This is a genomic window from Bradyrhizobium sp. GCM10028915 (assembly GCF_042666195.1).
In the GTDB taxonomy this organism is placed as follows: Bacteria; Pseudomonadota; Alphaproteobacteria; order Rhizobiales; family Xanthobacteraceae; genus Bradyrhizobium; species Bradyrhizobium canariense_D.
On the sequence record NZ_JBHTFN010000070.1, the window covers coordinates 32,272 to 86,788 of the forward strand.

Below are 54,517 nucleotides of genomic sequence, written 5' to 3' on the forward strand. Positions count from 1 at the left end.
CAGGAACTCGGCTCCCGGGAGAGCACGGCATAAGCCGTCCAACCATCGCGCAGGGAAGGCCGAGTGATTGGCTACACCTGTATGCTGCTGTGCGGTTTCCTTGCGCTACATTTTCGCGCAGCGGACCGCGGGTGCCAGCCGGCACCCGGCCTTCCCTGCGCCCTCTTGGACAAGAGGGTGAAGCGACGAAGCAAAGCTCGGGCGGAATCAGCCGCGAGAATGCGAAGCTGCGCGGTTCGCCATCACGCATGCCGAACTACAGTCGCAACCAGGAGGACGAGGACCGCGAAAACGACAATCTCCATGGCATGCGAACGATTGGCCGACGACGGAGGTTCCCCGATTTCACGAGCAATGCCGAGCAGGAGTCCGCAAGGTCGCGCACAGCAGGCCCAAGACATCGCCAAGCTGGCAGTGGCCAGGCAGCGAAATTATAAGATCATTAACAATGTTGAATCCCTGGCCGGAGCGATTGCCCTACCGTGAACCTTTCCGCCGGGGCTTTCCATGATCGATACCGCGACCAAGGCGTTGTTGCGCACCGTTCTGGACGAGGTGTGTGAAGCTGTTCCACGCTGTGAGATCGGCGCCAGGACTCGCGTAGCCTCGAAGCTTCTGGAGACTGCAAGCAGGGGCGACATCTCTGCGGATCGTCTCAAACTAGCGGCCCGCAATGCCCTTTCAGAAGTCCCGACGATGTGATGATGGTCATGTGGGGGCAGGGGTGAATTTCCACGTGACGGTCCTCAAGATCCTGGTGAGCTACCCGGATGGGTTCGCCGCCATGGAGGATCTCAAGCGGGATATGGCCATTCTGGCGACCAGCGGTCGCGACTGGACCGAGCGCACCCGGCGGCTCGCCGGGCGGGTGCCGGGGCTGGACATCTTTTCGCAAGGGCTGATCGACCGGACAAATGGCGGGTGGCGCATCACGGCCAAGGGCCGCGCCGTGCTCGGTCTGATGGAAGCTCGTCCAGACCAAGCGCCGATTGCCACCCAACAACCTCCCTCAGAACCAGAGCTTGGCCCGGCGGTCTCGCGGCACATTCCGGCGGAGAGGATCCGAGGACGACTCGCCGCGCGCCGTCGCCGACGCAATGCCCGCATGCAGGCTCGGGCGTCCTAGCGAGGAACGAGCGTCGCTCCCGAAGCTTGAGCAAACGCCTTGTGATGGAAGACGCTCATGCAAAGTTCCGACGCCACCTTGTCGACGGCCCGTTTGTCGCGAGCGACGGACGATATCTGGGTCGTGGACGATGCCCCGATCAGCGCTGCCGGTCTGAAACTTCCGGTGCGCATGACCGTCATTCGGCTCTCGAACGGCGATCTCGTGCTGCATTCGCCGGTGAGATATTCGCCGGCTCTCCGTGGTGAGCTGGAGCGGCTAGGGACCATAAGGTACTTGCTCGCGCCGAATATCGCGCACTGGATGTTCCTGTCCGACTGGCAGAGAGAGCTGCCACAGGCGACGACTTTCGCGGCGCGCGGCCTTTCGGCGCGTCGGCAAGTTCGAGCAGCACGGATCCACATCGACCGCGAGCTTGGAGAGGCGACGCCTGCGGAATGGAGGGCCGACCTCGAAGCCGTCTCGGTGAACGCTCCGATGTTCTCCGAGATCGAGCTGTTCGACAAGCGCAGCCGGACACTGATCCTGACGGATCTGGTGCAAAATCTCGATCCCAATGATCTCAGCGCGTCAAACGAGGCCGCGGCAAACCTCCTCGGCATTTCCAAGCCAAACGGAACGGCGCCGGTCTATCTCCGACTGCTGCTGCGCCTCGGCGGCCGTTCCGTGCGGTCGGCAGCCGAGCGGCTCATACGGCTGTCGCCGGAGCGGGTGATCTTCGCGCATGGCGACTGGTTCGAAGCGGACGGAACCGAGCGTCTCCGGCGATCCCTGCACTGGCTGCTTCCGGCGGGCGGCTCCGGATCCGAGCCGCGGCAAATGACTGGCACGCGCGTCGTCATAACCGGTGCCTCGAGCGGAATCGGGCGTGCTGCGGCGCTGGCCTTCGCCGGAAAGGGCGCAAGCGTGGTCCTGGCGGCACGCCGTGCCGAAGTCCTGACGAGCCTCGCTGCAGAATGCGAGGCGCTCGGAGGCCGCGCATTGGCAATCCCGACCGATGTCACCGATGCCGAGGCGGTGCAGCGGCTGGCCCGAGAGGCGGAAGACGCGCTCGGTGGCATCGACGTCTGGATCAACAACGCCGGCACCGGCGTTTTCGGGGCTTATCAAGACGCGGATATCGCACTTCATCGCCGAACGATCGAGGTCAATCTCCTCGGCACGATGCATGGCGCTTTCGCGGTGCTTCCGATCTTCCTGCGCCAGAACCGCGGTATCTTGATCAACAACATCTCGCTCGGCGGCTGGGCTCCGACGCCTTTTGCTGCGGCCTACACAGCGAGCAAATTCGGCCTTCGGGGCTTCACCGCGAGCCTGCGTCAGGAGCTCAGGGCTCATCGCAACATCCATGTCTGCGGCGTCTTCCCGGCCATGGTCGACACGCCGGGCTTCGTCCACGGCGCCAACATGTCCGGCCGGACGCTCGATCCCGGTCCGCTGCTGTATCAGGCGGAGGACGTTGCCGAGACGTTCGTGAGCCTCGTCCGCGCACCCCAAGATGAGGTCGCCGTGGGCTGGCCGGCGCGTGCCGGCCAAATTGCCTACGCGATGGCTCCGCAGATTACCGAGAACATCCTGGGGGTAGCCTTCCGCTACCTGCTGTCGCGCGCGCGCCCGGCGAAGAGCAGCGAGGGCACCATGATCGAAGCTGGTCCGCAGGGCACGTCAATCGATGGCGGTTGGCTGTCACGCAAGCAGCTCCCACCTGCCGGGGTCATCAGTCAGGGGCTCGCGGCGCTGGGACTAGCTGCGGGCGTGGCTCTCCTGGCTTCAGCAGTTGCGCGTCGCGCTGGCAGATCGGGACAAGGCGTCGCCAAGCACAAGCATGTCCTGCCGAGGCAGATCACGGCAGCGCGTAGGCCCGCACGTAATCGCCGAGTTTAGTTCCGAACGAGCCGTGGCCGCCATCGACCGTGACGATATATTGCTTGCCGTTGGCCTCATAGGTCATCGGCGTCGACTGGCCGCCGGCAGGAAGGCGGTCCTGCCAAAGCCGTCTGCCATCGCGAACGTCGAACGCGCGGATGTAGTCATCCATCGTTCCCGTGATGAAGACGACGCCGCCCGCGGTGACGATCGGACCGCCCAGCATGGGAACGCCGAGCTTGAATGGCAGCGGCAGCGGGGCCTGATCGCGGATCGTGCCGATGCGATGCTGCCAGACCACCTTGTGCGACTTGAGATCGATCGCGGCGATGTTGCCCCATGGCGGGGCAAGGCAGGGGATGCCGAGCGGTGAGAGGAAAATGCCGAGGTCGACGCCATAGGGGGCGCCGTACATCGGCTGCACGCCGAGCTCGGTTCCCGGCGGATGCGCCGCGTTCGGCGCTGCCGGATTGTCTTTCCCGCGCGGCACGAGACGCGAGACGAAGGGAATCGATTGAGGGTTCGCGATCGCGATCTGGCGTTGCGGATCGACGGCAATGCCGCCCCATTCGAACATGCCGAAGTCTCCTGGAAACACCAGCGTGCCTTGTTCAGACGGCGGCGTGAACGGCCCCTCATAGCGCAGGCGCTTGAACTTGATCCGGCAGGCGAGTTGGTCGAACATCGTGCTGCCCCACATCTGCGCGTCGGTCAGCATGCCGGGCGGGCGAAAGCTCAACTCCGAGAAGGGCTGGGTCGGCGACAGCCGGTCTCCCTTCGCGGCGCCCTGCGGCACCGGCTTCTCCGGTGCGGGCACCAGCTGACGCCCGTCGCGGCGGTCGAGCACGAAGATGTCGCCGGTCTTTGCCGGGATGTAGATCGCAGGCGTCACGCCGCCGTTAAGGCGCAAATCGACCAGGCTGGGCTGCGACGGCATATCCATGTCCCAGAGATCGTGGTGCACGTTCTGGAACGACCAACGCAGTTTCCCGGTCATGAGATCGAGGGCAATCAATGCCGAATCGTAGCGCTCGTTCTCGGGCGAACGGCCGCCGCCCCAAATATCCGGAGAACTCGAGCCGAGCGGCACATAGACCAGTCCGAGCTTCTCGTCGACCGCGGAAATGCTCCACGAATTGGGTGAGCCGGCCGTGAAATGATGCGAGGCCGAGGGCATCTCGTTCGGATCGGAATTGCCGGCATCGAATGCCCAGATCAGCCGTCCTGAATAGATGTCGAAGCCGCGGATCACGCCCGACGGCACGCGATCGGAATAGTTGTCGATCACCGCTCCGCCGACGATCAGCAACTTGTCCGTGACGACGGGCGGCGAGGTGCCCTCGTAGAAGCCGAGTGTCTGGATCTCGCTGCCCTGCTTGAGATCGATCTGTCCCTGATTGCCAAAATCCTGGCAAGGCACGCCGCTCTGCGCATCGAGCGCGAACATCCGTCCGTCGTTGGTCGGTATGAAAATGCGCCCCGCACAATCGCTCGGGGCCGGCGTGCCGTCGGCAGTTATCGCGCCGGGTTTGGTCGCGTGATAGGACACGCCGCGGCAGGTCATGTGCTGGAAGGCCTTGTTGTGCTGCACCTGCGGATCGAACTTCCAGCGCAGTTTTCCGGTCGCGGCTTCGAGCGCGAACACGATCTGGTGCGGCGAGCAGGTGTAGAGCAGATCGCCCACCTTGAGCGGCGTCGCCTGGTTGGTGATCTCGTCGGGATCGTCCGGGCCCTTGTGATCGCCGGTGCGGAATTCCCAGGCGAGCTTGAGGTCCTTGACGTTGTCCTTGGTGATCTGGCTCAGCGACGAGAAGCGCGTACCGAAGCCGCTGCCGCCGTAGGCCGTCCAGTTCTGGCCGGCAGCGGGCTGCTCCGGTTCGGGAGACGCAATGGCCCCCGTTGTTTCGCCCTCAGGTATCGTGCCGGCAAGATCGCGGCGATCGCTCGTCAGGGACATGCCGACGACGATGGCTGCGGCGACCAACACAAGGCCAAGCGCCCATCGCGCTGCGCGCAAGCGAGGCGCCAGGCGGGAGGCAATGAAGGGCAGCATCAGCCACAGGCCAAGCGGCACGAGTACGTCGCCGCGCGGCGCCAGCGACCAGAAATCGAGGCCGGCCTCCCAGATCGCCCAAGCCATCGTTCCGGCCAGCAGCGCGGCATAAACCCAGAGCGCCTCGGCGCGGCGGCGCCCGAGCAGCCAGCTCGTGAGCAGAAGCATGATGCCCGCGATCAGATAGTAGGCGGAGCCACCGAGGGCCTCGAGCCAGGCACCGCCAGCCAGGAGGCCCAGTCCCATGATAGCGACGAGCACAATGGTGATGGCCAGCAATGGCGCGTCACGGAGCCAATTCATTGAACGATGCATGGGAGGCATGATGGTCACTTCAGCGTATAGAGAAACGCCGCGATGTCCCGCGCGTCCTTCTGCGGGATGCCCATTCTCGGCATGGCATTGCCCGGCAACGCCCGCTGTGGATCCTCGATCCAATCAGCCATGTTGTCCGGCGAGTTCTGGATGTAGCCGGCGATGTAGGTCCGCGTGCCGATCCGATGCAAGGGTGGGCCGACATTGCCTTCGGCGCCGGCAATGCCGGGAATATCGTGACAGCCGCCGCAGTGATACTGCTTGACGAGGTCGGCGCCACGACGCGCGTCGCCGGTGAAGTTGTCCGGGCCCGCAGCCTTGCAGGCGGCGCCTGTGGTAGCCAGCAGCGCGGTGACTAGCAATCTCGTGATCGGATTTGCCATCGCTGCTTCCCGGCGATCAGGGCTTCTGGCCGAAATTGAAAGACTTGGTGGCAGACCAGGGATCGGTCGTCGAGACCTGCTCGCTCGGGACTTGCTCGACTTCGGGCGAAGGCAGATTCGCGGAAAAGGTTCGGCCCCATTGGTGGCTCGGCTCGTTGCTGATCTTGCCGATATAGGTGACGAGATCCCAGATCACGCTGTCGGGCAGCACGCCGCCCCAGGCCGGCATTCCGTTGGGCCGCCCTTGGTAGATCGAGAGAAAGATGTTCTCGGGCTGCGAGCCGTAAGTAAAGTTGTTGTTGCTCAGCGCCGGTCCCATGCCGCCGCCGCCATTGGGTGCGTGGCAGCCGACGCAGTTGAAGTTGACGTAGTAGGTCATCCCGCGCTGCTCCGCATTGGGATCGCCCTGCACGGGGTTCTTGATCTGCGGCGGGTCCGGCTGCGCGCCGGGATGGAGGTGACTGACCGGGACCTGCATGAAGACGCCGGGCCTGCCATTGCCGACGCTGCCACCGAAGTTCGGGTGCGGAGACAGCGTCGGCATCTGCGCCTCCTGCGACTGCGGCAAAGTCTGCTGGGCCAGCCCCGCGCCATTCGGCAGGACCGCCAGCAGTAGTGATAGGGCGCTTGCGCGCAGCACTGGAGCAGACATCACTCATGTCCTCCCGATACCATAGCCGGTTGGTCCACCAGCGGAACGCCGTAACTGAGCAGCAGCGAAGTGATCTCGGACCGGTGCTCGTCGATGAATGCATTCAGTCGGTCGCGCAAGGCGTCGTCGCCTTTGCGCACGCCCATCGCGATGGCGAACTGGAACTGCTGAGGTGCAAAGCGCTCGTAATCCCGGATCGGCATGACCGTCAGGGGGACGAGAGAGCGCTGGGCGAAATATCCGCCGAGCGGACCCCAGGCTGCGGCGACATCGAGGCTGCCGCTTTCGACGGCTTCGATCAGGCGCGCCGGGGGATTGGCCTCGCGATAATCTCCGTAGATCGAGTAGCCGCGGACGTTGTCGACGATGCCCTGTTCGCCGAGCGCCTGCGCCGGCGGGGGATTGTTGCCGTCATCGCCGATCAGATGCACGCCGATTGCGAGGTGATGCAAGCGTGGGTCGAGCAGGGACGAAAGCTCGAGGTGCTGGTCCTGCCGCGTGACGAACACGTAGCTCGAGCGATAATACGGCTTCGTCGTCTCGACGAGATCATAGCCGGACGGCACGCCCATGACGACGTCGCATTTGCCGGCTTTCAGCGTGTTACGGATGAAGCCGCGGCGCTGCGCCCACCAGGTGTAGGAGACCTGCAGGCCGAAATGCTCGGCCACCATGGCCGCGAGCCTGTTCTCGAATCCTGCTTCGGCGCTGTTCGAGAAAGGCAGATTGTTGGGATCGGCACAGACGCGAAGCTCGCGATCCGACGCTGCCGCCGCCGTGGTTGCAAGCCCGACCAGAAAACCAAGAGCGATGCCGGGATAACTATTTCGAAGGCGCATGGCTGGTGTCCTCACCATTCGCGCCGCCGAGTTTGAAGACCAGCAGCTCACTCCCGCCCGCGGTGTAGAACGGCAAATCCTGGGTCGCACCGACAAAACCGAGCGCGCCGTTGCGCACCCGCGGATCGACCTCGGCGTTGGCCACCACACCCGGCCAGCCGCCGACGCCCGACAGGATCGCGATGTATTGCTGTCCGTCGGAGCCGCGATAGGAGATCGGCTGGCCAATGAATCCGGAGCCGGCGCGGAATTGCCAGAGGACATGCCCGTCCTTGGCATCCACGGCCTTGAACAGCCGATCCATGGTGCCGTAGAACGCGACGTCGCCTGCCGTAACCAGCGCGCCGCTCCAGACCGGCAGCTTCTCGTGGATCTCCCAGACCTTCTTGCGCGCGACGGGATCCCACGCCATGAATTCGCCGCGGTGGCCGCCGGGGCCGGCATACATGTCGACATCGGCGCCCACATAAGGTGTGCCTGCGATATAGCCGACCTGCGATGCCTTGAAGTTCATGCAAAGATGCTGATGCGGCACGTAGAGCAGCTTGGTGCGGGGCGACCAGGCGGTTGGCTGCCAGTCCTTGGCGCCCGGCGCGGCCGGGCAGATGTTCTCGACGGTCTTGCCGGCGAGCGGCGTCTTCTCCTCGTTGGGGATGATCTTGCCGGTCTTGAGATCGACGCCGTTATAGGCATTGACGAATTCAAACGCGTCCGCCGAGATGACTTCGCCGGTCGCCCGATCCATCACGTACATATAGCCGTTGCGGCCCGGGTGGATCAGCACCTTGCGCGGCTGTCCATTCAGTTCGAGATCGACGAGCACATTCTCGTTGATCTCGTCGTGGTCGAACAGGTCGTGCGGGTTGATCTGGTAAGCCCATTTGGCGCGGCCGGTGTCGGGGTCGCGGGCAAAGATTGTGGTGCTCCAGAGATTGTCGCCGCTGCGCTGGTTGGCGTTCCATGGGCTCGGATTGGCTGTGCCGTAGTAGATCAGATTGAGTTCGGCATCGTAGGAGATCCATCCCCACATCGTGCCGCCGCCGACCTGCCAGCGGTCGGCCGGCCACGTCTTCACGCCGAGATCCTTGCCCTTGAGACTGTCGTAGAACGGCTTGAAGTCGTCGCCGATCAGCACGTCCTTGTCCGGGCCCGTGGCGTAGGCGCGCCACGCAATGGCCCCGGTGTTTTCATCGAGCGCGGTGACCCAGCCGCGCACGCCCATCTCGCCGCCGCTGTTGCCGACGAGCACCTTGCCCTTGACCACGACGGGAGCCATCGTGATGGTCTCGCCCTTGTTGATCTCCCCGAGCTTCGTATGCCACAGCTCCTTGCCGGTCTTGGCGTCGATCGCGACCGTGTGGTTATCAAGCGTGTTGAGGAAGACCTTGCCGTTGTCGAAGGCGAGTCCGCGATTGACGACGTCGCAGCAGGCAACGCCCGCGGCAGCGGGCTCCGGCTTCGGTGCGTAGGACCATTTCAATTCACCCGTCGTGGCATCGAGTGCGAACACACGGTTGGGGTAGGGGCCGGCATAGGGGCCGACCACATACATGGTGCCGTCCACCACGAGCGGCGCCGCCTCCTGGCCGCGATCGGCACCGACCGAGAACGTCCATGCAAGCTGCAGCCGCGATGCATTGGAGGCGTTGATCTGATCAAGGTTGCTATAGCGGGTGTTGGCGTAGTCGCGCGCCGCCATCGGCCACTGGCCGGGATCTTTCATGCGGCTGGCCAGATCGCTCTGTGCCGAGGCGGACGACAGCAACGCGCAGGACGCGCAAAGGGCACAAAGGAAGCCTGGAAGTCGGCCCAGCAAACGCGTGAGACCACGCACTAACATATGTAAAGATCCCCACGGCAGTGATGAGGCCGTGCGCCGTTGCAGGCCGGTTTACGAACCTACAAACGTTCCGACTTCGCTTGGTTCCAAAGAGGTGAGACCGACGACGAGCTATCTCACGACGTTGCCGGACACGCCGGCGCCGAGGTCAACTGCGATCTGATCTTCCTTGCCGTTACACTTGGGGTGGCCAAATCCAGACGGACTTTTGCCGTCGGGTCCGATGTCATAGATGATTGCGTCTTTCATGTTGGGGCTGACGCCGGCCGGCACGCGGTCGAGCCCGAGCTGGTGACGCACGCGCCAGGCCACGTTGTGATCGGCGCAGGAGCTGTCGCCGCTGACGCCCAGCGCGCCCGTGATGCCGTTGCCGTCATAGAGCGCCAGCCCTCCCCCGAACACGATCGTGCCGCCGATCGGCTTGCCCACCATTGGATCGCTGGCCGTGCCGAAGCTGTCCGGAGATCCGGCGTACAAGGCTTCCGGGAACGGCGGGTTGCCGAGTGCCGCGCCGAATAGGAACCCGCCGGGCTGCGCCCCGGCATAGAGATTGGCCGTCGCCATCGCCTTGTCCTTTAGGCTGAACGCATTCGCCGTATTGGCCTTCTCGGCCGCGATGGCCCGGCTGCCGAGCCACTGGTCGTCGACCTTGCCGCCGCTATAGGCAACTGCGCAGACGATGCCCTGCCGATTGACGACGGCAGCCCACTCGTTGTTGTCGAGACCTCCGTTGCTTGGGCCGCCGCCCGGCTTGACACTCTTCTTGAGGATATCGGCGAGCTTGTCATGATCGACCGGGCACGACATCCCTGGCTGGGGTTGGTCCTGCGCGTTCAAGACTGCAGGCATCAAGAGTGCTGCGGTGAAGATAGCCGTTAGCACCATGACGGATCGTTTTTCCATGTGGCCTCCGTGGAGTGTCGCAGTCGGCAGGCGAACGTTCGAACAGAAGTTGCGGTTCCTATGTAGCGTCGCTCAGCCCGGATGTTGAAGGGAGCGGCAGGCGGGAATGACCGCCGTTCGCAGTCAGCCAGCGGTGAGCAAAGAACAACGCGGCGCCGGTATAGAGTAGGCCCATGGGCACCCACATCAGGATGCCGGCGAGCTGCTGGTCCTCGAGTGCCGAGAGGCCGAACTCGCCGGCGAGGGTGCCCTGGCTTGGGATCCAGAGCCGCGGCGACACGGTCAGCAGAGCCCCAAGCACGCCGGAATGCAGAATGGTAATGAACAGGCAAGCGACAGCGATGCCATCCCGAATCCGGTTGCTGCGGCCCTGTCCGCGGCCATGCAGCAGCACCCACCAGAACAACAGCGCAGTCGCAAAGAAGCTGATGTGCTGGAGACGATGGATCGCCGTATTCTCAAGCGCCCGTGCATATAACGGCGGTGCGTGCCAGATCCAGAGCGCTGCGCCGTGCAGGATCGTCGCGCTCATGGGGTGGCTCACAAGCTGCCACGGCCACGCCAATATCGGCAGATCGAGCATGCGGCCTGCCGCCGGGCGAAGCCGGGCCGGCAGGCTCCACAGCAGAGGACCATTGATCCGGGCGAACGCCATCAGCGGTGCCGCGACCACCATCAGCAGTTCGTGCTCGACCATGTGCGCGGTGAACAGACGCTCGCCGAGCCAGTGCAGCGGCGAGGTCACGGCAAGTGCGGCCACCAGCCATCCGGTCCAGAACGCGGCCACCTGGCGGAAGCTGACGCCACGGCCACCACCTGCATGATGCCAGAGCCGCTGCGTTCCGACATAGAAGCCGATACCGACGGCATAGAGCGGGGCCATGAGCCAGGGATCGTAGCTCCACAGCGAACCGGGATCGACATCCGATAGTCCGTGCGCATCGGCCGGCGCCGCGAGCAGCGCGAGCAGCGCGAGCAGCAGTGCTGCAAAGCTCAGCGCAGGCATGGGCTGATCATGAGCGAGGCGGCGAACTGGTTCGCAATCACCAGCGCAAATAACACGCCGGAGCCGACGCCGAGCCAGGCCATGAACGTTCGTGGTCCGCCACCCCGCGCATCGGCCCATTCAGCCCCCGCGCCGCGCCGAACGGCGCGGGCCGAAATGACAGTGCCTGCCAGCGCGACGACAGCCAGAACCGCGCTCATGATCGCGCCGCTGAGCCTGGTCTGTTCGCAGGAGAAGTGCGCGAGCACGTAGACGCCCTGCAAATTGATACCCCACGCGATGGGCCCGAGCGCAACGCCGGCCCAATAAAGCAGTCTGGAATGTCGATCGGCTGCGGTCATAGGCGTGGCACCCAATCGAGCAAGACATAGAGCGGCAGCCAGGCGAGCACGACGAAGTTCCAATAGAACACGTTGTCGGTCACGTCGCTGAACCGGCGCGGTTTCGCATGGCGCGTGAACATCAATACCGCCAGCACGACCGTGTCGCCGACATCGGTGGCAAGGTGGGTCGTGTGCAGCCCCAGAATGAGCCAAACAATGGAGCCGTAAGCTGAATTGTCCCAGCGGGTGTTGAGATGCGCGAACTCGAAGCCGCGCAGCACCAGCAGGGCAATGCCGATCAGGGCCATCACGATGAGTCCGGTCCGCACCTTCGCGAGATCCTGCCGGTGTGCGGCGCGGTTGGTGATCTCGTTCGGGATGATGCTCAGCAGATAGACCACGACTTCGGCTGTGCCTGGCCAGAGATCGGGCGGCGAGGCGCCGATCGGCCAAGTTGGGTTGACGGCGTAGAGATAGAGATAGGAACCGATGGCAATGGCAAAGCCCATGCCCTCCAGCGCCATGAAGCCCATGGCGCCCCACCACGGTCCGCTGCGCGGGCCATAGCCGTAAGTCGGCAGTTCAGCGACATTGCGGACGATGGTCTGTCTCACTCCTCGTCCTCCTTGCTGCCGCTCGGCCAGAACCAGCCGACCAACGTCACGGCCATCGGTGGTGTGCCCCAGAGCACGGCCCAGGGCGTGAAGATCGAGCCGATGAAGAACACTGTCGTCGCGATAGCTGTGAGCAGCGGCCAGATGCTGGGTTCGGGCGAAGCCTCCCGGATCTGCGGCTCAGCTTCCGCGAGCGAGGTCAGCAGGACCTCGCGCCGCTCGGCGCTCAGACCCGCGACCACGGGCAGGCTCTCGCTATCGGCCCACAGCGGATCGCGGTGCTTGACCACCGGAATGCGGTCGAAATTCTGCGGCGGGGGCGGCGATGACGTCGCCCATTCCAGCGTTGAGGCATCCCAAGGATTGTCGCCTGCAAGCGCACCTTTGCGAAGGCTGTAGATCACGTTGACCAAAAGCAACGCGAAGCTGAGCGCGAAAATGAGAGCACCACCGCTGGACACGAGATTCAGGTGCGCCCAGTCCATGTCGGCGGTGTAGGTGTAGACCCGGCGCGGCATTCCGATCAGCCCGAGGATGTGCATCGGGAAGAAGGCGACGTTGAAGCCGACGAAGGCGAGCCAGAAATTCCAGCGCCCGAGTCGCTCGCTGAGCATGCGGCCGGCGATCTTGGGAAACCAGTAGTAGACCGCGCCGACCAGCGGGAACACAGCGCCGCCGATCAGGACATAATGGAAGTGGGCGACGACGAAATAGGTGTCGTGCACCTGGGTGTCGATCGGGACCGAGGCGACCATGACGCCGGACAGCCCGCCTAGCACGAAGATCACGATGAAGCCGATCACGAACAACAGCGGGGTCCGGTAGACCGGACGCCCGTCCCAGAGCGTTGCCAGCCAGCAGAAGATCTGCAGCCCGCTCGGCACCGCGATCAGCATACTGGAGGCTGTGAACAGGGCCGCGCCGAGTTGGGGCAGGCCCGTGACGAACATGTGGTGGACCCAGAGACCGAACGACAGGAAGCCGGTCGCGATCAACGAGAGGATCACCACGGGATAGCCGATCACCGGCCGTCGTGCGAACGTCGCGAGGATCGCCGAGACCATTCCCGTGCCCGGGATGAAGATGATGTAGACCTCGGGATGGCCGAAGAACCAGAACAGATGCTGCCAGAGCAGGGGATGTCCGCCCGAGGAGGAATCATAGAAGCGCGTGTTGACGAGGCGATCCAGGATCAGTGACGTCGATGCGACCATGATCGAGGGCATCGCGAACATCACAAGGAAGCTCGTCACCAGCATGGCCCAGACGAACAGGGGAATGCGGTCGAGCGTCATGCCGGGCGCGCGGAGCTTGAACACGGTCACGATGATTTCCACGGAGACGGCGAGCGCCGCGACCTCGGTGAAGGTGATCATTTGCGCCCAGACATCCGGGCGCTTTGTCGGCGTAAATTGCAGCGAGGAGAGCGGGACATAGGCAAACCAGCCAACGTCCGGGCCGACATTCAGCGCAAAGGAAATCCAGAGAAAGCAGCCGCCGAACAGAAACATCCAATAGCTGAAGGCGTTCAGTCGCGGAAAGGCGATGTTCCGCGTGCCGACCATCAACGGCACCAGATAAACGGCGAACGCCTCCATGACCGGCACGGCGAACAGGAACATCATCGTCGAGCCGTGCATCGTGAAGACCTGATTGTACTTGTCGGCGGAGAGAAACGTCTTCTCCGGCCCGGCCAGCTGAATGCGCATCAGGACCGCGAGGAGGCCGCCGAGGAGCAGGAATACGAACGCCGTGATGATGTAGCGGCGGCCGACCACCTTGTGGTCGACCGACGTCAGCGCGCCCATCCAGCCGGACGGCGTGCGCCACACTTTCTCCAGCTGTGTGGAAAGTCGAAGGCCGTTCAGGACGTCGTCCCGCAACTCATTTGGTTCAGCGGCGATGCTCACTTGAGCTGCTCCAGATAATGAATGATGGCGATCATTTCATCCGATTGCAGCGGCATCCTCGGCATGAGATTGCCGGGCTTGATGTGCTGGGGATCGGCGATCCAGGCGCCGAGCGTGGCCGAATTATTCGGCAACGTTCCCGCCGCGATGGTCGTGCGGCTGCCGATATGCGTGAGATCCGGGCCGAGCTGCCCGCCGGCCAGCGTGCCGCTAATGTTGTGGCACAAGGCGCATCCGCGCGCCCGGAACAGAGCCTCGCCCTGCTTGCCGAGCGGATCGGCAGGGCTGTTGGCGCTCTGGTTTTCATGGTCACGCCAGCGGCCGAACTCGTCGGGTGACATCGCGATCACGGCAAATGCCATGTGGGCGTGCTGGATCCCGCAGAACTCGGCGCATTGCCCGCGATAGATGCCCGCGTTCTTCGCCGTGAATTGCAGCTCGTTCTTCTGCCCGGGGATCAAGTCCATCTTGCCGGTCAGGCTGGGCACCCAGAAACTGTGGATCACGTCGGCCGATTCCAGTTCCAGTCTCACCGGCTCGCCAGTGGGGATTCGAATCTCGTTGGCCGTCACGAAACTCTGGTGCGGACTGTCGGCCTCATAGCGGACCTCCCACCACCATTGGTGGCCGATGATCTTGAGGATGTGGGCTTTCTCGTCCTTGGCAAAGACGGTACGTTGTCCGGCATAGCTCACGAAGGAGAGACCGAGCACGACGGCGGTGGTCGCAATCCCAAGCGCGAGGATGACGCGCCCGGAGCGTTCCTCGAAGGCTTGGTGAAGGTCAAGCGGCCGATCAGCCGAACGTTTTCGCCGCATCATTCCGATGCAGAGCGCGATCACGACGGCGGTCCAGACGACCGCCGACACAGCGAGGAAGATGAACAGCGTGTGCAAGATCTGGCCGGATTGCAGCCCTTGCGGATCGAGCGCCGATTGCCGGCCCGCACACGCCGTGAGCGGCCAGATCGTGCACAACACCAGAACCCTTCGCACCCAGACCTGCATTGACGCCTTGTCGCACTCCGCTTCACAGGCGGAACCGGGCAGGCCTACAAAGGTTCCTATCCGCTAATCGGAGCGATGGGCCGAAGAGGGATGTCCGACATCAATCATCGGGCTAGAATGGCCAGCCCTTCACGGCGATCACGATCGCCGCATCGCCAGCGGCCATCAGCAACAGGACGGCGAGACTGGCGATGATTGCGCCCGGCTGGGCAAGCACGCGCAACTCTCCGAGCATGTGTCGGCTCCAAAAAGCAGCAATGCCGCGATGACCCTGAGGGTTCCTGCGGACACGCCGGGCGTTGACGTGCGAGCGCCGGAACGAAGGCCCGAGATCGCGCGTTCCTGCGACGAATTGAGGGTTCACGTGCCGCGCTATCATTTTGATCTGGTCGACTCCGAGACCGTCGCGGACGAGGGAGGAGCTGAATTGCCCGACGACATCGTGGCGCTGGACGTTGCCGAGGAGATCGCGAAGAGGCTCCTTGCGGAGCGTCCCGAACTCAGGAATCGTCATTTTTCCATCCTGGTCACGAACCAGCAGGGTGAGGAGATCGGGAAAGTGCCACTGGATGTCCTGCACTGAAGTCGCGGCCTGACATGGCGTTGAGGATCGGAGTGATCTCGGATACGCACGGCCTTCTCAGACCTGAGGCCGGACGCCGTCTTGCAGGGGTGTCGCATATCCTCCACGCTGGTGATATCGGCGCGCCGGAGGTTCTGGAGAGGCTTTGCCTAATAGCGCCCGTCACCGCCATCAGGGGAAACGTCGATGTCGGCAGTTGGGCGAGGCGCTATCCCGAAACCGAAACAGTGCACCTCGGCGCTCGTTGTTTCTACCTCCTTCACGATCTCAAGGCGCTCGCCATCGACCCCGCGGCAACCGGTGTGAACGTGGTGATATCAGGACATTCGCATCGGGTGCAGGTCAACACGATCAACGGAGTGCTTTTCCTGAATCCTGGAAGCGCCGGTCCAAGGCGATTCAAGCTGCCGATCACGCTGGCAACGCTCGATCTCGATGAGGGCGGCGACCTGCGGCCCACCATCCATGAGCTCGACGCGTGAACGAGGCGCATGCGTAGCAGCTAGTGGGTATTCGACTTTTGCCATCGCTCCAGATCAATCGGGGGACGCTTTGGGTCGATCTGCTCCTTCTCGGGATTTCCCTGCCAAGGCTGGTCCGTCTGCCGGTGGGTTGGCAAATCCGTCTGCTGTCGCGGATCGTCGACCGGTGTTTCTCTCGGGTCGTTTTCAGGCGCTTTCGCTTTCGGCATAACTTGTCCTCTCTGCGATCTGTCGGTGTGGTGGCACGCGATCAACGTACGCCAGCGATCCCGCCATCATCAGCTTCCGGGTGCCGTCCTTCTCCGTTTCCCGCGATAGAGCCTGGACCATGAACAAAAAGCCTTCCGTATGAACTGCGGGGTCAACACGGGCAGGAATCGTTCGTTCCTACGGGCATGCATCAGCATCGATCAGGAACGACCGCCGCCCCATCTCATTGCCAGCGCATGAGGTCGCGAGACCGAAACAAGGAGCATGCAATGTCCAAATTGCCCCCCATACCGCCAGAGCAGCGCAGCGACAAGGGACCCGGATCTGATCCCAGGATCGAGACGGATGAAAGAGTCCCCGACCCCGAGAACTTCGACACCCAGGGTCGTCACGGCAACATCAAGCAGAACACGACAAACCAAGGCTACCAGCAGGACCGATGAATGCCACACAAGAACTCAGACAGTGAACGCTTCGGTGGTCCGGGCTCCTCGCGGCAGGATCGCAAGCACCCCGAAAAGGGAGGTCGCGAGCATGAGCGCCCTGCGCCCGGAACGGCTACCAACGACCGCAAATCACACGTCTCGGGAGGCGGTGGTGAGCGCGATCAACATCACACGCACGACGATCGTGAGAGGAGCTGAGCAATGGCTAAGACAACTTCGAGCTTGATGCTGATCGCGTTCCTGGCGACCGCGTCGATAGGGGCCGCCTCGGCGCAGAGTGGCGGTGGCGGCGGTTCGGGAGGATCGGGCGGAGCAAGCGCGAGCAGCACGAGCGGTGGCACCGGCGGTGCCACAAGCCCTGGGTCGGCAGGCCTTGGGTCTGCAGGAGCTACAAACCAGACGGGCGGTGCATCGCCCAGCCTGGGCAATCCAGGCGACGCGGCCGCGGCTTCGCGTGGCACGACGGCTACCGGCACGAACACCGCTGGAACGGCCCAATCGAGCGGTGGCGGGCCGCGAGGATCGACCACCGTCGGGCGGGCCGGCAATCCCGCAGGGGGGACCAGCAGCGGACGGATTGACGGAACTGCGACACCCGGTCCGTCGATGCCGGGCGACGCCGAAATACGCTCGGAGAACTCTCAGGATTCCCACGTCGATCGAAAGATCAAGAGCATCTGCAAAGGCTGTTAGATCGGCGATCAGGACGCCGGGTTTTCCGGCGTCCAATCGAGGTCGTCCTCGCTTCGAGGTTCGGGGTCGGGCGAGCAGGGCTTGATCTTCAGGTCATCCTCGAGCCTGGGCTGACCCCCGCCGCTTTCGACCAGACCGGCGTCTTCGGCCTTTTTCAGGGTTTCCTCTTTGGTTGAAAACGTCCGGCTCAGTTTTTCGCCGTCCTTGAACAGGGCATACGCCATATTGGCTCCTCGCGATTGGAATCATCGAAGACTTTGACGTGGGCGGACACACACGGCCACCGTCGCTCCTTTGTCGCTTGGTGAAGCTCTAGCCGACTTCCCTGAGATTGCTCAGGATCGCCAGGTGACGCTGAATGATCGGCGGCGACATCTATGCGACCTGCTGTTCGCCGGGGTGCCATCTGATCGCAAATACGACGTGGAATCTCCAATGTTGGATTCACAAGACGCTGCGACCGTTTCGAACGTTCCTATCGCCGCCGTAAGCAGCCGGGCGATGCTCCACCTGATGTCGGCATCCTGGCACGAGCCCGCAGGTTAACGCAGGTTATTGGCACGGGAAGTGCGTCATGATCATAGGAACGGCAGCACTGAGGACGGTTTGTCCATCATCCAGATGCCGACCGGCGCACGAGCAAAATCATGCAACACAGAAATTCACGCAGCTTCCCGATTTCCGCGGGCGTCCTTCTCGGGCTTGGTCTGGGCGGGTTTTTTGACGGCATCGTGTTTCATCAGCTGCTGCAATGGCATCATATGTTAAGCGGCTGGTATCCGCTCAACTCCATCGACAACGTCAAGCTCAACACGACCTGGGACGGCATCTTCCACAGCGCGGCCTATGTTGTTGTGCTCCTCGGCCTGTATGTGCTGTGGCAACGGGCGCGCAGGTCTGACATCCACTGGTCGCGCGGCCAGTGTCTCGGCGCGGTGTTGCTCGGTTGGGGCATCTTCAATCTGGTTGAAGGCGTGGTTGACCATGAGGTCTTCAAGCTGCACCAGGTGAATGAGACCGTGCCTCACGAGCAGCGCATCTTCTGGGACATCGGCTTCCTGCTATGGGGTGCGGCCATGTTGGTCATCGGCGCCGCCATGACACGCGCCGGCACGCAAGGGAGGGTCCATGCGGAAAGCAGTCTACAGCCTCGCTAGAGAGACCCCGCCAGCTCTGGTCTATGCCATTTTTATATTGCTGCTGATGCTCGCTACAGCACCGGCCCTTCGCATCGTGCTGTTGGGTGTGTCGCTGGATGATCTTCTGCAACTACGCTGCTTCAATCCCGGCTGATGCGCGGTTATCACGCCTCATGTCTTCCCGGAGGTAACATGGTCGAGTTCAGGCTTCCGAAACACTCCCGCGTCGAAAAGGGAAGGATCTGGCCCAAGCCGGACAGCAAATCGTTGCGCGAATTCCAGGTCTATCGCTGGAATCCCGACGACGGACGCAATCCCCGGCTCGACACCTACTTCGTCGATATGAGCGATTGCGGGCCCATGGTTCTGGATGGTCTGATCTGGATCAAGAACAACATCGACTCCACGCTGACATTCAGGCGGTCCTGCCGCGAAGGCGTGTGCGGCTCCTGCTCGATGAATGTCGCCGGCCAGAACACGCTCGCCTGCACCAAGTCCATGAGCGAGGACGTTCCGAACGGCGAGCCGCTGCGCGTGCTGCCCTTGCCGCATCAGCCAGTGGTCAAGGACCTCGTTCCCGACCTGACGAATTTCTACGCACAGCTCGCATTGATCGAACCTTGGCTGCAAACCGTGTCACCCACACCACCGAAGGAATGGCGACAGAGCCATGAGGATCGGGCCAGGCTCGACGGGCTCTACGAGTGCATCCTCTGCGCCTGCTGCTCGACATCTTGTCCAAGCTACTGGTGGAATTCCGAGCGTTTCCTCGGCCCAGCGGCCCTGATCCAGGCGGCCCGCTGGGTCAATGACAGTCGCGACGAGGCGACGGGCGAGCGCCTCGACAAGCTCGAAGACCCCTTCAGGATTTATCGCTGTCACACCATCCTCAACTGCGCGAAGGCGTGTCCCAAGGGCTTGAATCCGGGCGAAGCCATCTCCGGATTGCGCCTCAAGATGGTCGAACGGAAGTTCTGATCGGGGACGGACACTCGCGCATAAAGGAACGATGGCTGCGGGGTAGGCTTATCGACCAAACTGGAGGCGCCTGATGGGCAAGAAACAATTCGCCGCGTTGCCGTTCATGCTGAACAATTCCGAATTGCGCGTGATGCTGATCACGACCAGGCGCAAGCGCAGGTGGAGTGTCCCGAAGGGATCGCCGATGCGCAAGACGGAGCCGCACCGTACGGCTGCGCTCGAGGCGTACGAGGAGGCCGGTCTCGTCGGCGTCACCGCAAAGCGCGCGCTGGGCTCCTTCAAGCATCGCAAGCGGAAGGGTGATCGCAAGCGGACCATGAACGTTGCCGTCTTTCCCATGAGGGTCCACGGGCAGGAGCGCTGGTGGCCGGAAAAGGGAGAGCGTGAAGCAATCTGGGTCTCGCCGAAGACGGCGGGCCGTCTGGTGCACAAGGCGCAGCTTCGTCGTCTGATCGCCCGCTTCGCGGCGCAGACGGAGAAGACCGCCTCCTCACCGCTGAGCGATGGCATGGCTCCAGGAACCCGCGTCTCGTCCAGTTATTCAAGGTAGATGAACCAGCAACCGACCGGACTCGCATTCGAGGAGCGACCGCCTCATGAGGTCTTGGCCGCGGCGATCAAGCGACGCTGCGCGATCCTGTTCGTCGGGGCCGGCGTCTCGATGGCTGTCGGCCTGCCGTCCTGGCAATCTCTGATCGACCATCTGCTGGATGACCTTGGACTTGAGCGCGACGTGATCGCTGGGATGCACGGCGGCTATCAGATGCTGGCGGAGTACTACCGGCTGAAGCGCGGCGGAATCGGCCCGCTCCGCAGCTGGCTCGACCGCAACTGGCGCGTCGACCCGGACAGGATCGCGGCCTCACGGCTCCACCGGCTGATCGTGGAGCTCGATTTTCCGACCATTTACACCACGAACTACGACCGCAACCTCGAGACGGCCTTCGAGGTCCTGGAAAAGCCCTATGCCAAGATCAGCAACGCAAAGGACATTGCAAGCGCCCGTTCCGGCGTCACGCACATCATCAAATTTCATGGCGACTTCGACGACGATGCCTCGCTCGTCTTGGCCGAGACCGACTTCCTCAACCGGCTCGCGTTCGATTCGCCACTCGATATCCGGTTTCGCGCCGATGCCTTGGGCAGCACGCTGCTTTTCATCGGATACAGCATGTCCGATCCCAACATTCGGCTCCTGCTGCATCGGATTTGGCAGAGTTGGGATGAGTCCGGGCACCGCCAGGACCGACCGAGGTCCTTCGCGTTCGTCACGCAGCGCAATCCGGTGCAGGAAGCTGTATTGGCGAACTGGGGCATCACCACCATAGCGCCGCCTGACGGCGTCAGCCCAGATGATGGTGTCAGCCAGTTTTTGCTGGACATCCGCCGGCGTATCGAGCGAGAGAGCTAAAGCGGTCCCTGGCGCGCCTTGAGCGTTTGCTCTGCTGCCGCGGGGCCGCTCGGCTCAGCGGCGGGATCGGTCAGAAGGAGGATCGATGACCAGTCCGCACCTGGGCCGGTCACCGATATCCCCTATATCGCCGTGCATAGGCATAGCGAGGATTGACGCCGCAATAGGCGTGCGTTCCCGATGCAGTCGCCATGCACTGAGCGTAACTGGCGAACTGGCAGTTGCCCGGATAGCCCCAGACGCGGCCCTGAAGGCAGTAGCGGTCTTGTGCGACGGCCGCCGTTGGGGAGCCGAGGCCCGTCACGAGCGCGAGAGAGGCGGCGGCCAGGAGCAATCGATGCTTCATGGAAATCTCCATTTCAACATTGAACGTGCCTCGTGAAGCGGCGTTCCAAGTGCAACGTTTACCGACTCCTCTAATTGCGACCTGAACGCGATGCGGCCCCGGCGAGGAGAGGATCTCACCGAGGCCGCTCTCATGCGCGCAACAGCAAGGGCGCGCTTTGGAGGATTGCTAACCGCGAACCGCTAGCGACGCGGCGTGGCGCCGTTGGACGGTGGGGTCGTTTCGTTGCGCATGCCGGAAGGACTGGAAGCACCTTGTCCGCCCCGCTCGACATGGGTGATGCCGCCGCCGCCGCCGGTTCCGCCTGAGCCGCCATCTCCAGCTCCAGCACCGCCTGCGCCTGCGCCTGCGCCGCCAGCCCCGGCACCAGCGCCCGCGCCGCCGCCAGCGCCGCCTCCGGCCCCACCACCGGCGCCGCCTGCGCCACCACCGGCGCCACCGCCAGCACCTTGCGCGAACGCTGCGCCGACTGAAGCGCCTGCAAGCATTGCTGCCGTAAAGATCGTCAGGATTGTCTTACGCATCTGTCTTCTCCTTGAGGTTTCGATGTCGGATCAATCATGTGAAGCATCCACCGTTCCTAGCCGTGCAGCGTGATCAAGCTCTGTCGTCGACGACTCCGCGTCGATATTGCGAAGGCACGGCAACTTCGTCGAACCGTTGGGCGAGAGCATCGAGAGCCGCGCGCATCTGCGGCCCCTGCATGGCCGCGCCGTGCCCCGTGACGACGATCTCCGGAGCGAGTGCGGCAAGTGCGCGCACCGATGTCTTGGCGCTTCCCCAATCGGGGGTGAAATACATCGGGGGCCCGTGCATCTCCGGCGTTTGCGTCACTGCGGCGTAGACGGATTCCTGCCGCGTCGTGATGAAGGCATCGCCGGCAATCAGCACGCGGTCGCGTTCGCGCCAGAGCGAGATATGCCCTGGGGTATGGCCGGGGGTATGGATCCACTGCCATTCCGGCATGAAGGGCACGCTGTGATCACAGGGAAGATCATAAAGGCGCGATGCGACATCCACCGGCTTTGTCGGGAAGAGCGGAGAGAGCCGAGCGAGCAGCCCGCCACCGACGCTGGGATCGGCCGACGGATAGGATTGGCTTCCGTCCAGATAGGGATGCTCGGCCGCATGGGCATAAACCGGCACGTGCCATTCATTCCCTAGCGTTTCGAGCACGCCGACGTGATCGAAGTGCCCATGCGTCATGACAATGCAGGAAGGCCGGCCGTTTCCTCCAAACCGGGCTTTCGCGGCGGAGCGGATGGCGCCAGCCGATCCGGGAATGCCGGCGTCCACCAGCACCCAATTGCCGTCGCCGGCGTTTTCGAGGCCAACGAAAATGACGTTGACGATCGCGAGCTGACGATAGGCGACGTCAGCGACGATCTGCCGCGTGTTGTCATTGCGGTCGAGGTCGGATTGCGCGTGCTCCGCGTCGGCGGAAGAGGGAAGCGGGATCTGCGTCATGTCCATTCAAGTCCGAGTTGGTCAGCTCACTAGCGCTCGATTGTGCCGATCCGCCGGATCTTCCTCTGAAGCAGCATCACGCCGTACAGCAGCGCCTCCGCGGTCGGCGGGCAGCCGGGCACGTAGATGTCGACCGGCACGACACGATCGCAGCCGCGCACGACCGAATACGAATAGTGGTAGTAACCACCGCCATTAGCGCACGACCCCATCGAGATGACGTAGCGTGGCTCGGGCATCTGGTCGTAGATCTTGCGAAACGCCGGCGCCATCTTGTTGGTGAGCGTGCCCGCGACGATGATCACATCCGACTGGCGCGGCGATGCGCGCGGCGCGAAGCCGAAGCGTTCGGCGTCGTAACGCGGCATCGACATCTGCATCATTTCGACCGCGCAGCAGGCGAGCCCGAACGTCATCCACATCAGCGACCCGGTTCGCGCCCAGGTGATCAGCTCCTCCGCGCTCGCCGTGAAGAAGCCCTTGTCCGCAAGATCGTCGCGGATCGTCATGAAGAACGGATCGGAAGTGTTGTCGGGCCGTCCCTCGCCGGGCCGGCCAAGTCCGGGCCGGCCAAGTCCGGGCCGCCCAAGCGAAGCGCCTGAGCTGCCGACGTGCGGAGAGCTGTCTGTCATTCTTGTCCCTAAGCGCTGCGGCCGTTTGGCGATGCGACCACACGTTCGGGAAAACAGTCATTTGCATGCCGCGTTCCTGCGGCGGTAGCGGGATTTGTGTTCTGTTATCGCAGGTTAGCTTCGGGTCCGGCGGCCGGAACCCAGCGTCGGCGTGACGGATCACTCTAGGAACGATCCACCGAAACTGCGGTTGGCGGCGACAAGGCCGGTGAAATGGAGAACATGAAATGACGAACGCAGCCCGCGATACATTCGTGGTTGGATTACGCAATGCGCATGCGATGGAAGTGCAGGCGCGAGAGTTGATGGAACGTCAGTCGGAACGATTGGACGAATATCCCGAGGTCAAGGCCAAGGTTGCCGCCCACCTTCAGGAAACCAACGAGCAGCTGAAGCGGCTGGAGAGATGCCTGGAAGCCTGCGGGGAGAGCACCTCCAGCCTCAAGGATACGACGCAATCCATGATGGCGAACATGCAAGCCATGGCACACTCTGTCGCCGGCGACGAGATTCTCAAGAACACATTCGCCAACAATGCCTTCGAGAATTTCGAGATTGCTGCATACAAGTCTTTGCTCGCCCTCTGCGGCGCCGCTGGGTTCGCGGAGGCCAAGGAGCCTCTTGAGACGTCGCTGAAGGAGGAGCAGCGCATGGCCGCCTGGATCGACTCGAACGTCGAGAAGGTGACAATGGAATATCTGGCGCATCAGCGCCAGGCGGCCTGATCGCACTCCACACCCACCACGGCGAGACCGGCGGCTTCGGCCGCCGAGTCCGCCTGCGGTCATATCGGCTCGCAGGACCGGAACCCTCTTATCCACGTTTGGCTGTAATGGCGCACATCATTTTCAGTGACTACCGTAGTCCCGCTGCCGAACAGGCCTATGAGATCGCGTGGGACTTTCTGGCCCGCAGCGGGGCGATCCACGATGAGTTCGAGGCGTGCGTGTTTCTGGCCCAGCGCATCACCATGATGGTCGAGGAAGGCCAGGAAAACCGGATCCGGATGGCCAATCGCGCGATCTCCGAATACCAGTACCATCTCGAGAACTTCTGCAAGCCGGCCCGTGGCGCGGCTGCTTCACGGGCTTGAGAGCTCGCGCGGGTTCCGCGCGTTCCTCGGCTCGTTCTGCCCTTTACTGCCCATCGGCGATCGTTAGCTGTCCGCGTGCCCCGGTACGTCCGCTCCTGCGCGGTGCAATGGCCGGAACAAGTGCCGGCGCTTCCCCGGCCATGCGCATGGCGAAATAGGCGATCGTCGCCTTGAGACCGTCTTTGAGCGCCACGCGCGGGCGCCATCCCAGCGCGCGAACGGCTGTGTCGATCACTGGTTTGCGGCGCTTTGGATCGTCCTTCGGCAACTCCTCGAATCGGAGCGGCGAGATTGACTCCGTATACGCCAGCACGTCGCGCGCAATAGCCTCGATGGTGACCTCGTGGGGATTGCCCAGATTGCACGGACCAGTAATCGAGGATGGACTCTCCATGAGCAGCTGGAGGCCGCGCACGAGATCGTCGACGAAGCAGAAGCTCCTGGTCTGCGTACCACCTCCATAGATCGTGATCGGCTCTCCGCGAAGCGCCTGCACGATGAAGTTGGAGACCACGCGTCCGTCATTCTCCAGCATACGCGGTCCGTAGGTGTTGAAGATGCGCGCGACCTTGATTTCGACGCCGTACATGCGATGGTAATCGAACATCAGCGTTTCCGCAGCCCGCTTGCCCTCGTCGTAGCAGGCCCGGGGCCCGATCGGATTGACGTTGCCGAGATAGGTTTCCGGCTGGGGATGCACTTCGGGATCGCCGTAGACCTCGCTGGTCGATGCCTGCAGCACCCGGGCGCCTTTCCGTTGCGCGAGCTCCAGCATGTTGATGGTGCCGAGCACGCAGGTCTTCATCGTGCCGACTGGATCCTTCTGGTAATGCCTGGGTGAGGCTGGGCAGGCAAGGCTGTAGATCCGGTCGATGTCGCCCTCGATCTCGATGGGATCGCGCACGTCGTGTTCGATGAAGCGAAAATTCGGATGATTGAGCAGCGGGCGGATGTTGTCGATCCTTCCCGTAAACAGGTTGTCGAGGCAGATCACAGTGTGACCGCGCTGCAAAAGCGCATCGCAGAGGTGGGATCCGATGAAGCCGGCGCCGCCGGCCACCAGAACGGTGGGAGAGCGGCGGGACGCGTTGATGCGGGTCTGAACTGTCATGTGCTGCCTTTCAGATTTGAGCGACCTGCATGGGACGCGAGGCGGGAAGTTGCGGGGCTTTCCGCCGGCGGCGGACCGACGCCTCGGCGTAGTAGGTCTCGACTTGCCGGGCGCGGTGGTCGGAGGTGTGGTCAGCCAGAACGCGGCGCCGTGCGTTTTCCGCGATCGTGCGCCTTTGCTCCTCGGGCATGTCGCGCAGGATCTCCACGACGTCGCGGGGGCTCGATGCGAGCAGGATTTCCCGGGAAGGCTCGAAGACGGTCTCGATTCCAGGCCACCGGTCCGAGATGACGGGCGTGCCGCACGCGGCCGCTTCGAACAACCGAACGCTGGGCGAGAAGCCGAGCGCGCGCATGTCGGCGCGGGTGGCGTTTAGCGTAAAGCGTTGCTCTGCGTAAAATCCCGGATGATGTTTGGGCGTGAGGTGCTCGATCCGGGCGACATTGGCGGGCCAGACCACCTCATCGGGATATTGCGCGCCGGCGACGACGAATTGCTCGCGTGAGAGAGTGCGAGCAGGGGCGAGCAGCAGCTGCTCCAGAACCGGCTGCCGGTCCTCGCTGTAGGTTCCGAGATAGCCAAGTGCCCATTTCTTCTCCGCGCGTTGCGGCGCGTAGATGTCGGTGTCGGCACTGCAATACAGCACCCGAGCCAGCGGACTGCCATAGTTCTCCTCGATCATGCCGGGCACCGGGCCGCCAGCAAAGGATAGGTAAAGGTCGAAGCGCGGGATCATCGCCGCGGACAGATAGTCCAGGCCCTGCTCGAGCTTCGCAAGCGTGACAGGCGTGTCGATGTCGTAGAAGGCAGTAATCCCCCGGGCGTGGGTCGTGATCCATTCGGAGATCGCGATGCCGTCGGGCACGTAGGAGCCGATGACCACCAGATCGGCATCCCGGATCATCTTTCCGAAACGCTGCGGGATGTCCTTCAAGGATTGGTAAAGCTCGACAGTCCAACCGGAAGGCTTGGCAAGATCACGATGCTCGCGATACCAGGGGACGTCGCGTTCCAGAAACGTGACGTGGTGACCTCGTCGTGCCAGGGCTTCGATCAGGGCGCGATAGGTCGTGGCATGACCGTTGCCCCAGGACGAAGTAACCGAAAGACCGACGACGACGATGGTGAGGTTCATTCTGCTGCCTCGATTCGCGAACTGCTTGCGGCAAAGAGATCGTTGAACTGGCGGGCGCGCTGCCGGTAGGTGTGATGGCTCAGAATGCGCGCACGAGCGCGCGCTGCGATCGCCTGAGCCCGCTCGGGGCGCAGTGCGGCAAGATGCTCTGCGACCTCCGCCCCGCTCGCGGCCACCAGCACCTCGCGATCTGGCTCGAGAAAATGATCAATGCCGTCCCACTGGTCGGTGATCAGGCAGGCTCCGGCACCGATGGCCTCGAACACGCGCGTTGGCGGCGAGAAGCCGTAGCGCGCCATGCTGTCGCGATTGACGTTCAGCGTAGCCAGACCGGAGCCGAAGAACGCGTTGTGGTCGCCGGTCCCGACATGCCCGACCTTATGCAGATTGGATGGCGTGTCTTTGGAGTCCCACCCCGATCCACCGAGCACGAACGTTTTGTCGGGCAATTGGCGCGCGACGTCGAGAAAGAACCGCTCGACGCGCTGCTCGCGGTCCGGGAGGCGGTTTGCCAGCAAGCTCAGATCGCACGTGAAGTGTGGATTGGGCGGCGCCGGAAAGTGCGTGGCGGGGTCGAGCGCATTGTAGATCGGCACGCAGTCTCTCGCGCCGATGCCGCGATAAGCGGATACGACAGCATCGCCGCCGCCATAGGTCAAAACCATGTCGTAGGATCGGATCGCATGGCGCAGATGATGGTCTGAATTGTCCGCCACGGACTCCAGCGTCGCGGGGGCATCGACGTCCCAGTAGATGCGCATTGCATTCGACGGAATGTCGGCGACCGCGTTCTCTAGCTCCCGATCGAAGACGCCGACGCCGCTGGCTTTGACCAGCATGTCGGTCGAGCGGGCGGCTTCCTCAAGCGAGCTACGCCAGCCCTCGGGCGTCGCGGCGTAGACCACCACCTTCGCCCAGTCGGGATCGTCGATGTCGCGATGGGCCTGGCGCTCGAAGGCATCGGGCTCGAAGAATGTGACGTCGTGGCCGAGGGCCGCAATCTCCTTCAGCATGCCGCGGTAATAGGTGGCGGCACCGTTCCAGTAGGATGAGACGAGGCTGGATCCGAAGAAGCAGATCTTCATGCGGAGGCTCCGATGTATCGCAGGGGCTGTGTCGCGTGGCTTGAAGCCCTGAGGTCCTGCACGATGCCGACAAGCTGCTCCGCCCGGTGACGGCAGGTGTGACGCTCCTTGATCGCTCGGAGTCCAGTCTCCACCGTGGCTGACCATAATTCCCGGTCATCGAGGAGCGCACGAAGCGCCCGCTTCATTGCGGTGCCGTCGGAGGCGCTGAGATAGGCACCTTCCGGGAACAGGCCTTCCGCGTCCGACCAGGGGGCCGAGACCAGTGGAATGCCGCACGCCATCGCCTCGAAGATGCGAATGGTCGGAATGCCCGGTAGCAAGCGGACATAGGGACCGCGGGGGACGTGGACAGTCGCGCGTGCGCCGGCGAAAGCGATGGGAGCCCAGTGTGCGGGCAGCCAGCCGCCATACCGAATGCCCCCCGCCTGAATGGTCGCGAGGGCTGCGTCCGAATAGCGGACGCCATAGACGCCCGCGCGCAGCTTCAGCTCGGCCACGGGTTCGACCAGAAATTCGTTGAGCTCGGCGCTGCGTTCGCCGTCGCCCCAATTGCCGATCCAGACGACATCGTCGGTGCGCTCGATATGCGGCAGCGGATGATACAGGGCGATGTCGGCCGCCTCGTGCCAGGTGAAGGCTCGGTCCGCCCAGCCGAGCTTCAGATATATTTGGCGAAGGACCTCGCCGAAGGCGAGCACACCGTCGAAGCCGTCGAGGTCAAACTGCGCGAGTTCGTCCGGTGCGCTGACGGCGCGATGATGGGTGTCGTGGAACAGCAACGTGAAGGGCGCGCCGTGAGCCCGTCTCGATCCGATGTCTGCGATCAGATCAGGCGAATTCCATTCGTGGACGATGACGAGATCGGCGCCGTGCAACGCCTCATCGAGATCAAGGGAGGCGTCGTAGCGGCGGATGCCGATGCCGGGAAACAGCGTTGGAATATCCTCCATCGTCTGACTGCCACCCTCGCGGATCGCATTCAATCGGCTCCAGCCGTCGATCGGCTCGAACACGACGACCTCATGACCGAGCGCGTGAAGTTCGCGGGCATAACCGCGCACGAAATGGGCATTGCCGTTGTTCCAGCAGGAGGTGAACGCGTGATAGAATAGAACGCATTTCATGCGCGTACCTCCATGGGGGCAGGCGCGTGATGGACGGCAAGCAGCTCCTCGTAGAGGCTGAGATAGGCGCTCGTGGTTCGGGTCAGCGAGTAGGTCAGGGAATGCTCAAAGGCGGCACGTTGCAGCCTCACCCGCTCGCGATCGTCGGTGCACAGACCTGCGAGCGCTCGATGCAGCGCCTTGCTGTCGGTGGGATCGACGAAGAGCGCGGCCCCGCTCCACAATTCCCTGAAAGTCGGAATGTTGGACAGGACGAGAGCGCATCCCGCCGCCGCGGCTTCCAGAACGGAGAGGCCGAACGGCTCATAGAGCGCGGGGCTGGCGAAGATGGCGGCCTGCTGCAAATGCGCGCGCATGACTTCGTGAGGCAAATGCCCGAGCCAGGTGACGGAAGCCGAAGGGCACTCATCCGCCGGGCCCGCGACCTGAACGGGCCAGTCCAGCCCAGGCGCTGCAGCCGCCAGGACCTCGATGTTCTTGGCGCGGTCCCAGATCCGGCCCGCCGCAAAGATCACGTCTTGCTTCCGTCCCGCAAAGCCCTGAGGGCCAATTCCATTCCAGATCACGATGCCGCGCGAGCGAGGCCGATAAATTTCCGCAATGTCATCGTGGAAGGACTGGCTGGGACAAACCCATGCCTGTGCCGTGTCGAGTGCGGCCGTCACCCGTTCGGTGTAGCGGCGCCATTTCGGTTCGCCGAGCCAGCTCGTATCGCGGCAGGCGAGCCCCCAAGAGTTGACGCAGGAATGCGCGACGACCACCACCGGAACGCGCCAGGCGAAGGTCGCCTCGCGAAAACTGTTGAGGTGAATGACGTCAGGCCGGATTCCGGCTTCGAGCTTCGCAAGGACGCGCCTGGCCTCGGCCAGATCTTGTCCTTCCGGGTCCTGCCATTCGAGCGCAAGGTCCGTTTCGATCAGGCGGACCCGCGAGCCACGCAGCATCTCAAGCTGGCCGGCCCGCGCGCGCGGACCCATCGTCACCAGGGTGACGTCGGCGCCCTTCGCAGCAAGGGACGAAGCAAGTGAGGACGAGTAGGTCCAGACGCCTCCGACAGTATCGGTCGTCATCAGGATTCTGAGCTGCGAGCTGCGGCTCATGATGCCACCTGCAGTTCGAGAGCCTCGAGCGGGACCGGGCGATCGTTCTGCACGTCGCTGAACTGGTCGAACATCGCGAGATAGTGCCGGTGTGCGCGCTCCCAGGCGAAATCGTCGGGCTCGCCCCACAGCTTTCGATAATCCGGCGACCCGGGATAGGGATACAGCGGGACCGGATCGTTGGCCCAGATGCCGGCATCCTGCATGGTGCGGCGCCAGCGCTGCACGATGGGATCATCGTCCTCGGGGACTTCGATTAAATTAGCCTGCACGAAGGGAACGTGACGGCGCGCTTCGACCAGCCGTTCGGCAAGCTGGTCGGTCGTCATCTTGCAGTTCTTGGCGAGCGCGGCGCGACCCTCGACGGTGAGGCTTTCGATGCCGGCTTCAATCGAGACGCAGCCGGCGCGGCCGAGCAGAGCCAGCATGTCCGGCTTCCAGAGGTCGATGCGGGTCTGCACCCCGAACTTCAGTCCGCGTGTGGTCAGCCCTTCCAGCAGCTCCGCGTTCGGAAGGAAAATCTCGTCGATGAAATAGACATATTCGATGCCTTGACGGCGCAGACCGTCGATCTCTTCGAGAACGATAAGGGGGGGCCGCTTGCGGTAGGCGTTGCGAAAGTTCTCCTTGGCGCAGAACGTGCAGTTGTACGGACATCCCCTGGATGATTCGACCTCGGCGCCTGGCGCCTGCGGCTCGGCTTCGAAGCGGTGATGGTGATGGTGGTGTCGCCGGATCATCTCCTCCGGCCAGTCGAGCGGCGGCTGATCCTTGAACGCGACGGCCTGCGGGCCGCCATTGACGCGGAGCGATACGCCATCGGCAAAGCACAAGCCCGGAAAGTCCCGTTCGCCATCGGCTAGACGCAGCAAGGACGCCTCGCACTCGCCCATCACGACGATGTCGGTGCCGAGCTTTCGAAGCGCCGCCCTTGGCACGGTCGAGCCATGGGGGCCCACCGCGATGAGGATCGGAGCGAAGTCGCGCACCGCCATCGCAAGCTCCTGCGGAACGCGGAGCTCGGGAGGGGCGCAGCGCCAGAACAGATAGGTCGGCGCTGTCGTGATGACGATCTGGTCGGGGCCGAACGCGCGCAGCTCGGCTTCGATCTCGGTGAGAGAAAGGTCAAACATGTGGGCGTCGAGCAGCAGCGTCTTGTGCCCGGCCGCCTTCAGGTAGTGCTCGGAGATCCCCAGTTCGAGCGGAAGGTGAGGCGATCGGCAGCCAAAATAGATGCTGCCGCCAAAGTCCCAGTTTGGGTTGATGAGGGCAACACGCGTCATGCGAGCGCCTCGCGGTTGTCTTGTGACGATCCGAACCGGCCGTCCAGCCAGGTGTGAAGGGATCGGAGTCCGTCTGCGAATGAAATCTGAGGTGCCCAGCCGAGCGCGCTGGAGAGCGCGCGCGTGTCGGTCACGTACCAGGGCTGATCGCCGGGCCTCCAATCGGCAAAGCGATAGGCCACCTTGCGGCCGGTCAGATCGGTGATGCGGTCGATCAATTCCAGCAGACTGATCGCGTTGGCCGGACCACCGCCGAGATTGAATACGCGCCCACGGGCGAGCGCGATGCCATCGAGCACGGCGAGCCAGGCCGCGGCCGCGTCGGAGACGTGAAGCGCATCGCGGACCTGATGGCCGTCGCCATAGATCGTCAGCTCTTTGCTGCGGATAGCGCTGAGCAGGAAATGCGCGATCCAACCCTGATCCTCGGTGCCGAATTGACGGGGCCCGTAGATGCAGCTCATGCGCATTACCACGGTCTGGAGGCCGTAGACCCGCGCATAGTCGTGGACGTATTGATCCGCCGTTCCCTTGGAGCATCCATAGGGGCTGTAAAAGTCGAGCGGCGCATTTTCCGAGATGCCGGCCGCCAGCAGGCCGCTTTTCGGCGTGTAGCGGCGGCCGGTGAGCGCGATGTCGCCATCATCGATCAAGCGTCCGTAGACCTTGTTGGTCGAGGCGAACACGATCGGTGCGGCGTTGTTGTGGAGGCGCACGGCTTCGAGCACGTTCAATGTGCCACGCGCATTGATCTCGAAATCGGCGGCCGGATCGCTCACGCTGTCGGTGACGGCGACCTGGGCGGCCAAGTGCAGCACGGCGCGGGCTTCGCGTACAGCGTCGATCACCGGGATCGGCTCGCGAATGTCGGCCACGGTGATTGTGACCCGGTCGCCATGCCGGGACTTCAGCCACTGCGCATTCTCCCGCACGCCGGTGCGGGCGAGGTTATCCAGGATCAGCACCGGCTCGCCGCGCTCCGCGAGGCGGTCGGCGAGGTTGCAGCCGATAAACCCGCAGCCGCCGGTGATCAGGACGGGTCTGTTGTCTCGTTCACTCATCACGCGACCAATCCTCGTTGCTGCAGCTCCTTGGTGGCTCGCTCCGCCTGATCGTCGGCGATCTGGTCGGCGAGATATTCCGCCAGCTCTTCGAGCCCGTCCCTGAATGCGACGCGAGGCTCGAAGCCGAGCACGTCGCGGGATTTTCCCATGTCGGCGAAGCAGTGCCGGATGTCCCCGGCGCGATATTTCCGCGTCAGCTCGGGCGCAATGTCGCGGCGCCCCATGACCTCGGCCAGGTCTTCCGCGACCGACAGGATTGTGCGGCTCTGGCCCGAGCCAATGTTGAAGACGTCCTGCGCCTGATCCGTCTCCAGCGCCATCCGGCAGGCGCGGGCGACGTCATGGACATGGACGAAGTCGCGGCGCTGCCGGCCGTCCTCGAAGACGAGGGGAGGACGGCCGTTGAGCAGCCGGGCGGCAAAGATGGCCAGCACGCCGGTATAGGGATTGGACAGAGCCTGACGTGGCCCGAACGCATTGAAGAAGCGTAGCGCCACCGTCGGAATGCCATACGCCTTGCCTGTGATCAGGCACATGCGCTCCTGCGCATATTTGTTGAGCGCATAGATCGAGCTCAGCGAAGGCTGCTTTGTCTCCGGCGTAGGGACGGGATCGAGCGGGTTGCCAGCGGCATCGCGCAGCTCCCAATCGCCGCGGCGAAGCTGCTCGACCGCCCGCTCCTCGCACGCGACCACGCTCTGATCGGCGCTCCGGTAAAGGCCCTCGCCGTAAATACTCATGGACGAGGCCACCACGAGGCGCGCGACCGGGCGCTTGGATAGAGCCTGCAACAGCACGGCGGTACCGAGCTCGTTGGTTCTGACGTAGGGTTCGATGTCGTACATGCTCTGGCCGACGCCGACCGCTGATGCGAGATGCAGGACCATGTCGGTGCCGCGCAACGCATGATCGACCGCGAGAGCGTCGGTGACGTCACCGACGACGAGCTCCGCGTCTTTGGCAAGATAGGCGGGACGCTGGCGGTTGCCTCCGTGGACCTGCGGCGAGAGATTGTCGAGCAGGCGGACTTCGTAGCCGGCCGCCAACAGCGCGTCCGCTGCATGCGATCCGATGAATCCCGCACCTCCAGTGATCAATACTCGCGTCATTCACCGCTCCGGGCCGCCGTGAGATCGATCCTACGGGATCAATCCGTGATGAGAATGAAAGCGCGCTGCTGTTCTGGTCGAGCGACCGGCGCGCCAGTCACATTTGGAAGTAGAAGCGGTGCAAGGAATGTTCGTTCCTGCGAAACCTACAAACGAAAATTTCTCTAACCTGGATCAATAACCCAGGTGAATCAGCCGGTGCACCGAACTAAAAATGCACGCCGTGAACCGGCGCCTGCAGGTCGAGATGCCTTGCGACTGTCGCGCCAACGTCCGCAAATCCGGCGCGCTTGCCGATTGGAGAAGTTGATCGCGTGCTCCATGCCAAGATCGGCACTTGTTCCCGGGTGTGATCGGTACCGCTCCAGGTGGGGTCGCAACCATGATCGGCCGTGATGACCAGCAAATCATCCTTGCGCAGGCGGTTCAAAAGATCCGGAACGCGGGCATCGAAGGCTTCGAGCGCCGCTGCATAGCCTGCCACATCTCGGCGATGGCCGTACAGCGTGTCGAAATCGATGAAATTGGCGAACAACATCCCTCCCTCCGCGAGAGAGGCCAGCCCGTCGAGCGTGGCGTCGAACAGCGCTTGGTTGCCATCGCCGCGCAGGTTCCTCCCGGTGCCGCGATGGGCGAAGATGTCGTCGATCTTGCCGATCGTAACGATGTCACGGCCTGCGCTCTCGGCAAGATCGAGGATCGTTCGCTCCGGCGGCGGGACAGAGAAGTCCTTCCTGTGCGCTGTTCGCTTGAAGTCACCTGCCGACGTGCCGATAAAGGGGCGTGCGATGACGCGCCCGATGTTGAGGGGGTCGACAAGTCGGCGGGCAACGCGGCAGACCTCATAGAGGCGTTCGAGACCGAAAGTCTCCTCGTGCGCTGCGATCTGAAACACGCTGTCGGCCGATGTATAGCAGATCGGTTCGCCCGTTCTGATGTGACGCTCGCCGAATTCGGCGATGATCTCCGTGCCGGAGGCGTGACAGTTCCCGAGGATGCCGGGCACTCGAGCCTGTTCGCACAGGTTCTCCGTCAGGTCGCGCGCGAAGCATGGTTCGGTTCTTGGAAAATAGCCCCAGTCGAATGGCACCGGCACACCGGCGATCTCCCAATGGCCCGAGGGCGTGTCCTTGCCTTTGGAGATCTCGCTCGCGCAGCCAAATCGCGCATGCTCAGTTCGGCCATCGAGCGCCGGCGGCACGCGCCCGGTGGCGAGACGGCAAGCCTGGCCAAGGCCGAGCTCAACCAGATTGGGAAGCTGAAGCGGCCCCTCCCGGTGCGGTCCGTCGGCATTGCCGGCCATGCACATGTCGGCAATGTGGCCGACGGTATCGGCACCCTCGTCGCCGTAATTGATGGCATCGGGCGCGGCGCCAATCCCGACGGAGTCCATCACCAGGATCAGGGCACGCATGTTGGCTCCGAGACGGCCGGGCGCGAAGACGCTGCGGACGGCGCGAGCCCGGTTTTCGCGCAATAGCGTTCGACCATCTGTGCGCAGAAATCCGCGAACTCGTTCACGTCGAGCGGCGGGCTGGTGTGATGAGGCTCGATACCCCGATGTTCGGGGGTGAAGCAGAAGGTCACCGTGACCTGAAACTCGGCCAGCGCGTCCATCTGCCGATCGAACCAGGCGAGCGCATTGGGACGGAAGCTGTCGGCCCAGGACAGGCCGGTCCTGAGATGCTGCACGCCGAGCCGGCGCATCCAGCGCACGGCGTCATCCAGGCGGTGGTCCTCGAAATGAAACCATTGGCACAGGCCCATCGCAGGCGCATATTGGCTGAACAGGCCCGCGGCAGCTTTCGGCGTGCCGTCCTCGCGTAGCAGGCCCATGTGAAAATGCCTGTAGTAGGATGAACCTTCAGCCTCCTTGTGCCGGGTCGTGGCCTCCCAACTCGAAGGCAGATCGTAGAGGCTGTACCAGTGAATGCGCGGAGCGCGGCCGATCAACAACTCCGCCGTTCGGGTCAGGCCCCAAGCCTGCACCTCCTCGGCGCCGAAAGACGAGACTCCCACCTCCGTGACCCAAACAGGCAGCGGGGTGACGGCCTTGATCTCGTCGATCTTGGCCGGCCATTCCGCGATCTGCCACAGGTTCCAGTCCAGCGGAAAGCCGTGCACGGCCACGGCATCGACATGATCGAGTACGCCGCGCGCCTGCATGTTGCGCAGGAAGGACGGATCGATCGGCGATATGCCGCCAAGCACACGTGGGAGTGTGGGATGCGCGCTGCGGATCGCCTTTCCGGCAGCGAGCGACAGGCTCGCGAACATGGTCCAATCCGGATCGATCAGGATGTCCCAGTGCGACTTGTTGTTGGGCTCGTTCCAGATCTTGGCGGCTTCGATCATCGGCCAGTCTCCCGCGACGGATAAACCGGACCTTCCGCCTGCGGCCTTGTCACCCGTTTGCAGAGATAGACTTCCTCTTCCGGATGCGCCGCGATCGCAAAGCCGGCGCTGCGCAGCATGGCTTCGGCGCAGGCGCGGTTCGGCACCCACCAATTGGTGGGGTCGTCGGCATATTTGTTCTCGATGAAGTGCAGCTTTGGATAGCCCAGGGAATCGAACTGATCGGTGGTCCAGAAGTCATAGTTCTTGTCGAGGGAATCCACGCGGCTGTCGCCGCGCTGCATCGACTGGAACAGCAGGAGATCGCCAGCCACGTGCTCGTGGATCAGGTCGAGTGCCAGCAGAGGGTGCCGCAGGTGGTAGAGCACGCCCATGAAGATCACGAGATCGAATTTTTCGCGCAGCTGGCCGACATCATAGGCTGACATCTTGCGGAATTCGATCCTGAGCCCGTTCACCTCGGCCGCGAAGCGGGCTTGCGCGAGGTATTCGTCGTCGGTGTCCAGGCCGAGGACGCGCTCGGCGCCGCGCCGCTTCATCTCCATGGCGTAGAAACCGGCATTGCAGCCGATATCGAGCACGGTCTTGCCTTCGAGGCGGTCCGGAATGATCCCGGAAAAGCGGCGCCATTTCACGTTGGGATAGTCGCCGAGAAAGTGTGAAGGCGCTGTCGGCACGCCGTTCAGGTCCAGATTGTGAAACCATGGCCCGAGCGCATCGACGCGCTGGCGGATTTCCTCGCGGGAGAGGGCGCCTCTGCTCATGCGGTCACTCCATTGTTCATTGCGGAGGCAGGGCGGATTGCCTCCGGCGAACCGCCGGCCAGCAGTCGAGAGCGTCCGTTCCCGGCGGAGCTTTCCGCGAGCAACGCCATTGCCGTCCGGTAGCCATCGATGGTGCCGACGTCGACATAGGATTCGCCGGCCTTGACGCCGAGACCCTGGCCGCCGCCCGCGATGTAGGCATTGACGAGCGTCCCGAAATATTCATCGCGGCGGTCGCGCTTCGTCCACAACGACTGAAGCTCGCGAAATCCGTGGCCGGACATCTTGAAGGCGCCCCATATCCATTTCGACACCGCATCCGGCTGCTTGACCTGGATCTCCGTGACGCGATCGCCGTCGAGCACGACGGCATCGAAGAACTCGGGATGTTCGACCGGAAACAGCAGAAACGACAGGTCGGCGGCCGGCAACGCCTGCAGGGCCGCCTTTGGGAACCATACGGTATCCGGAAGGCCGACCAGGACGTCTTCGTCGTGGCCAACGACCGTGCCCGCCCTGAAGACGGCATCGCACAGCCCCGACGCATCGGGCTGCACGACATAGGCGAGCTGGGCGCTGCCATAATGATCGCCGAAATATTCGAGGATGTCCGATTTGCCGGGGGAGATCACGAAGCAAATCTTGTCGGCGCCCCCAAGGATCAGCCGCTCCAGCAGATATTCGGAGACGGCGCACGGACGGTCGATGCCGTCGTCCCGTTGGCTTCCGACCGGAAGCAACTCCTTGGAGAAGGCGAGCGGCTGGATGCGGCTGCCGCGGCCCGCGGCCGGAACGATGCCCCACATGATCAGGCCTCCTCGGGTTGCTGTCGGCGCGCGCCGAGCGATGCCGTCTGCTCGAGCAGCCAAATCAGTTCGGCTGCGCGCTTGTCGGATGTGTGCTGATCCATGGTCCGTTCATAGGCGCGCCCGGCAATGTGCTGAAGCTCGGCGTCGGCCATCGTCAACGCAGCAAGCGTGTCCTTCGCATCGCATGCGATCAGGATCTCCTGCCCAGGTACAAAGAATTCATCGAGTCCCGGCCAGTCGTCGCTGAGCAGCGGGGCCTTGCAGGCAGCGGCTTCGAACAGGCGGCCGGAGGGGCACCAGCCCATCTCGGCCATGGCGCGGCGCGTGACGTTGAGTGTCAGCCGGGATGACGCAAAGAACGCCGCGTGCTCCGACGGCGGCAAGTGCTGCACGAAGTAGATGTTTGGCGACCAGGGAAAATCTTCCGGATATTGTGCACCTCCAATCAGGAAGCGCAGATCCTGCCTGTTACGTGCGGGTTCGACGAACAGAGCCTCGAGTGCGCGCTGGCGATCCCGCGAATATGTGCCGAGATAGGACAGATCCGCACGGTAATGCGGCTGCGACGGCACCGGCCGATGGATGTCCGTATCGACGTGTCCGTAGAGCGGGCGGACGTTGCAGGCGCCGAGCCTGTCGCGAAATTCGTTGCAGATGCGGGAGCCGCCGGTGAAGCTCAGGACCAGGGCGAAATCCCGCAGGCCGCGCGGCCCGATATAGGGAACGGCCTCGCCGGCCATCAGCTTCGTCAGCGTGACCGGCGTGTCGAGGTCATAGAACACGGGCACCGCACGACCCTCGGACAGGACAAGCTCTGTCGCGGCGATCGCGTCGGGACAATAGGACGTTATGATCGCGACATCTGCATCACGAATTTCGCTCCGCGCCAAAGGCAGCACATCGTCCCAGTTCGAGAACAGTCGCAATTGCCCGCCGGGCAGTTCGTGCAAATCCCGCGCGCCCGCGTAGTAGGGCACGTCGCGCTCGAAAAAGACGACGCTGTGGCCGGCTCGCGCGAGATGCTTGCAAAGCCCTCGCCACAGGGTGGCGTGACCGTTGCCCCAGGACGAGGAAATTGTCAGGCCGAAAATGACGATCTTCACGCTGGCACCCGCTGATTGATCCCGGTGATCTTGAGTCCGCGATTGTCCACGCTGAGGGTGCTGACGCTGCCGGGGTCGATCTCGATCGAGAGGAAGTCGTCGAGCTCTTTCCGGGAATAGTGCAGCAGCGCCGCGCGGATCGGTTCGGCATGGCTGACGGCGACGACGACGGTGCCGCTACCATGATCGTTGCGCAGCTGCTCCAGATGGGCGACGACGCGCTTCTGAAGCGACCGCATGCTTTCGCCCCCCGGCGGGCGGTTCGTTCCGCGTTGTTCGTTCCAGCGCGACCAGCGGGGATCCCGGGCGAGCGCCTCGAACGACAGTCCGGTCCATTCGCCGTAGTCGAGCTCGTCGAGTGCCGGCACGATCTCGACCGGCAAGCCGAAGCGCGCCGCCAGGATGCAGGCCGACTGCATGCAGCGCCGCTGCGGGCTCGACTGAACCATGCTCGGCGGGGGCGTGAAAGTATCGGCGCATCGCGCGATTTCCTCGCAGCCGAGATCATCGAGCTCTACGCCCTTCATCCGGCCACAGATCGTGCGGCCGAGCAGGGCATGATGCCCGTGGCGGATCAGATGAATGATCTTCGCCATCAGGTATACGCCTTGTCGTCGATGAAGGCGCGCGTTCGCCGTCCGGCCTCTTCGTCCGTGAACTGCTGAGGCGGCGACTTCATGAAATAGCTCGAGGGGCCCGTCAGCGCGCCGGCCTGCCCGCGGTCCATGGCGAGCTTGGCGCAGCGGACCGCGTCGATCACGACACCCGCCGAGTTCGGGGAGTCCCAGACTTCGAGCTTGACTTCCGCGCTCAAGGGAACACCGCCGAACGTGGTGCCCTCCAGGCGGATAAAGGCCAGCTTGCGGTCGGTCAGCCACGGCACATGGTCGCTCGGGCCGACATGGATATTATCGGCATCCATGGGCACGTCGAACTGGCTGGTTACGGCTTGGGTTTTGGAGATCTTCTTTGATGTCAGCCGCTCGCGCTCGAGCATGTTCTTGAAATCGGTGTTGCCGCCGACGTTGAGCTGGTAGGTTCTGTCCAGCCGTACGCCTCGTTCACGGAAGAGATTGGCGAGCACACGGTGCAGAATGGTGGCGCCGACCTGGCTCTTGATGTCGTCGCCGACGATCGGCAGGCCTGCATCCTCGAAACGCCGCCGCCAGTCGGGATTCGAGGCAATGAAGACGGGGATGCAATTGACGTAGCCGCAGCCGGCCTCGATCGCGCGCGCGGCGTAAAATTCGCTCGCACGCTGCGAGCCGACGGGAAGATAGGACACAAGCACGTCCGTGCGCGAGGTCGCGAGCACTTCGGAGACGTCGGCTTCCGGGACATCCGCAATCGGGACGTCGTCCTTGAGATAATGGCCGACGCCGTCCATGACGGGGCCGCGTTGGACCATGACGCCGGTGGGGGCGACGTCGGAGAAGCGGTGCGTGTTGTTCGGCGCTGCGAAGATCGCCTCGGCCACGTCGCGTCCGACCTTGCCGGCATGGACGTCGAAGGCCGACGCGACCTGAATGTCGCTGATGTGGTAGCCGCCGAGATCGGCGTTCATCAGCCCAGGCACCGGTTCATTCGATTTGGCGTCCCGGTAATAGGAGAGCCCTTGAACGAAGGAGCTCGCACAATTGCCGACACCGACGATGCCGACGCGCACGCGCCGCCTGTCCTGAAGACGAGAATGCATGGCTAGAGGCCCTCCGGAAGACGTGCAGCGTTAAGGCATGCAGTGTTGAAGAGATGCAGTGTTGACGTAAGTACGTCGGCGAACGTGGGGAACGTATGTTCGTTCCTGAACTCACTGCACTATGTCCGCCTCACGTCGGATTCCGGCCGAAAAAATCTCGCGCGCTTAACTTGGGATAGAATCCCGGGCGGGTTGGTGGGAACGAAAAGCTTCCATGATGAAGATGAAGAAGATGATGTTTTGAAGAGAGTCCGGCCTACGAAAGAACAAATGCTCGCGCCCGGCGTTCACGGCGAAACAGTCCGACGCGAGGGCCGATCCGTCGCTCGCTCCTTGTCAGCAATCGAGGTGTCACATGTCATCCAAATCACAAACCAGCGAAGCCCAGCAGACCACCAGCCATGATGTGATCCGGAAATGGGCGGAGGAGCGCGGCGGAAAGCCTGCGACGGTCAAGGCCACGGAGGAGGACGGACACGCCGGTATCCTGCGCATCGATTTCGATCCGCCCGACGAAGGTCTCGATCGGATCAGCTGGGACGAATTCTTCGCCAAGTTCGACGAGGCCGGCATTGCCTTCCTCCATCAGGACCAGACCAAGGATGGTAAGCCGAGCCGCTTTCACAAATTCGTGCGGCGCTAGTTGGATCACCACGTGTCGGGCAGCTGGACCGAGGCGATGCGGGCAGGCGACTTCGAACGCGCCTGGGCAATCAATGACCGCGATCTGGCAATGCTTGCGTATCCACCCAAGCACACCGGGCCGCGTCACCTGCAGCGGATCTGGCGTGGTGAGGAACTGAGGGGCAGGGATGTGCTGGTCCGCTGCTACCACGGGCTCGGCGACACTATCCAGTTCCTGCGCTTCATGCGGCCGCTTCGTGACGTCGCGCGCCGCGTCACGGTCTGGTGCCAGGGCGAGCTTCTGCCGCTGGTCGAGCGAGCGGCTGGCGTCGATCGGGCCTTCGCGCTCCATGATGGTGCACCTGAGGTCGACTTCGAGGTCGATATCGAGATTATGGAGGTGCCGCATGCCATAAGGGCGAGGCGAGAGCAGGTCGAGATGCGCGCACCTTACCTGTCGTTGCCGACCAAGGTCGAACCAGCGCTCCCGCAAGACCGAGGTCTCGAACTCAGGGGCCTTGCCGTGGGCCTGGTTTGGGAAGTCGGCAATTGGGACAAGCGGAGGACCGTTCCGCCGTCCCTGTTGGGACATCTTGCCGTTCCCGGCGTGACGCTCTGCTCACTGCAACGCGGGGCCCGAACGTGGGAACTGGCCGAGATCGGCGCGAGGGACGTCAGCACGCCTGACGTTACGGTTCTCGGTCATCTCCTCCAGCGGCTCGATCTCGTCATTTGCGTCGACACTATGGTGGCCCATCTCGCGGCAGCACTCGGCTGTGAGGCGTGGGTCTTATTGCATGCGGATTGCGACTGGCGCTGGCCGGCATCCGAGGCCCATTCCCTTTGGTATCCGAGCCTGCGGCTGTTTCATCAGAGGACACCAGGCAACTGGGATAGCGTCCTTGAAGAGGTGCGGGAGGCCCTGATTGCACGCTCCGCAAGTCTCCAAGGTGTCGTCCGAAAGGAGCTCAAGCGAGCGCAAGGTCCGCCGTAAGTGGCCTGAGACGCGAGGACGACGCATCGTCGCGGCTGGACGAAATGCTCAGGTAAGTCGGATCGAATCTTGCGAGCCGCACGAGTCCCTGCCAGTCCGTGATCGTTACCGTCTTGCCCTGCCATTGCAGGAGATTGCATCGTCGCAGTTCCTGAATCGTGCGGTTGGCGTGGACCGGGGAGATGCTGCATGCTGCCGCAAGGTCCGATTGGGTGAAGGGTGACGGCAGTCTGAAATCTCTCGCCAAGCCGACGCTTTGCAGCCGGGTGGTGATCTCGCACAGCAGATGCGCCACGCGCGTCAATGCATCACGGCTACCCAGGTTCACTGTCCAGTTGCGCTGAATGGCGTGGGTGGTGAGCAGCATCAGCAGCAATGCGCGAGACATCGCGGGCGAACGCGCGGACAAATCGTGAAAGAAGCGGTGTGGCACGAGAGCGACGATGGCAGGGCCGAGCGCGATCAGGTTGCCGTCAACGCGAGGACGATAAAGCGTGTGTAGATCGGCGATGTCACCGGGAACATGGATTGACGTGATCTGCCCGTCCGCACTCTCTGCATCCTGCCACGACAGATATCCCTGAAGGAGCAGGCAGCACTGGGTGGCATCATCGCCATGCCGCAAAACGGCCTGACGCGAACCGAGATGCGCGATTGTGCTTGCCATGTCCGCGAGCAGGTGGAGATCGTCGGCCGTTACGGGAGTGAGGCTCGCCAACCGGTCGGCGAGCTTGGAGAACGCAAATCCTGCCTGCATTGGTCGCCTAATAACTCAGAACCCGTCCCCAATTTGATCGATGAGAACGACAGAGCGCATTAAACTTTGATAGTTTTACTCCATGCAGGTCATTGTTTGTCTGCCCAGCATGCGCCCAGAAGTGCGAGGGCGATCGGTCAAACGGTTCCGGAATAGTAGACGGCGCATGCGATCGTCCTCAAGGATCGGACGATTCGGGAACCGGAAGCGCGAGTCGCGCTCCGGCGAAGCATCTGTGTTTCTCGCGGCGGGATCCGCGGAGATCGCGCTAGTCATGCTCATACTGTTCCGAGAGAAACTGATTGATCGCGTCGAAGGCCTGCAACCGGTTCTTCTCCAGCAGGACCATGTGCGTGCCTTCGCCGATCTCGACCCGTCGCCGATATCGCGCGGGTTTGTGCGCACTGAAATTGGCGTGCGTGACGCGTGCCCGTGCTCCAGGTCCACGCCGAGGGCACTGGGACGTGCGTATCAGCTGGTCACATGCTCCGCTGTGCGAGATAGACAAGAGGTGCGATTCCGACCGTCCAGGGCCGGTTTGACCCGCTACGGCTCTCGCCGCGACGGCGACGCATCATTTCCTGATCGTCCCCCTATGGAGGCTCGTTCTGAAACTTGACGCGTGCGCAATCAATTGCGTTGTCAGCGTTGCCGCCATCGCGCAGGCGCCAGGCCGAATTCACGCCTGAACGCCCGGCTGAATGCTTCTCCGGATCCGTAACCCACTTCCTCTGCGATTTGGTCGATCGGCTTGCGTGTTTCTCGTAGGCTCACCTTGGCTGCCTGAAGCCGCCAGATGGTCAGATACCGGATTGGTGGCACCCCGATCAGGGTTGTGAAGCGGTCGACGAAGGCGCTCCGCGACATCGAGACTTCTCTCGCAAGGGACTCCGCGGACCACGGCAGCCCGACGTTATGATGAATGGAGGCGAGCGCGCGTCCGATTTTCGGATCGGCAATCCCCTTCAGCCATCCTCCATCTTGATCGGTGTATGTCACGGAATATTGCCGCATCGCCTCTACGAACAGCAGTTCGGAAAGCCGAGACATCAGGTTTGACGAGGCGAACCTGCCGGCCGTCAGTTCGCCGGCTGCATATCGCACTGAAGCCTCGATCCAGTCGCGTGCGACCCCCTCGCGAATGTCGAGCTTCAGCACTCTTGGCAGGGCCGCGATCAACGGATTATAGGTTTCCTCGCTGCCGAGAAAACCGCACACGATTTGCGCCGGCTCACCGCCTCCGCCGTGCATAATTTTTGCCAGCCCCCCATCCGGTGACGGCTGAATGAGATGACGCGCGTTTGTCGGTACCAGACCCGCGTCGCTGGCGAGTGTATGAACATCGTTTCTGGGCAGCAGTACGATCTCGCCGGCCCGCACCTCGACTGTAGGTTCGCTGTCGACGCTGAGCAGAAATTTTCCGGCGATGACGAAGTGGTAAGCGATCAGCAGCGAGGGCTTGACCGCGAAGGTCACGCAGTCCTCAGCGACGATCTGCGTATGGACGCTCCACGGCGCGGTGAACCGCGCATCCAGAAAAATGCCGCCGGTCAGGCGAACCGATCGAAGCACTTCCGATAGCGGATCGATCATTAGGCTAATCTCAGATTTGGACGATCGGTCAACTGATCCGGCTGGGCGATCATTCACCGTGGCGGTCCCCGCGCTTATACGGGGCTCATGAATGAACTGCCAAGCAACCGATTCCTCCACGTTTCCTTGAGACGCTGTCCAGACGGTCAGGCGGACGCGGAACCGGTTGCGGAAGAATGGAAAAGCGGGACGCCACGACGGGGTTCTGGATGGCAACCAAGCAGACGGATATCCCGATCATGAGCATCGCGCAGGCTACCGCAACCGTCACGCCGTATATCGATTTCTGGAACGCGGTACTGGCTCCGAAATTCAATGCGTGGCGGCACATCCTCGCCGGCGGCCTTCACCTGCATAGCGCTAAAGTCTTCCCGTCGCTGCCGATCAGAGCCGGCGACAGGGCCCTGGATGTGGGATGTGGCTGGGGCGACACCGCAATTGAACTTGCGCGGCGCGTCGGACCGACCGGATCCGTCCTCGGCCTCGATTGCTGCAATGCCTTCCTCGACGTCGGCCGCGCAGATGCGAAGGAGGCAGGGGTGACCAATCTCAGCTTTCTCGAAGCGGATGTTCAGACCAATCCGTTCGAGCCGGTACATGATTTTTGCTTCTCTCGCTTTGGAACCCAGTTCTTCGAAGACCCAACGGCTGGCTTGAGCAACATGCGATTTGCGCTCAAGCCGGGTGGACTGATGACGATGGTCGTCTGGCGCGAACGGGCGGACAATCCGTGGCTTACACTGTCGAAGGAGGTTCTGCTTCGCTACCTGCCCCCCGTCAGGGAAGACGCTGCAACCTGCGGCCCCGGACCGTTTTCTATGACCGATCCCGAGGCCGTGACTCGGCAATTGATGATTGCCGGCTACGGCGGCATCAGGTTCGAACGGATCGATGCCGAAGTCTTGGTCGGGCGAGATCTTGACGAAGCGGTCGCGTTTCAGCTCGCGATCGGTCCCGCAGGGGAGGTTTATCGCGAAGCCGGTCCGAAGGCTGCTCGTTTGTTTGATACGCTGGTGGCGGCCTTGAAGGACGAGTTGAAACAATTCGTCCGCCCTGAAGGCGTGATGATGAATTCAAGCTCTTGGATGGTCACCGCGCAGAATCCGGGATCACCGCCGCGGCCCCGGGGGTGACGTACCCGCGCCAGTCGCTGCTCGAAATCTCTTCATTGTAAGCACCGCCGCAGCCGCCGCCGCGATCGGACGAATCGATGCAAAAAAATGAACTCTCTGGGAGAAGATTGATGGCAGGTCTAGTTGCGGTCCTCTACGGCACTGCCGCTTACGGTGTCACGCTCGTCGCCTTGCTCTATCTCATTGCCTTCACCGGGAACCTGGTCGTTCCAAAGTCTATCGATTCCGGGGCCATTGGTCCGGTTCTGGCAAGCATTGTTATCGATGTGCTGCTAATCGGAGTGTTCGCGATCCAGCACAGCGTGATGGCGCGTCAGGGCTTCAAGCGCTGGTGGACGCGAATCGTGCCGGCTTCGGTCGAGCGCAGCACCTACGTGCTGTTCGCCAGCTTTGCACTGCTGTTGCTGTACTGGCAGTGGCAGCCGATCCCCACGCCGGTCTGGACCGTGAACCACCCGGTCGCGGCGGGGGCGCTCGACGCCGTCTTCTGGCTGGGTTGGGTCGTGCTGGTGGTCAGCACGTTTCTTCTCAATCATTTCGAGTTGTTCGGCCTCAGCCAGGTGTTCATGCACCTGTTCGGTAAACAACCGCCCGAAGCCAAATTCCGCACGCCGTTGCTCTACCGGTATGTCCGCCATCCGATCTATCTCGGCATCCTGCTCGCAGTCTGGGCCACGCCTGCGATGACGGTCGGTCATCTGGTCTATTCGCTTGGCATCACAGCCTACATCCTGATCGGCATTCAGTTGGAAGAGCACGATCTGATCCAGCAGTTCGGCAACCGGTATCGCCGCTACCGCCGTCACGCGGCCATGCTCGTCCCGCTTTCATGCCGAAGCTTCGCCGCGTCCCAGGACGCCGACCCGAGACGCTCGTCAAGACAGGCCAATCAGTCCGCAAGCAGGGGTGGATTCAAGCGGCGCGGCGTCCGGTCGCAGCCGTATCGACACGGCCAGGGCGGCGTGCGCATCGCGTTCTGATCAACTCATTTCAACCTGCGGCGTCCGGCCAAGAGGATCACCGACCGCATGACCATCCTCCATTTGAAGGATGGCCGATATTCCCCGCGGCTCCGGTGGGACACGATCAAAATGATTTGAGCGCGATACCGGCTCGCTATCAGCGGAAAAGCTTAAAGTTGTCTCACAGCTATCCTCACACCGGGGGCGCCTCTTCGAATGAACAGGGTTTCACATCCGCGGTCGGTTTCGGAATCGTCGAAAGACAATTCAGATGATCAGCAGCAACTGAGCGACCTGATCAGCGTCATCTACGATGCCGCCATCGATCCCTCTCGTTGGGAAGACGCCATCGTCAGCATCGTGCAATTCGTTGGCGGCGCAGCAGGCGGGCTGTTCTGCAAGGACGTCGGTGTCCAGCACGCCACGGTGCCCCATCGCTTTGGATTTGACGTGCCGTTGCGGGTCGAACTCTTTCGGCAGATTTATTCCTCCGCGGAGGGGCACTTTCTCGGTGACCTCGAGCAGCCGATCGCGACGACCGATTTGATGTCTTTCGCAGCACTCACCCAGAGTGAACTATACCGGCAGTGGGCCGAGCCCCAGGGGCTTGTCGATTTTGTCAGCGCGGTTGTCGACAGGACCACGGTCAGCACAGCTATTTTCGGGGTCTTCCGTCACCGGCGAAATGGGCTCGTCGACGAGCACGCGCGCCGGCAAATGAGGCTGATCGCGCCGCATATCAGGCGTGCCGTCGTGATCGGCAAGATGTTCGAGTTCAAGGCCGCTGAACTCGCGACGTTCGTTGACACGCTGGACGGGCTCGGTGCTGGCATGTATCTCGTCGATCCCGGTGGACGTCTCATTCACGCCAATACGGCCGGCAATGCCATTCTCGACGCTCGTGATATTCTGAGTTCCGTGGGCGGGCGGCTGGCCGCCAGCGATCCTCAGGTCGACCGCACCCTGCGAGATGTCTTCGCCACCGCGGGGCAGGGCGATGCCGCACTTGGTATAAGGGGCATCGCGTTGCCGCTGACCGGCAGGGAGGGCGACCGCTATGTGGCCCATGCATTGCCCCTCACGTCAGGCGCGCGTCGGCGTGCTGGTATTGTTTACACCGCCACGGCGGCCTTGTTCGTTCGCAAGGCGTCGCTGGCGGTTGCTTCTATTCCCGGAGCCATCGGCAGCGCGTTCAAGCTGACGCCGACCGAACTCCGCGTGTTGCTGGCCATCGTCGAGGTCGGTGGCGTTCCTGAGGTCGCTATGGCGTTCGGGGTCGCCGATAGCACGGTTAGGACGCATGTCAGCCGGTTGTTTGAAAAAACAGGCACCGCGCGCCAGGCGGATCTCGTCAAGCTGGTTGCAGGCTATACGACGCCCCTGGCGGGATAGGAGAGAGGGCGCTCATTGCAGCACCCAGAAGCAGCAAATATTTGCGCGCTCCTCCCACATTCGCAGGACGACACCCAAGCAGTGGTTGTTCAGGATGGCATGCGTCCGGCCAGCATGCAGTGGGGTAGGTGATCAGGCGTCCCTGCCTCGCCGCATCTGGACAGGACTTGGGAGCGCAGCATGTCCATTGAAGTCGAGGGCACGGTTTCTGCGGCGGGGCACGGACGTCAAGCAGGGGCGGCGGCGCGCAGAATAGTGATTTGTGCCCTGGCGGCGACAGGAATCCTTGCGACCAACATCTTCTTGCCTTCGCTGCCGGTCATCGCGGCCGATTTGCATGTATCCAGCGCGGCGGTCACGTCGGCCTTCACGATCTTTCTGCCGATTTTCGCCATAGGGCAATTGATTGCCGGCCCGCTGTCGGACCGGTTCGGGCGACGCATGCCGATTCTGATAGGGCTCGGAATTTTCATCGCCGGTACGATCTGGTGCGCTTTCGCGCGCGATCTATCGAGCCTGCTGATCGGCCGATCAATGCAGGCTTGCGGCGCATGTGCGGCTTCGGTGCTTTCACGTGCGATCGCCCGGGATCTGTTCGATGGCCAGGCACTTGCAAAGGTCATGGCCTCGATCACCATGGCAACCGCGGCCGCCCCAGGCTTTTCACCGCTGCTGGGGAGTGCGCTCGATCTATTCTTTGGCTGGCGCTCGGAATTTGCCTTTGTCGCGGCCTTCGCGCTCTGCACGGCTTTGGCCTATGCGACCTTCGTCGGCGAAACCAATGACGGCGCGCGTCGTTCTCTGAATCCGCTCAAAATTGCCGGCTTCTATCTGGAGCTTGTTCGGGATCGCCGGTTCGTTGCGCCTGCTAGAACCGCTGGACTGGTGATGGCCGGTCTTTTCGCGATTTTCTCCAGCGCGCCGCGGGTGCTGCTCGAATCGTTTGGATTCTTGCCAATCAAACTTGGTGAGCTATTTGCGGGCGTGGTCTTCCTGGTGTTTGCGGCCGGCATGCTGGCGCCTAGGCTATCGGCGCGGGTTGGTTCCTGCCGTGCGACGTCGGTCGGCTTGGGACTAACCGTCCTCGGAGGCGCCGGGCTGCTTTGCGCGGTGCTGCTCGCGAACGGCGCGCTGCTGCCATTTCTGTTAGCGGCTTCCGTCTTTCTGTTCGGCGTGGGAATAGTGAGCCCGCTGTCGAGCGCGGCAGCGCTGTCGCCGTTTGGCAGCAAGGCCGGTATCGCCGCAGCCCTGTTCGGATTCTCGCAAATGGCGGGCGCTGCATGCGGTGCCTCTCTCGCGGCGATTGTCGCCAGCGATCCGGCCGTCGGGCTAGGAATCGTGCTGACAGTAACGTCGCTCGTGGCGGTTATCCTTCACGAGCGGCGCTAATCTGAGGTGGATCTTGCCGAGAACACAATGGGTTTGGTGTGAGGTTCTTTGCGGCGCCCTGGCATGCCACTATTGTCGAGCGGCGATGGCCGTGATCTCGAGTTTGACGCCGGGACCGAGATCCGCCACGCCGATTGCGGCGCGCGCCGGCAGATGAGCCTCTGCAAAATGCGCCTTCCAGGCCGCGTTGAAGTCTGCCTTCTCCTTGAGGCTCGTCATGTAGATGGTCACCTGCAAGACGTTGCTCAGATCGGATCCGAGGGTCTTGAGCAGCTGCGCCAACTGCCCGAGGACGTCATTTGCCTGGCCCGACATGTCGAGGCTCGTGTCCTCTGGGACGATTCCACCGATGTAGAGCACGCCATGATGCTCGACCACTTCGTGGAGCAGACCCTCGTAGGGCAAGACGCGCTTGATCATGATGGGACCGATGTTGTGTGTGACGGGCGGCATATCGCACATTTCAATGTCAGTGTCGTCGCAAAGAGATCTCGCGCCAAGTCTCACCGAAAGACGGACCGCGCGGCTCTGAATGCAACCGACTAAGGCGTTGAAAATAAAAGCACAAATTGGACGAAAAATCGCCGCCGGGTCGTTCCTGCGAACGTTCGCCAATCTGTCCTTGCACGAGCGCCCGGCATTTTCGCCGGCCCTGACCCGACGACATCGAAGCGCGGATCGCTATACTGCGACGCGGGTGACATCGGTGCGGCCGGGACAGTGCCGCGACCGGAACAAGGAATGCGACGATGGACGATACGATTGGCTTCCCCGACCCCGGCCTCGACCTGTCCGACGGCTTCAAGCCGCACACCTCGCATTGGGGCGTGTTCTCGGCACGTCAAGGCGAGGCCGGGCTCGAGGTCAGGGCCTATGCGGGCGATCCCGATCCGAACCGCATCATCGACAATTTTCCCGGCGCGCTACGCCATCAGGCGCGCATCACCCAGCCGGCGATCCGCCGCGGCTGGCTCGAACGCGGTCCGGGTCCGGACGATCGCCGCGGCCGCGATGAATTCGTATCCGTCAGCTGGGAAAAGGCGCTCGATCTGCTCGGCGACGAGCTGGCACGCATCCGTGACACGCGCGGCCCCGGCGCGGTGTTCGGCGGCTCCTATGGCTGGTCGAGCGCGGGCCGCTTCCACCACGCCCAGAGCCAGGTGCATCGCTTCCTCAACATCGCCTTGGGCGGCTATGTGCGCTCGGTGAACTCCTATTCCTCCGGCGCGTCCTCGGTGCTGCTGCCGCAGATCCTCTGCGGCTACGAGGATATCACCAAGCGCAATGTCACCTGGGAGCAGATCGCGGCTGATACCGACATCGTGCTGGCGTTCGGCGGCATGGCGCTGAAGAACTCGATGGTCGCAGGCGGCTCGATCAGCAAGCATGTCGAGCGCGGCGCGATGGAAGCTGCGCGCCGCCGCGGCTGCGCGTTCATCCTGGTCAGCCCGTTGCGCGAAGACCTGCCCGTCGAGGCCGGCGCCGAGTGGATGACCTGCGTGCCCGGGACCGACACCGCGCTGATGCTCGGCATCGTTCATACGCTGATCGCGGAGAACCTGCACGACCAGGCCTTCCTCGATCGCTACACCGAGGGCTGGCCGGTCTTCCTGCGCTATCTCACCGGCGAGAGCGACGGCCAACCCAAGCACGCCGAATGGGCCGCCGCGATCTGCGGCGTCGACACCGACACAATCCGCAAGCTGGCGCGCCGGCTCGCCGGCAAGCGCGCGCTCATCACCGTCTCTCATTCGCTCCAGCGCGCCGAGCATGGCGAGCAACCGGTGTGGATGGGCATGGTGCTGGCGGCAGCGCTCGGCCAGATCGGCCTCTCCGGCGGCGGCTACGCCTATTCGTTGGGGGCAATCGGCTATTACGGTCGCCGCGTCAACGACGTGCCGGGGCCGACATTGGGGCAGGGCCGCAACGCTGTCCGCGATTTCATTCCGGTGGCGCGCATCGCCGACATGCTGCTCAATCCCGGCAGCGCCTATCGCTACAACGGCGAGACGCGCACCTATCCGGATATCCGCCTTGTCTACTGGGCCGGCGGCAATCCCTTCCATCACCACCAGGACATCAACCGCCTGCGCAAGGCGTTTGCGAAAGTCGACACGCTGGTCGTGCACGAGCTCGCATGGACTGCCACGGCCCGGCATGCCGACATCGTGCTGCCCTCGACGATGACGCTCGAACGCGAAGACATCGGCTATTCCAGCAACGATCCCCTGATGGTCGCGATGCACCGGATCGCCGAGCCGTTCGGCCTTGCGCGCGACGACTACGAGATCTTCGCCGATCTCGCCGACCGTCTCGGTGCGCGCGAGCCCTTCACCGAGGGGCGGACGTCACGTCAGTGGCTGGAACATCTTTATGAGCCGACCCGCGCCTCGCTCGAAGCGCGCGGCCTGGAAGCGCCGAGCTTCGAAGAGTTCTGGCGGCGCGGCAGCCTGGTGGTGCCGCAGCAGCCCGACGACGGTGGCCGTCTGCGCCGCTTCCGCGACGATCCCGTCAATCATGCTTTGCCCACGCCGAGCGGTCGCATCGAAATATTCTCTGCCAAGATCGCAGGTCATGGTGATGCGGATTGCCCGGGCCATCCGGTCTGGCTGGAGAAGTCCGACACGCCCAAGCCGGGGGCGCCGTGCTTCCTGGTCGCCAACCAGCCGGTGACGCGTCTGCATAGCCAGCTCGATTTCGGCGGACATTCGCTTCAAAGCAAACATCGCGGCCGCGAGGTCGCGCGCATGAACCCACGGGACGCTGACGCACGCGGGATCAAGCACGGCGACATCATCCGGCTGTTCAACGCGCGCGGCGCCTGTCTCGCCGCGGTCCACGTCACCGACGGCATCGCGCCCGGCGTGGTCCAGCTCCCGACCGGCGCCTGGTACGACCCGATGGACCCCGAAGACGACGCGCCGCTCTGCGTGCACGGCAATCCGAACGTGCTCACCCGCGACGTCGGCACGTCGTCCTTTGCGCAAGGCTGCACCGGTCAGCTCACGACAGCCGAGGTCGAGAAGTTCACCGGCAATCTGCCGCCGATCCGGGCTTTCGATCCGGTGTAGAAAAAAAGGGACCGTCCTGTGTGGGTGCAGGGACGGCCCCGAGTGGCTCGCAGGCCCGGGAGGATGAGGGCGCGAGCGAATGCTTACGCGGCTGCGCTGATCCAGTCCCTCTCCGTAGCAGGACGACGCGGCGGGAGTGCTTGCACCTCTCGCCGTTCGCCCTTGCTGGCGAGGCGCCAGCGTGCCGGGGATTGATCGGTGATGCGCTTGAAGACAGTCGAAAAATGCGCCTGCGTGCTGAAGCCGACGGCGAGTGCGATCTCGGCCAGCGGCCGCTCGGTGGTCGCCAGCAACGTCTTGGCCTGCTCGATCCGGTGATTGAGCAGATATTCGCGGGGGCGATAACCGGTCGCGACGCGGAATTGCGCCGCAAAGTGCATTCTGGACAGGCCGGCGACATTGGCGAGCTCGGACAGGCTGATGCAGCGGTGGAAATGATCGGCGACATACTGCTCGACGCGCCGCAGCCGCCATTTCGGCAGGGCATTGACCTTGGCGCGTGGCAATTCCAGCCGCGCCAGATGCATCGCGAGGGTTTGGCCAATGCAGCGCGTGAACTCGTGGTCCGCGGCGTCGCCAAGTTCGATCAGCGCCTTGGCAAGCTCGGCCGCGAGCGGATCGCGCAACAGGACGAGATCATTCAAACCTTCGGTTCCGGAAAATTGTGCCGGAAATTGATCCGCGGAGATGTAAAAGTGCAAGAAGGCGCATGGCGACTGGAATTGTACGGCGAGGGGCTTTGACGGCGCGGTGAGATACAGTGTGCCCGCGGGCATGGTCCCGTCGAAAATGACCTGGCGATCCCGGGTCAGTTTCGCGCGCGTGGTCTTGAGGGCGATGCCGACGAAATAGCGATCCTCGGGCGTCGTCGCTTGGTGCGACGAGGTGCTCCGCGGGTCTTCCCATCGCGAGATCGCGATGTCCTCGGCTGCCGCTCCCGTGCGCGGATCGATCTGACGCCATTGACGCTCCCGAATGATCGCGTGTGTTGCCCGGGGGAACTCGCAATCCCCCGAGGTGCCCGGAAATTCAATCCAGGCATCACCTGCCTGCAAATTGGTCAACATCGTTCGTCCTCTCCGGGCGTTCTCCGCTGTTTGCAACCAGCAAACGCGCAAAGCCCACGTTTTCCATGGTGAGAGGATAGGCGTGAGCTGACCTGCAAGCTCGTTAGTGGTGATTAGGATGTGTTAGTTTTTGTGGGAGCGCATAAGGTGCGGCATCCCGTCTCAGGAAGCGTCGTTTTTGTACAGTTTATCAGACATTTGCGTATCCCCGACACGACTCAGGAGAGCACCGGTCATGGCGTGGAGATCGATGTGGAGGTGTGAGTTCTGTGGGTTGCCCTCGCTGGACCTCGCACTGGCGCCGGGTATAGTCGCGCCGCATTTCGCTGGAGCGGCCGTCAAGATGAGTCAAAAGTGATCGAGCTCTCGGCAGGACAGGGCCCCCGCGGCCGCGACGCCGCGGCGATCCCAGATTTCGATGCCGTCGCGTTCGGGCCATTTTCGCTGCGGTCGCGGCTGCTGGAGAAGGATGGCTTGCCGGTCAGGCTCGGCAGCCGTGCGATGGATATTTTGCGCCTGCTGGTCAGTCGCGCCGGCGAAGTGGTCCCGAAGAACGAAATTCTCGGCTATGCGTGGTCCGGACTTTCCGTCGAGGAGGTCAGCCTGCGCGTCCATGTCGCGGAGCTGCGCAAGGTGCTCGGCGACGGAAAGGATGGTGCCCGCTACATCACCAACATCCCGGGCCGGGGCTATTGCTTTGTCGCGCCCGTGCGGCGTGGCGGGCGCGCGGAGGTGGCTACACCGGCGTCGCGTGTGCCTGAAAGGGCCGCGCCGCCACCGTCGCTACCGCGCCGATTGGACCGGATGGTCGGGCGCGAGGACGCCGTGGCCGAGTTGGCAGCGCGCTTGCTCCGCGATCGCTTCGTCACGCTGCGAGGGCCGGGCGGCATCGGAAAGACCACCGTTGCGACTGCGCTCGCGCACGAGATGTGCGATAGCTTCGACGGCAACGTCCATTTCCTCGAATTCGGTCCGCTCAAGGACGAAGCGCTGGTCGCGAGCACGGTTGCAGCCGCGTTGGGCCTCGTCGTGCACCACGAGGACCCCTCGGCCAGCATCGTCAATTTCCTGCGCGGCCGCCGGCTGCTTCTCGTGCTCGACAGCTGCGAGCACGTCATCGAGGAGGTCGCGCGCCTTGCAGAAAACATCTACCGGGAGGCGCCTGGCATCGTCATCCTCGCAACCAGCCGCGAGTCGCTGCTGGTGGAAGGCGAGCAGATTTTCGAGCTCGTTTCGCTCCCCGGTCCGCCGCAGGGCACCCGCCTCAGTGCCGGCGAGGTGCTCGCTTTTCCCGCCGTGCGCCTGTTCGTCGATCGCGCCGTCGCGGCGGGGCATCGCGACGACATCACCGACGAGGATGCCGAAGTCCTGGCCCGGATTTGCGGCAAGCTCGACGGCATCGCGCTGGCGATCGAGCTGGCTGCCGCACGTGTCGGTCTCTATGGACTGCGCGAGATGGCGGCGCTGCTCGACA

At 63.2% G+C, this 54,517-nt stretch carries 58 protein-coding genes (1 of these 58 cut by a window edge); 21 read left to right on the top strand and 37 right to left on the bottom strand.

Annotated features, from left to right (window positions below; translation table 11 throughout):
- The first annotated feature begins 507 nt into the window (after positions 1–507).
- The 3 genes from ACFQX9_RS33575 to ACFQX9_RS33585 are packed head-to-tail and all read left to right on the top strand — an operon-like array spanning position 508 to position 3,010.
- Positions 508–702 carry a hypothetical protein gene (locus ACFQX9_RS33575; RefSeq protein WP_018460409.1) on the top strand — a complete coding sequence of 65 codons (195 nt, stop codon included), beginning with the start codon at positions 508–510 and terminating at the stop codon, positions 700–702.
- Between the two features lie 22 nt (positions 703–724).
- Positions 725–1,126: a hypothetical protein gene (locus ACFQX9_RS33580; protein ID WP_377791641.1), complete on the top strand. Its 402-nt coding sequence runs from the start codon at positions 725–727 to the stop codon at positions 1,124–1,126.
- Positions 1,127–1,183: 57 nt separating this feature from the next.
- Complete coding sequence (locus tag ACFQX9_RS33585; protein WP_377791642.1) at positions 1,184–3,010, top strand: SDR family oxidoreductase; 1,827 nt, start codon at positions 1,184–1,186, stop codon at positions 3,008–3,010.
- Here ACFQX9_RS33585 and ACFQX9_RS33590 read toward each other — a convergent pair.
- From ACFQX9_RS33590 to ACFQX9_RS33645, 12 genes are all read right to left on the bottom strand, one after another.
- A complete protein-coding gene (locus ACFQX9_RS33590; protein ID WP_377791643.1) occupies positions 2,970–5,348 on the bottom strand; it encodes a glucose/quinate/shikimate family membrane-bound PQQ-dependent dehydrogenase in 2,379 nt (792 codons plus the stop codon). The genes ACFQX9_RS33585 and ACFQX9_RS33590 overlap by 41 nt on opposite strands.
- Positions 5,349–5,374: 26 nt before the next feature.
- Positions 5,375–5,743 (bottom strand): cytochrome c family protein, encoded by a 369-nt coding sequence (locus ACFQX9_RS33595; protein ID WP_018460405.1) that lies wholly within the window; start codon positions 5,741–5,743, stop codon positions 5,375–5,377.
- 16 nt (positions 5,744–5,759) lie between these two features.
- Positions 5,760–6,395, bottom strand: coding sequence for a cytochrome c (locus tag ACFQX9_RS33600; RefSeq protein WP_085383998.1), 636 nt, complete (start codon positions 6,393–6,395; stop codon positions 5,760–5,762).
- Positions 6,395–7,234, bottom strand: coding sequence for a substrate-binding domain-containing protein (locus tag ACFQX9_RS33605; protein WP_085348952.1), 840 nt, complete (start codon positions 7,232–7,234; stop codon positions 6,395–6,397). Before ACFQX9_RS33605 ends, ACFQX9_RS33600 begins: the two co-directional genes overlap by 1 nt.
- Positions 7,218–9,074, bottom strand: a complete 1,857-nt coding sequence (locus ACFQX9_RS33610) for a PQQ-dependent dehydrogenase, methanol/ethanol family (protein ID WP_377791644.1) — start codon at positions 9,072–9,074, stop codon at positions 7,218–7,220. Before ACFQX9_RS33610 ends, ACFQX9_RS33605 begins: the two co-directional genes overlap by 17 nt.
- A 111-nt stretch (positions 9,075–9,185) precedes the next feature.
- Positions 9,186–9,977 carry a heme-binding protein gene (locus tag ACFQX9_RS33615; protein ID WP_377791645.1) on the bottom strand — a complete coding sequence of 264 codons (792 nt, stop codon included), beginning with the start codon at positions 9,975–9,977 and terminating at the stop codon, positions 9,186–9,188.
- A gap of 58 nt (positions 9,978–10,035) precedes the next feature.
- Positions 10,036–10,983 (bottom strand): cytochrome c oxidase assembly protein, encoded by a 948-nt coding sequence (locus tag ACFQX9_RS33620; RefSeq protein WP_368507327.1) that lies wholly within the window; start codon positions 10,981–10,983, stop codon positions 10,036–10,038.
- A complete protein-coding gene (locus ACFQX9_RS33625; protein ID WP_018460399.1) occupies positions 10,971–11,324 on the bottom strand; it encodes a hypothetical protein in 354 nt (117 codons plus the stop codon). Before ACFQX9_RS33625 ends, ACFQX9_RS33620 begins: the two co-directional genes overlap by 13 nt.
- Entirely contained in the window at positions 11,321–11,920 is a 600-nt protein-coding gene (locus ACFQX9_RS33630; protein WP_377791646.1) for a heme-copper oxidase subunit III, read from the bottom strand. Before ACFQX9_RS33630 ends, ACFQX9_RS33625 begins: the two co-directional genes overlap by 4 nt.
- The gene (gene ctaD / locus ACFQX9_RS33635) at positions 11,917–13,830 is read right to left on the bottom strand and encodes a cytochrome c oxidase subunit I (protein WP_377791647.1); all 1,914 of its coding nucleotides are present in this window, start codon (positions 13,828–13,830) and stop codon (positions 11,917–11,919) included. Before ctaD ends, ACFQX9_RS33630 begins: the two co-directional genes overlap by 4 nt.
- Positions 13,827–14,837 carry a cytochrome c oxidase subunit II gene (gene coxB / locus ACFQX9_RS33640; protein WP_085348959.1) on the bottom strand — a complete coding sequence of 337 codons (1,011 nt, stop codon included), beginning with the start codon at positions 14,835–14,837 and terminating at the stop codon, positions 13,827–13,829. Before coxB ends, ctaD begins: the two co-directional genes overlap by 4 nt.
- 112 nt (positions 14,838–14,949) lie before the next feature.
- Entirely contained in the window at positions 14,950–15,072 is a 123-nt protein-coding gene (locus ACFQX9_RS33645) for a hypothetical protein (RefSeq protein ID WP_018460395.1), read from the bottom strand.
- 30 nt (positions 15,073–15,102) lie between these two features.
- On the opposite strand from ACFQX9_RS33645, the gene ACFQX9_RS33650 reads away from it, so the two are divergent.
- Positions 15,103–15,420, top strand: a complete 318-nt coding sequence (locus ACFQX9_RS33650; RefSeq protein WP_231190486.1) for a DUF6894 family protein — start codon at positions 15,103–15,105, stop codon at positions 15,418–15,420.
- Between the two features lie 14 nt (positions 15,421–15,434).
- Complete coding sequence (locus ACFQX9_RS33655; protein WP_085348960.1) at positions 15,435–15,902, top strand: metallophosphoesterase family protein; 468 nt, start codon at positions 15,435–15,437, stop codon at positions 15,900–15,902.
- A gap of 20 nt (positions 15,903–15,922) precedes the next feature.
- Here the strand turns inward: ACFQX9_RS33655 and ACFQX9_RS33660 are convergent, their stop codons facing one another.
- Complete coding sequence (locus tag ACFQX9_RS33660; RefSeq protein WP_083926604.1) at positions 15,923–16,111, bottom strand: hypothetical protein; 189 nt, start codon at positions 16,109–16,111, stop codon at positions 15,923–15,925.
- A gap of 270 nt (positions 16,112–16,381) precedes the next feature.
- Between ACFQX9_RS33660 and ACFQX9_RS33665 the strand changes: the two genes are divergently transcribed.
- The gene (locus tag ACFQX9_RS33665) at positions 16,382–16,555 is read left to right on the top strand and encodes a hypothetical protein (RefSeq protein WP_377791648.1); all 174 of its coding nucleotides are present in this window, start codon (positions 16,382–16,384) and stop codon (positions 16,553–16,555) included.
- A gap of 704 nt (positions 16,556–17,259) precedes the next feature.
- On the opposite strand, the gene ACFQX9_RS33670 is transcribed toward ACFQX9_RS33665, so the two are convergent.
- Positions 17,260–17,475: a hypothetical protein gene (locus tag ACFQX9_RS33670; RefSeq protein WP_018460391.1), complete on the bottom strand. Its 216-nt coding sequence runs from the start codon at positions 17,473–17,475 to the stop codon at positions 17,260–17,262.
- Positions 17,476–17,898: 423 nt separating this feature from the next.
- Between ACFQX9_RS33670 and ACFQX9_RS33675 the strand changes: the two genes are divergently transcribed.
- From ACFQX9_RS33675 to ACFQX9_RS33695, 5 genes are all read left to right on the top strand, one after another.
- Positions 17,899–18,408, top strand: coding sequence for a DUF2243 domain-containing protein (locus ACFQX9_RS33675; RefSeq protein WP_085348962.1), 510 nt, complete (start codon positions 17,899–17,901; stop codon positions 18,406–18,408).
- Positions 18,380–18,544, top strand: a complete 165-nt coding sequence (locus ACFQX9_RS33680; protein WP_158091515.1) for a hypothetical protein — start codon at positions 18,380–18,382, stop codon at positions 18,542–18,544. Before ACFQX9_RS33675 ends, ACFQX9_RS33680 begins: the two co-directional genes overlap by 29 nt.
- A gap of 38 nt (positions 18,545–18,582) precedes the next feature.
- Positions 18,583–19,368: a succinate dehydrogenase iron-sulfur subunit gene (locus tag ACFQX9_RS33685; RefSeq protein WP_085348963.1), complete on the top strand. Its 786-nt coding sequence runs from the start codon at positions 18,583–18,585 to the stop codon at positions 19,366–19,368.
- A gap of 73 nt (positions 19,369–19,441) precedes the next feature.
- Complete coding sequence (locus tag ACFQX9_RS33690) at positions 19,442–19,921, top strand: NUDIX hydrolase (protein WP_085348964.1); 480 nt, start codon at positions 19,442–19,444, stop codon at positions 19,919–19,921.
- Positions 19,922–20,782, top strand: a complete 861-nt coding sequence (locus ACFQX9_RS33695) for an SIR2 family protein (protein WP_377791649.1) — start codon at positions 19,922–19,924, stop codon at positions 20,780–20,782.
- A gap of 109 nt (positions 20,783–20,891) precedes the next feature.
- Here ACFQX9_RS33695 and ACFQX9_RS33700 read toward each other — a convergent pair whose 3' ends face one another.
- The 4 genes from ACFQX9_RS33700 to ACFQX9_RS33715 form a co-directional block, all read right to left on the bottom strand.
- The gene (locus ACFQX9_RS33700) at positions 20,892–21,128 is read right to left on the bottom strand and encodes a DUF3551 domain-containing protein (protein ID WP_083926601.1); all 237 of its coding nucleotides are present in this window, start codon (positions 21,126–21,128) and stop codon (positions 20,892–20,894) included.
- 182 nt (positions 21,129–21,310) lie between these two features.
- Positions 21,311–21,652: a hypothetical protein gene (locus ACFQX9_RS33705; protein ID WP_247473888.1), complete on the bottom strand. Its 342-nt coding sequence runs from the start codon at positions 21,650–21,652 to the stop codon at positions 21,311–21,313.
- Positions 21,653–21,725: 73 nt separating this feature from the next.
- Positions 21,726–22,595 carry an MBL fold metallo-hydrolase gene (locus ACFQX9_RS33710; RefSeq protein ID WP_166517552.1) on the bottom strand — a complete coding sequence of 290 codons (870 nt, stop codon included), beginning with the start codon at positions 22,593–22,595 and terminating at the stop codon, positions 21,726–21,728.
- A 29-nt stretch (positions 22,596–22,624) separates the two neighbouring features.
- A complete protein-coding gene (locus ACFQX9_RS33715) occupies positions 22,625–23,227 on the bottom strand; it encodes an NADH-quinone oxidoreductase subunit B family protein (RefSeq protein ID WP_085348967.1) in 603 nt (200 codons plus the stop codon).
- A gap of 227 nt (positions 23,228–23,454) precedes the next feature.
- Here ACFQX9_RS33715 and ACFQX9_RS33720 point away from each other — a divergent pair, with 227 nt between their 5' ends.
- Complete coding sequence (locus tag ACFQX9_RS33720; protein ID WP_026234016.1) at positions 23,455–23,952, top strand: ferritin-like domain-containing protein; 498 nt, start codon at positions 23,455–23,457, stop codon at positions 23,950–23,952.
- A 107-nt stretch (positions 23,953–24,059) separates the two neighbouring features.
- Positions 24,060–24,320 (top strand): hypothetical protein, encoded by a 261-nt coding sequence (locus tag ACFQX9_RS33725; RefSeq protein WP_085348969.1) that lies wholly within the window; start codon positions 24,060–24,062, stop codon positions 24,318–24,320.
- 43 nt (positions 24,321–24,363) lie between these two features.
- On the opposite strand, the gene ACFQX9_RS33730 is transcribed toward ACFQX9_RS33725, so the two are convergent.
- From ACFQX9_RS33730 to ACFQX9_RS33800, 15 genes are all read right to left on the bottom strand, one after another.
- Complete coding sequence (locus ACFQX9_RS33730) at positions 24,364–25,431, bottom strand: UDP-glucuronic acid decarboxylase family protein (RefSeq protein ID WP_018460378.1); 1,068 nt, start codon at positions 25,429–25,431, stop codon at positions 24,364–24,366.
- 10 nt (positions 25,432–25,441) lie between these two features.
- Positions 25,442–26,566: a glycosyltransferase gene (locus ACFQX9_RS33735; protein WP_247473885.1), complete on the bottom strand. Its 1,125-nt coding sequence runs from the start codon at positions 26,564–26,566 to the stop codon at positions 25,442–25,444.
- On the bottom strand, positions 26,563–27,651 hold the full coding sequence (locus tag ACFQX9_RS33740; RefSeq protein WP_377791650.1) for a glycosyltransferase: 1,089 nt from the start codon (positions 27,649–27,651) through the stop codon (positions 26,563–26,565). The genes ACFQX9_RS33735 and ACFQX9_RS33740 overlap by 4 nt, the downstream gene beginning before the upstream one ends.
- Positions 27,648–28,778 (bottom strand): glycosyltransferase, encoded by a 1,131-nt coding sequence (locus ACFQX9_RS33745; RefSeq protein WP_377791651.1) that lies wholly within the window; start codon positions 28,776–28,778, stop codon positions 27,648–27,650. The genes ACFQX9_RS33740 and ACFQX9_RS33745 overlap by 4 nt, the downstream gene beginning before the upstream one ends.
- Complete coding sequence (locus ACFQX9_RS33750) at positions 28,775–29,878, bottom strand: glycosyltransferase family 4 protein (RefSeq protein ID WP_377791652.1); 1,104 nt, start codon at positions 29,876–29,878, stop codon at positions 28,775–28,777. The genes ACFQX9_RS33745 and ACFQX9_RS33750 overlap by 4 nt, the downstream gene beginning before the upstream one ends.
- Positions 29,875–31,161: a TIGR04295 family B12-binding domain-containing radical SAM protein gene (locus ACFQX9_RS33755; RefSeq protein WP_377791653.1), complete on the bottom strand. Its 1,287-nt coding sequence runs from the start codon at positions 31,159–31,161 to the stop codon at positions 29,875–29,877. The genes ACFQX9_RS33750 and ACFQX9_RS33755 overlap by 4 nt, the downstream gene beginning before the upstream one ends.
- On the bottom strand, positions 31,158–32,222 hold the full coding sequence (locus ACFQX9_RS33760; RefSeq protein ID WP_085348976.1) for a GDP-mannose 4,6-dehydratase: 1,065 nt from the start codon (positions 32,220–32,222) through the stop codon (positions 31,158–31,160). Before ACFQX9_RS33760 ends, ACFQX9_RS33755 begins: the two co-directional genes overlap by 4 nt.
- On the bottom strand, positions 32,222–33,334 hold the full coding sequence (locus ACFQX9_RS33765) for an NAD-dependent epimerase/dehydratase family protein (RefSeq protein WP_377791654.1): 1,113 nt from the start codon (positions 33,332–33,334) through the stop codon (positions 32,222–32,224). Before ACFQX9_RS33765 ends, ACFQX9_RS33760 begins: the two co-directional genes overlap by 1 nt.
- Before the next feature lie 208 nt (positions 33,335–33,542).
- Complete coding sequence (locus ACFQX9_RS33770; RefSeq protein ID WP_377791655.1) at positions 33,543–34,748, bottom strand: phosphopentomutase; 1,206 nt, start codon at positions 34,746–34,748, stop codon at positions 33,543–33,545.
- Positions 34,736–35,689 (bottom strand): beta-xylosidase, encoded by a 954-nt coding sequence (locus ACFQX9_RS33775; protein WP_377791656.1) that lies wholly within the window; start codon positions 35,687–35,689, stop codon positions 34,736–34,738. The genes ACFQX9_RS33770 and ACFQX9_RS33775 overlap by 13 nt, the downstream gene beginning before the upstream one ends.
- Positions 35,686–36,453, bottom strand: a complete 768-nt coding sequence (locus tag ACFQX9_RS33780) for a TIGR04290 family methyltransferase (protein ID WP_377791657.1) — start codon at positions 36,451–36,453, stop codon at positions 35,686–35,688. The genes ACFQX9_RS33775 and ACFQX9_RS33780 overlap by 4 nt, the downstream gene beginning before the upstream one ends.
- Positions 36,450–37,259, bottom strand: a complete 810-nt coding sequence (locus ACFQX9_RS33785; RefSeq protein WP_377791658.1) for a nucleotidyltransferase family protein — start codon at positions 37,257–37,259, stop codon at positions 36,450–36,452. Before ACFQX9_RS33785 ends, ACFQX9_RS33780 begins: the two co-directional genes overlap by 4 nt.
- 2 nt (positions 37,260–37,261) lie before the next feature.
- Positions 37,262–38,365 carry a glycosyltransferase gene (locus ACFQX9_RS33790; RefSeq protein WP_377791659.1) on the bottom strand — a complete coding sequence of 368 codons (1,104 nt, stop codon included), beginning with the start codon at positions 38,363–38,365 and terminating at the stop codon, positions 37,262–37,264.
- On the bottom strand, positions 38,362–38,961 hold the full coding sequence (locus ACFQX9_RS33795; protein ID WP_085348981.1) for a histidine phosphatase family protein: 600 nt from the start codon (positions 38,959–38,961) through the stop codon (positions 38,362–38,364). The genes ACFQX9_RS33790 and ACFQX9_RS33795 overlap by 4 nt, the downstream gene beginning before the upstream one ends.
- Positions 38,961–40,061: an inositol-3-phosphate synthase gene (locus ACFQX9_RS33800; RefSeq protein WP_085348982.1), complete on the bottom strand. Its 1,101-nt coding sequence runs from the start codon at positions 40,059–40,061 to the stop codon at positions 38,961–38,963. Before ACFQX9_RS33800 ends, ACFQX9_RS33795 begins: the two co-directional genes overlap by 1 nt.
- A 355-nt stretch (positions 40,062–40,416) precedes the next feature.
- Between ACFQX9_RS33800 and ACFQX9_RS33805 the strand changes: the two genes are divergently transcribed.
- Positions 40,417–40,704 carry a hypothetical protein gene (locus tag ACFQX9_RS33805; RefSeq protein ID WP_018460363.1) on the top strand — a complete coding sequence of 96 codons (288 nt, stop codon included), beginning with the start codon at positions 40,417–40,419 and terminating at the stop codon, positions 40,702–40,704.
- A 12-nt stretch (positions 40,705–40,716) separates the two neighbouring features.
- Positions 40,717–41,679: a hypothetical protein gene (locus ACFQX9_RS33810; RefSeq protein WP_240543932.1), complete on the top strand. Its 963-nt coding sequence runs from the start codon at positions 40,717–40,719 to the stop codon at positions 41,677–41,679.
- Here the strand turns inward: ACFQX9_RS33810 and ACFQX9_RS33815 are convergent.
- Together ACFQX9_RS33815 and ACFQX9_RS33820 are read right to left on the bottom strand one after the other, a co-directional pair.
- Positions 41,654–42,436, bottom strand: a complete 783-nt coding sequence (locus ACFQX9_RS33815; protein WP_085348983.1) for a Crp/Fnr family transcriptional regulator — start codon at positions 42,434–42,436, stop codon at positions 41,654–41,656. The genes ACFQX9_RS33810 and ACFQX9_RS33815 overlap by 26 nt on opposite strands.
- Positions 42,437–43,078: 642 nt before the next feature.
- Positions 43,079–44,029 (bottom strand): AraC family transcriptional regulator, encoded by a 951-nt coding sequence (locus ACFQX9_RS33820; protein ID WP_085395395.1) that lies wholly within the window; start codon positions 44,027–44,029, stop codon positions 43,079–43,081.
- Between the two features lie 209 nt (positions 44,030–44,238).
- Here ACFQX9_RS33820 and ACFQX9_RS33825 point away from each other — a divergent pair, with 209 nt between their 5' ends.
- The 4 genes from ACFQX9_RS33825 to ACFQX9_RS33840 all read left to right on the top strand — a co-directional run bounded on the left by ACFQX9_RS33825 (position 44,239) and on the right by ACFQX9_RS33840 (position 48,905).
- Complete coding sequence (locus ACFQX9_RS33825; RefSeq protein WP_244561208.1) at positions 44,239–45,162, top strand: class I SAM-dependent methyltransferase; 924 nt, start codon at positions 44,239–44,241, stop codon at positions 45,160–45,162.
- 77 nt (positions 45,163–45,239) lie between these two features.
- The gene (mddA, locus tag ACFQX9_RS33830; RefSeq protein WP_198957638.1) at positions 45,240–46,142 is read left to right on the top strand and encodes a methanethiol S-methyltransferase; all 903 of its coding nucleotides are present in this window, start codon (positions 45,240–45,242) and stop codon (positions 46,140–46,142) included.
- A gap of 198 nt (positions 46,143–46,340) precedes the next feature.
- Complete coding sequence (locus ACFQX9_RS33835; RefSeq protein ID WP_377791661.1) at positions 46,341–47,516, top strand: helix-turn-helix transcriptional regulator; 1,176 nt, start codon at positions 46,341–46,343, stop codon at positions 47,514–47,516.
- Between the two features lie 180 nt (positions 47,517–47,696).
- Positions 47,697–48,905, top strand: coding sequence for a multidrug effflux MFS transporter (locus ACFQX9_RS33840; protein ID WP_377791662.1), 1,209 nt, complete (start codon positions 47,697–47,699; stop codon positions 48,903–48,905).
- A gap of 69 nt (positions 48,906–48,974) precedes the next feature.
- Here ACFQX9_RS33840 and ACFQX9_RS33845 read toward each other — a convergent pair whose 3' ends face one another.
- On the bottom strand, positions 48,975–49,367 hold the full coding sequence (locus tag ACFQX9_RS33845; RefSeq protein ID WP_018460353.1) for a RidA family protein: 393 nt from the start codon (positions 49,365–49,367) through the stop codon (positions 48,975–48,977).
- A 287-nt stretch (positions 49,368–49,654) separates the two neighbouring features.
- Here ACFQX9_RS33845 and ACFQX9_RS33850 point away from each other — a divergent pair, with 287 nt between their 5' ends.
- Positions 49,655–51,976 (top strand): molybdopterin guanine dinucleotide-containing S/N-oxide reductase, encoded by a 2,322-nt coding sequence (locus ACFQX9_RS33850; RefSeq protein WP_377791663.1) that lies wholly within the window; start codon positions 49,655–49,657, stop codon positions 51,974–51,976.
- An 83-nt stretch (positions 51,977–52,059) separates the two neighbouring features.
- Here the strand turns inward: ACFQX9_RS33850 and ACFQX9_RS33855 are convergent, their stop codons facing one another.
- A complete protein-coding gene (locus tag ACFQX9_RS33855; protein WP_377791664.1) occupies positions 52,060–53,043 on the bottom strand; it encodes a helix-turn-helix domain-containing protein in 984 nt (327 codons plus the stop codon).
- 354 nt (positions 53,044–53,397) lie between these two features.
- On the opposite strand from ACFQX9_RS33855, the gene ACFQX9_RS33860 reads away from it, so the two are divergent.
- Positions 53,398–54,517 carry the beginning of an ATP-binding protein gene (locus tag ACFQX9_RS33860; RefSeq protein ID WP_377791665.1) on the top strand. Its footprint extends 1,763 nt past the window's final position, so only the first 1,120 of its 2,883 coding nucleotides appear in the window; it begins with the start codon at positions 53,398–53,400; its stop codon lies off the right edge, out of view.

Excerpts from the sequence above, each read along its gene's own strand:
- ACFQX9_RS33575 (WP_018460409.1), top strand. The coding sequence starts at position 508 with ATGATCGATACCGCGACCAAGGCGTTGTTGCGCACCGTTCTGGACGAG.
- ACFQX9_RS33585 (WP_377791642.1), top strand. The coding sequence starts at position 1,184 with ATGCAAAGTTCCGACGCCACCTTGTCGACGGCCCGTTTGTCGCGAGCG.
- ACFQX9_RS33590 (WP_377791643.1), bottom strand. The coding sequence starts at position 5,348 with ATGAATTGGCTCCGTGACGCGCCATTGCTGGCCATCACCATTGTGCTC.
- ACFQX9_RS33595 (WP_018460405.1), bottom strand. The coding sequence starts at position 5,743 with ATGGCAAATCCGATCACGAGATTGCTAGTCACCGCGCTGCTGGCTACC.
- ACFQX9_RS33600 (WP_085383998.1), bottom strand. The coding sequence starts at position 6,395 with ATGTCTGCTCCAGTGCTGCGCGCAAGCGCCCTATCACTACTGCTGGCG.
- ACFQX9_RS33605 (WP_085348952.1), bottom strand. The coding sequence starts at position 7,234 with ATGCGCCTTCGAAATAGTTATCCCGGCATCGCTCTTGGTTTTCTGGTC.
- ACFQX9_RS33610 (WP_377791644.1), bottom strand. The coding sequence starts at position 9,074 with ATGTTAGTGCGTGGTCTCACGCGTTTGCTGGGCCGACTTCCAGGCTTC.
- ACFQX9_RS33615 (WP_377791645.1), bottom strand. The coding sequence starts at position 9,977 with ATGGAAAAACGATCCGTCATGGTGCTAACGGCTATCTTCACCGCAGCA.
- ACFQX9_RS33620 (WP_368507327.1), bottom strand. The coding sequence starts at position 10,983 with ATGCCTGCGCTGAGCTTTGCAGCACTGCTGCTCGCGCTGCTCGCGCTG.
- ACFQX9_RS33625 (WP_018460399.1), bottom strand. The coding sequence starts at position 11,324 with ATGACCGCAGCCGATCGACATTCCAGACTGCTTTATTGGGCCGGCGTT.
- coxB (WP_085348959.1), bottom strand. The coding sequence starts at position 14,837 with ATGCAGGTCTGGGTGCGAAGGGTTCTGGTGTTGTGCACGATCTGGCCG.
- ACFQX9_RS33645 (WP_018460395.1), bottom strand. The coding sequence starts at position 15,072 with ATGCTCGGAGAGTTGCGCGTGCTTGCCCAGCCGGGCGCAATCATCGCC.
- ACFQX9_RS33650 (WP_231190486.1), top strand. The coding sequence starts at position 15,103 with ATGACCCTGAGGGTTCCTGCGGACACGCCGGGCGTTGACGTGCGAGCG.
- ACFQX9_RS33655 (WP_085348960.1), top strand. The coding sequence starts at position 15,435 with ATGGCGTTGAGGATCGGAGTGATCTCGGATACGCACGGCCTTCTCAGA.
- ACFQX9_RS33660 (WP_083926604.1), bottom strand. The coding sequence starts at position 16,111 with ATGCCGAAAGCGAAAGCGCCTGAAAACGACCCGAGAGAAACACCGGTC.
- ACFQX9_RS33665 (WP_377791648.1), top strand. The coding sequence starts at position 16,382 with ATGTCCAAATTGCCCCCCATACCGCCAGAGCAGCGCAGCGACAAGGGA.
- ACFQX9_RS33670 (WP_018460391.1), bottom strand. The coding sequence starts at position 17,475 with ATGGCGTATGCCCTGTTCAAGGACGGCGAAAAACTGAGCCGGACGTTT.
- ACFQX9_RS33675 (WP_085348962.1), top strand. The coding sequence starts at position 17,899 with ATGCAACACAGAAATTCACGCAGCTTCCCGATTTCCGCGGGCGTCCTT.
- ACFQX9_RS33680 (WP_158091515.1), top strand. The coding sequence starts at position 18,380 with ATGCGGAAAGCAGTCTACAGCCTCGCTAGAGAGACCCCGCCAGCTCTG.
- ACFQX9_RS33685 (WP_085348963.1), top strand. The coding sequence starts at position 18,583 with ATGGTCGAGTTCAGGCTTCCGAAACACTCCCGCGTCGAAAAGGGAAGG.
- ACFQX9_RS33690 (WP_085348964.1), top strand. The coding sequence starts at position 19,442 with ATGGGCAAGAAACAATTCGCCGCGTTGCCGTTCATGCTGAACAATTCC.
- ACFQX9_RS33695 (WP_377791649.1), top strand. The coding sequence starts at position 19,922 with ATGAACCAGCAACCGACCGGACTCGCATTCGAGGAGCGACCGCCTCAT.
- ACFQX9_RS33700 (WP_083926601.1), bottom strand. The coding sequence starts at position 21,128 with ATGAAGCATCGATTGCTCCTGGCCGCCGCCTCTCTCGCGCTCGTGACG.
- ACFQX9_RS33705 (WP_247473888.1), bottom strand. The coding sequence starts at position 21,652 with ATGCGTAAGACAATCCTGACGATCTTTACGGCAGCAATGCTTGCAGGC.
- ACFQX9_RS33710 (WP_166517552.1), bottom strand. The coding sequence starts at position 22,595 with ATGACGCAGATCCCGCTTCCCTCTTCCGCCGACGCGGAGCACGCGCAA.
- ACFQX9_RS33715 (WP_085348967.1), bottom strand. The coding sequence starts at position 23,227 with ATGACAGACAGCTCTCCGCACGTCGGCAGCTCAGGCGCTTCGCTTGGG.
- ACFQX9_RS33720 (WP_026234016.1), top strand. The coding sequence starts at position 23,455 with ATGACGAACGCAGCCCGCGATACATTCGTGGTTGGATTACGCAATGCG.
- ACFQX9_RS33725 (WP_085348969.1), top strand. The coding sequence starts at position 24,060 with ATGGCGCACATCATTTTCAGTGACTACCGTAGTCCCGCTGCCGAACAG.
- ACFQX9_RS33730 (WP_018460378.1), bottom strand. The coding sequence starts at position 25,431 with ATGACAGTTCAGACCCGCATCAACGCGTCCCGCCGCTCTCCCACCGTT.
- ACFQX9_RS33735 (WP_247473885.1), bottom strand. The coding sequence starts at position 26,566 with ATGAACCTCACCATCGTCGTCGTCGGTCTTTCGGTTACTTCGTCCTGG.
- ACFQX9_RS33740 (WP_377791650.1), bottom strand. The coding sequence starts at position 27,651 with ATGAAGATCTGCTTCTTCGGATCCAGCCTCGTCTCATCCTACTGGAAC.
- ACFQX9_RS33745 (WP_377791651.1), bottom strand. The coding sequence starts at position 28,778 with ATGAAATGCGTTCTATTCTATCACGCGTTCACCTCCTGCTGGAACAAC.
- ACFQX9_RS33750 (WP_377791652.1), bottom strand. The coding sequence starts at position 29,878 with ATGAGCCGCAGCTCGCAGCTCAGAATCCTGATGACGACCGATACTGTC.
- ACFQX9_RS33755 (WP_377791653.1), bottom strand. The coding sequence starts at position 31,161 with ATGACGCGTGTTGCCCTCATCAACCCAAACTGGGACTTTGGCGGCAGC.
- ACFQX9_RS33760 (WP_085348976.1), bottom strand. The coding sequence starts at position 32,222 with ATGAGTGAACGAGACAACAGACCCGTCCTGATCACCGGCGGCTGCGGG.
- ACFQX9_RS33765 (WP_377791654.1), bottom strand. The coding sequence starts at position 33,334 with ATGACGCGAGTATTGATCACTGGAGGTGCGGGATTCATCGGATCGCAT.
- ACFQX9_RS33770 (WP_377791655.1), bottom strand. The coding sequence starts at position 34,748 with ATGCGTGCCCTGATCCTGGTGATGGACTCCGTCGGGATTGGCGCCGCG.
- ACFQX9_RS33775 (WP_377791656.1), bottom strand. The coding sequence starts at position 35,689 with ATGATCGAAGCCGCCAAGATCTGGAACGAGCCCAACAACAAGTCGCAC.
- ACFQX9_RS33780 (WP_377791657.1), bottom strand. The coding sequence starts at position 36,453 with ATGAGCAGAGGCGCCCTCTCCCGCGAGGAAATCCGCCAGCGCGTCGAT.
- ACFQX9_RS33785 (WP_377791658.1), bottom strand. The coding sequence starts at position 37,259 with ATGTGGGGCATCGTTCCGGCCGCGGGCCGCGGCAGCCGCATCCAGCCG.
- ACFQX9_RS33795 (WP_085348981.1), bottom strand. The coding sequence starts at position 38,961 with ATGGCGAAGATCATTCATCTGATCCGCCACGGGCATCATGCCCTGCTC.
- ACFQX9_RS33800 (WP_085348982.1), bottom strand. The coding sequence starts at position 40,061 with ATGCATTCTCGTCTTCAGGACAGGCGGCGCGTGCGCGTCGGCATCGTC.
- ACFQX9_RS33805 (WP_018460363.1), top strand. The coding sequence starts at position 40,417 with ATGTCATCCAAATCACAAACCAGCGAAGCCCAGCAGACCACCAGCCAT.
- ACFQX9_RS33815 (WP_085348983.1), bottom strand. The coding sequence starts at position 42,436 with ATGCAGGCAGGATTTGCGTTCTCCAAGCTCGCCGACCGGTTGGCGAGC.
- ACFQX9_RS33820 (WP_085395395.1), bottom strand. The coding sequence starts at position 44,029 with ATGATCGATCCGCTATCGGAAGTGCTTCGATCGGTTCGCCTGACCGGC.
- ACFQX9_RS33825 (WP_244561208.1), top strand. The coding sequence starts at position 44,239 with ATGGCAACCAAGCAGACGGATATCCCGATCATGAGCATCGCGCAGGCT.
- mddA (WP_198957638.1), top strand. The coding sequence starts at position 45,240 with ATGCAAAAAAATGAACTCTCTGGGAGAAGATTGATGGCAGGTCTAGTT.
- ACFQX9_RS33835 (WP_377791661.1), top strand. The coding sequence starts at position 46,341 with ATGAACAGGGTTTCACATCCGCGGTCGGTTTCGGAATCGTCGAAAGAC.
- ACFQX9_RS33840 (WP_377791662.1), top strand. The coding sequence starts at position 47,697 with ATGTCCATTGAAGTCGAGGGCACGGTTTCTGCGGCGGGGCACGGACGT.
- ACFQX9_RS33845 (WP_018460353.1), bottom strand. The coding sequence starts at position 49,367 with ATGTGCGATATGCCGCCCGTCACACACAACATCGGTCCCATCATGATC.
- ACFQX9_RS33850 (WP_377791663.1), top strand. The coding sequence starts at position 49,655 with ATGGACGATACGATTGGCTTCCCCGACCCCGGCCTCGACCTGTCCGAC.
- ACFQX9_RS33855 (WP_377791664.1), bottom strand. The coding sequence starts at position 53,043 with ATGTTGACCAATTTGCAGGCAGGTGATGCCTGGATTGAATTTCCGGGC.